Raw genomic sequence first — 57,671 nt, forward strand, 5'->3', positions numbered from 1 at the left:
TACCGATCGCGCCGAAGTAGACGGTGATGACGTACAGTGTCGTATCGGTGCTGCCCTGGACCGTCGAGGCGATCCGCCCGATCATCGAATCCGGTCCGAACTGCTCGATCAAGTCCGTTGTAAAAGCAAGCGATCCTGCCCCCGTTATCGGACGCAGGATGGCCAGCGGCAAAACTTCGGTCGGGATGCCGATGCTTTCGAAAAACGGCCGCGTCCAGGAAATAAGCATATCCATCGCGCCGGACGCCCGAAATACGGAGATGGCTACCATCATGCCCACGAGGTGCGGAATAATTTTGATCGCGGTGTCGAAGCCGTCCTTGGCTCCATCGACAAACGATTCGTAGACCGGAACTTTGCGGTACGCCGCGTACAGCGGAATAAATACAATCATGACGGGGATGGCCCATGCGGAAATAACGGATACGATGGCGTACATGGCAAATCATCCTTTCGGCGCTTATTTGGACGGAGGCAGAGGCGTAGCCGATCTGCGGTACCAGCGGTCGACAAGGATAGCGGCCGCCGTGGAAATCGCCGTGGCGATCAACGTCGTTCCGACGATTTCAGCGGGATTCACCGAATTGTAATTCATGCGAATGGCAATTAAAGTCGTCGGAATTAACGTAATGCTCGACGTGTTGAGCGCGAGCAGCGTGCACATGGCCGGGCTCGCCGTATCTTTATGCGGGTTCAGCTTCTGCAGCTCCTGCATCGCCTTGATGCCCATCGGTGTCGCCGCATTGCCGAGCCCCAAAATGTTCGCGCTCATATTGGACATAATATAGCCGATCGCCGGGTGATTTTTCGGTACGCCGGGAAACAGGAAGCGGACGAGCGGACGCAGCAGCACGGCCAGCTTGCCGAGAATGCCGGCGTCTTCGGCGATACGCATCATGCCGAGCCAGAAGACGAGAATGCTGATCAGCCCGAAGCATACGGTGACCCCGCTTTTGGCCCCGTCGAACGCAGCCTGCGTGACCGCTTCCACATTGCCGTTCACAGCGGCGACCACAAATCCGACAACGATAAAAAACAACCAGATCCAGTTCACCACGGCGCTTTCCCCCTAATCGTCCGAAGCGGATTCGGAAATTGAGAACAGCTTTTGAATCAGCAATTTGCAAATAAATTCATAGCGCGAAATGAGCGTCTCTTTGTAGACGGGCCCCTGCTTGAAGCTGAAGGCCGACTGGTCCTGTTCCTTCAGACGCGGACTTCCCTTGTCGTACAGCGGGATCGCGGTGATCGGCCGCTCGTTCAAATACAGTTTCAGCACACCTCTATCACCAAGACGGTATGCCGTGCTGGCCGGATCGACCAGCTCCAGTTTTTTGCTGATCGTCCCGCTTTCGCCGTCCGCCAAAGGATAAGACGTCGTCCTGCCGACGACCCAAGGCGTCCCCTCGATGCCTTCGCCTTTCAAAGCCAGCTGCTGCAGCGGATAATATTGAAATCCGTACTGCAGCAGCCTTGCATGATCCGCCCAATCGTTCGGATCGTTAAGCGTGACGACGGCAAGCTGCTGGCCGCCGCGGGACGCCGAACTTACGAGACAGCGTTTGGCGAGCTTGGTATAGCCGGTTTTTACGCCGTCGGCGCCTTCGAACATGCTCAGCATTTTGTTTTTGTTGAGCCAGGTGTAATCCCAGCTCTCGCTCGGGTTCGGAACTTTTTTCATCTTGGTGCTTACGATTTCCTGGAAAATCGGATTTTTCAGCGCATAAGCCGTCAGCTTGGCCATATCGTTGGCGCTGGAGCGGTGTCCTTCCCCCTCATCCAGACCGGAAGGATTCGTGAAATTCGAGTGATCCATCCCGAGCATTCTCGCTTTTTCATTCATCATGTAGACGAAGCCTTCGACGCTGCCCCCTATATGCTCGGCGATCGCCGTGGCCGCATCGTTGCCGGACCGCAGCATCAGTCCGTAGAGCATATTGTGCAGGCTCATTTCTTCGCCCAGCTTCAAGTAGATCGACGAACCTTCCTTGCCGAAAGCGTTTTTGCTGACTTTGACCTTATCGGACAGCTTGCCGTTTTCAATGGCTACAATGGCGGTCATAATTTTCGTCAGGCTGGCTATGCGCATCGGAACGTCTCCCTTTTCGCTGTACAAAATCCGCCCGGATTCCACATCGATAAGGGATGCGCCGACCGCATTCGTATCGATCTGGGGCGGCGGAGCGGCCTGAGCGGTGCCCACCGGCAGCAGAAGCATCGCCACAATCGCCGGCCACAGCACGGTTTTTATCCAATTCGTTTTCATCCTTATCCTCCTACCCTGGAAGAGCTTGTAGCTTGTACATACAATCAAAGCGGACGGCTGCAAGTTGTCCGTGCCAAAACTTTGTACAAGTATATGCGGCAGGCGAACGGATATGCAAAAACCGGTTTCGCTCTGCCGAAAAGAATGCGAAAACCGGGTCCGCGGCGCATCGATTCGCCTCGCGCAGGCGATATGCTCCCGGCCGGGTGCCCCCTTCGGGAGACGGCGATTACCGGTTAGATTCGCCCAATGGGAAGATGGCGATACCGGTTAGGTGTGCCTATTAGGAAAGGGCGGTTACCGGTTAAGTGCTCCAATTAGTGAAGCGGCGGATAGCGGTTAGATGCGTTAAATGGGGAGACGGCGGCTTGGTGTGCCTAATGGAGAGAGTGTGAATACCTGCTTTGGTGCGCTCCACGCTGGGGAGATGGCAAATACCTGCTTGGTGTGCCCAATTGGGAGAAACGATTACCGGCTACGTACGAGCCTCAATGGAGAGAGGGCGAATACCTGCTTGATACACCCAATGGGGAAACAGCGAATACTCGTTTGGTGTGTCAATTGGAGACGACGAATACCTGTTTTGGTGCCCCTCCCGAGAGACATCCTCTCTCACTTGGCTACAAAGTCCAAATACCTGCAAAAGTGCAGGCTTTTTCCTTGAAAGCACCTCGTTTTGACGAAAAGCCTGCGATTGTGCAGGAATTTTCCCCGAAAATGAGTCTGAGCCCATATTCGCGGCAAAAAGCCTGCACAATTGCAGGAATTTGTCGTGGGCAGCGCATCCATCGAGCAAAAACTGCACTTTTGCAGGTTTTCTACGCGCAACCAGGCAGATTGTGCGACCGGCGACCGACCGCCGTCGTCATGCAGCGCAGCACCGCACGCCGGGAGCTGCGCGCGGTACGAAATTCTGGCGCGTGGTTGCCCCCGGCAGCCTGCAAAACTGCTGGCTTTCCGCGCATGGCAGATCACGCTGCCTGTCAGGCCAGGCATAAAGCCACTGACCTGAAGCCTGCACACATTGCCGGCAACAGCTTGCCAGCCACCGGCCTCAACAACCCCACCCTATACTAGCGCCTCTAGCGCTTGCCTCTCCACCATGCACAGCGGCTCTAGCGCTGCTTTTCCCATCCTGCGCAGCGGTTCCAGCGATGCCTCTCCGTCCTGCGCAGCGGCTCTAGCGGAGCTTTTCCCCCGGCAGCGACTCTAGCGATGCTTTTCCATCCTACGCAGCAGCTCCGGTGATGCCTCACCCTCCCTCCTGCGCAACGGCCCCGGCGCCGCCAGCAAAAAAAGAGACCGTCCCAAGCAGCAAATTTGCTTGCCCCGGGCGGTCTCTTCGGCTTTTATATCGCTTGCTCTACACGATAAAATTTTGATGATCTTCGTTCGCAGCGTTTTTTGCTTCCGCCGTTCCGGTCGTGGAATAAGTGCTTCGCGTGCCCATTCCTTTGAGCATCGCCTGGATTTTGTCCACCACTTGCGGGGCGGAATCGATCAGGCGCTCCAAAATATGCGTCTGATTGTCGAGCGGTACGATCTTCACGCCGGTTTTGCCGACGACGAGGAACGCGATCGGAGTGATCGAGACGCCGCCGCCGCTGCCGCCGCCGAAAGGAAGAGCGACTTTAGCGCTCAGCGCCTCAGTTCTGCCCATGCCGCCTTCGATTTCGATTTCGGAATCGGTCATGAACTCGCTGCCGCCCGCGGCAAAGCCGAAGCCTACTTTGGAAATCGGCATGATGACACTGCCGTCAGGCGTCTCTACCGGATCGCCGACTATAGTATTGACATCTACCATTTCCTTAATATTTTCCATCGCCACTTTCATCAGACCTTGTATCGGATGCTCAGTCATTACATGTTCCTCCCTGTCTTTAAGCCTTTAGTAATAAGCATTTTTAGCTTAACCAACGTCATGAGGAAATATGTAATCCCAATCCGCCGCTTTCTATATTCCTATTAATTCCATCATAATTAAAAAATAGAAAATCAGCCATTCACGCATTCAAGAGGCTGTTTTGACGCGGGGTTTTCGCAAAACTTCATACCATGTCCGGAAACCGCCTTTTACTTTGGCGATCCGCACCAGCAGGCTAACCCCCGCCCACACTGCATGCCACATGCGAATGCGGCCTTTGCACACCAATTCCGTCGTGAATTGCGGCTCGTTGTATTGGGGAATGACCGAAATTTCCGGTTTCGCAATCAAGTTGACGTATTTAAAACCGAAACCAAGCAAAGAAGATTTAATCCCCCAAATAGCCCCGGTCGTGACAGCCGTTTGGGAAGCATCGCCAATGCCTACCCGCGTTATCCACGTCAACTTGCTGCAAGCCACCCGCGACATCGTTTGCTTGAACCAGTCGTAAAAGTCCCGCGTGCTTTCAAGAGCCAGATTGGCGCGCTTAAAAAAATCGACCACTTTATCCTTTGTAATGTGCGCCTTGTCTTCCCCCTGCATGAAAGCTACAGCTTGATTGAGCGTTTCTCTTTTAATAAAAATCCCTGCGGCGAATCCTTTGAATTGGATGACCGGAATGGCGTATCGAAATTTGACGAGCCCGTACAACGCCCGGATTTCAACGGCAAGCTGATCGTTGTCCCTGACGCGCGAAAAGTAAAACTCCCCTTCGATAAAACTTATGAAAAATGCGATCGCGGCTATAATCAACAGGATGCATATCGTTCCAAACCACCACAAAGCCATCGGCCCTCCTTATCCACACATGCCGTACGAAGTCTCTTCCATCACGGCGCCTCTGGTTAGTATGGCCTTGTGCTGGTAATGAAATGCACACCAAAGCCTTCGAATCGTTCATAACGCAAAAAAACCACCATTCCGGCCTGCAAAACGATGCCGAAAATGATGGATTTCCCTGTACTTTTACAAGCCTTCCTTTTTCATATCCTCAAAAGTAATCTGCTCCCCGCCCAGCTTGTCGAACAGCATGCGCGTCTCTTCCTCCAAATCGAAGCTCGCCTGGAACTTGGACGAATCCGGCAGCTCCTGAATGGAGCTCAATCCGAAATATTCAAGAAATTGCTTGGACGTCCCGTACAAAATCGGTCTCCCCACCGCGTCCGCGCGCCCGACCTCTTCGATCAAGTCTTTGGCTGTCAGCGTTTGCAGCGCCCGGTCGCATTTGACTCCGCGAATTTCCTCGATCTCGACTCTCGTAATCGGCTGCTTGTATGCAACGATGGAAAGCGTCTCCAGCGCCGCTTGCGAAAGCGAGGAGCGCGACGGCGTATACGCCAGCTTCTCAAAATAAGGAGCATGCTCGGCAAGCGTCGTCAGCTGAAAAGAACCGGCCACTTCAACGATTTGAATGCCGCGGCCTTTGCGTTTAAAATCAGCCTTCATATCATGAACCATATCTTTAACCAGGTGCAAGTCAAGCTCCATCACTTCGGCGAGCTGCTTGGCGTCCAGACCTTCGTCGCCTGCGGCGAAGAGCAGTCCTTCAATAATTGATTTCATCTGCTGAAAATTGAGCGTCAAATTCAGCCTCCTCCTCTTTCGCATGGATGACAATATCTTCAAACAACCGGTGCTGGAAGCACGTAACCTTTTTCATTTTCATCAGCTCCAGCAGAGCCAAAAAAGTGACGACCACTTCTTCGCGGGTCATATCGTAATCGAACAGCTTTGAAAACAGCAGTTTCCCGCCCTTAAGGCTAAGCAAATCGATGACTTCGCGCATCCGGTCTTTTACAGATATTTCATCTCTGCGAATTTTTGCGACTACATTACGGTTGGTCAATTTGCGCAGCGTTCGTTGAAAGGCGATCAGCAGGTCGGTTACATCGAGACCTTCTACCGGATTCTCCTGCACTTCAGGCAGGAAAGGCGTCAAATCCTCCGGCTCGCGCGTATACACCAAGCTCCGCTCCACTTCTTTATCGCGCAGCATATCGGCAATCGACTTGTATTTCCGGTACTCAATCAGCTTCTGCACCAGTTCCGCCCGCGGATCCAGCTCATCGTCAAATTCGTCGTAATAGTCCTCGATTTCGATTTCCGGCGGTTTGGGCAGCAGCATTTTGCTTTTGATGGCCAGCAGCGTTGCGGCCATGACGAGAAATTCGCTCGTTACTTCAAGTTCAAGCTCCTGCATGGCATTTACGTAATCCAAGTATTGATCGGTTATTTCCTTAATCGGAATATTGTAAATATCCAGCTCGTTCTTATCGATGAGATGCAGCAATAGATCAAGAGGGCCTTCAAAGGCTTCCAGCTTATAAGTCACTTTCATCCGTATCGTCCCCCTTGTCTAAAGTGAAAATATATTCATGACAAGCTGCGCGGCGATGGGATACAAATGAGCGAGCGCCCATTGGCCGATTGGCGTTATCAATAATAGAAGGACCAGCAGCAGTCCGTAACGTTCGTTAGTCAAAAACCAACGCTGCCGGCCGGCGGGAAACAGCCCCCGCACAATGTGCCACCCGTCAAGCGGGTACAGCGGCAGCAAATGAATAATAAAAAGCATGACATTCACAATCACACAGTACTGCGCATAAACTCTCCACGTTTCCACCGCTATCGTCTCGGTGTTGCCGTCAAACCAGGCAGGTAAAAAGAAGTACAGCCACCAAAAGAAAAACACAAGCACCAGATTGGCGCACGGTCCGGCTAAATAAACGAGCGTATGGGAAAGCCGCGGCCGCCGTTTCATTCGAGTCATGTCAACCGGCATTTTTTTCGACCAGCCATACGGTCCGAACACAACCATCGCAAGCCCCAAGGCGTCTATATGCGCCAAGGGGTTTAGCGACAATCGTTTCTGCTCCCTGGCCGTCCGGTCTCCAAGCAACATCGCCGCGCAAGCGTGAGCGGCATCATGAATGGTCATTGCTATGAGAAAGGCGAACAGCCGGGGCAGCAGCGTTTCCAGGTGAAAATAAGAAAGCATTAGGAGCTGAATTGTTTGGTCAAATTCGCCATTTCGATTGCGGTTACCGCCGCTTCCCAGCCTTTATTGCCCGCTTTTGTGCCGGCCCGCTCAACGGCTTGTTCGATCGAATCCGTCGTCAGAACGCCAAATACGGTCGGCACGCCTGTTTTCAAATTGATGGCGGATACGCCCTTGGCCACTTCATTGCATACGTAGTCAAAATGAGGCGTCGAACCGCGGATTACCGTTCCGAGCGTAATGACCGCATCATATTTGCCGCTTTCCGCCATTTTTTGCGCGATCAGTGGAATTTCAAATGCGCCGGGCACCCATGCGATCTCCACTTCGTCGTCCTGAACGCCGTGGCGCTTCAGAGCGTCCTGTGCGCCGCCAAGCAGCCGGGAAGTAATGAATTCATTGAATCGTCCTACGACGATGCCATATTTTAAGTTTTGCGAGACCAAATGTCCTTCGTAAATTTTTGCCATGTCCGTTTCGCCCTTTCTTATTGTAAAATTCCTGCAAGCCGCACGTTAAATGCCGCTGCCGGAGTCATGAAATTCCAGCAAATGACCGAGTTTTTGCTTTTTGGTGTGCAAATAGTTCACATTGTGCTCCTTGCTTTCCATCTGAATCGGCACGCGCTCCACGACTTCCAGGCCGTAGCCTTCAAGCCCGCGGATTTTGCGCGGATTGTTGGTCAGCAAACGGAGCTTGCGGATGCCCAGGTCCTTCAAAATTTGCGCGCCAATGCCGTAATCGCGAAGATCCGGAGCAAATCCAAGCTTAATATTCGCTTCGACAGTGTCCAATCCCTGCTCCTGCAGCGCATAAGCTTTTAATTTGTTGATCAGTCCGATGCCGCGGCCTTCCTGTCGCATATATAATAATACACCGGAGCCCTCTTCTTCAATCTGTTTTAGCGCCGCTTCGAGCTGAGGGCCGCAATCGCACCTGTGGGAGTGAAACACGTCCCCGGTCAGGCACTCCGAATGAACGCGCACAAGCGTAGGCTGCGACGGGTCGATCGTCCCTTTGACAAGGGCCACATGCTCTTTGTTGTCCAACTGATTCGTATAGGCGATCGCTTTGAATGAGCCGAAATCCGTCGGGAGCTTGATCTCCACCTCCCGCTCCACCAGCTTTTCCTCCCGGTTGCGGTAGCGGATCAAATCCTGAATCGTAATGAGGCGGATCTCATGCTTAGCCGCAAATTCCATCAAATCGGGAACCCGCGCCATCGTTCCGTCCTCTTTGATGACCTCGCAAATGACGGCGGCCGGATACGAACCGCACATCCTGGCCAGGTCGACGGCCGCTTCCGTATGCCCCGCTCTGCGCAGGACGCCGCCTTTTTTGGCGATCAGCGGGAAAATGTGACCGGGCCTGCGGAACTCGTGGGCTCTCGTATTCGGATCGATCAGCGCTTCTACCGTTCTGGCGCGCTCGTGCGCGGAAATGCCCGTGCTCGTCTCGACGTGGTCTACCGAAACCGTAAACGCCGTGCCGTGGTAATCCGTATTCCTGGAAACCATGGGAGGCAAATCCAGTTCTTCGGCCCGCTCCTCGGTAATCGGCACGCAGACAAGACCGCGTCCTTCCTTGATCATAAAATTAATTACGTCAGGCGTCGCCTTATCGGCCAGCGCGATAAAATCCCCTTCATTCTCACGGTCTTCGTCGTCCACCACGATGATGACTTTGCCAAGCTTCAAATCTTCGATCGCATCTTCAATCTTGTCAAACCGTATGTCTGTCATCTTCACCCCTCCTAAGAGCAATCCGCCGCTGCCGGACGGGAAGCTTCTTCTATATCCGAAAGCCGCAGCAAGCTTGCATGTGCGTCCCCTGTCACATAAAACCGTGTTCCGCCAAAAAACTTTCCGTTAAAGCGCCCCGTTTGCCGCTGCTGCCGGATTCCTGCTGTCCGAAACGAAGCAGACGCTCCATATATTTGCCCAAAACGTCGCATTCGATGTTGACCGTATCGCCCGGCTTCTTGTCTTGAAGCACCGTCTGGGCCAGCGTATGCGGGATAATGGAGACGGAGGCGTCGCGTTCCGTCACTTGCACGACAGTCAGGCTGATTCCGTCAACAGTAATTGAACCGCTGGGAATGATGTATTTGAAAATGTCTTTGTTCTCCGGTTCGAACCGGTAAACGACCGCATTTTCTTCAGGCGTGCGGGAAATGATAACCGCCGTCGAATCGACATGCCCCTGCACAATATGTCCGCCAAACCGGCCGTTCGCCGCCATGGCGCGCTCCAGATTGACCGGCGTGCCCGTCTGCAGCTTGCGCAGGTTCGACTTGCGGTACGTTTCCGGCATCACGTCAACCGAGAAGGAGTCTGCGTCAAATGCAACTACCGTCAGACAAACGCCGTTCACCGCAATGCTATCGCCAAGCCGCACATCTTCCAGCACCTTCGATGCGCCGATCGTCAGCACCATCGCCTGTCCTTGGCTGCGGACGCGGTGCATGCGGCCGATTTCTTCAATAATACCGGTAAACATGCCTAGTTCCCACCTTCATAAACCGGGTACCCGGTCAAGCATACGTCTTGACCGAACCGCTCGACCTGCAAGCGGTCGAGCGTAATGCTGTCCGCCATCTTCGCGAAGCCGCCAAAGATGAAGTTCGCTGGTGCCTCCGCCCCGCCGCCGATTATTTTCGGCGCGTAGAACAGCACCAGCTTGTCGATGAGGCGCCGCTCCAGCATGGCGCCGTTGAGTCTGCCTCCACCCTCAAGGAGGATGGAGCCGATCTCGCGCTCGCCGAGCTGCCGCATGGCGAGCGTCAAATCGACCTGCGGGCCGTCGCCGCAGGTCACGATCTCGATGCCGCGCGCTTCCAGCGCGGCACGCCGCTCCGCGGGCGCCTGTGCGCTCGCGAGCAGGATCGTCGGCTGACGATCCTGCTCCTGCAGCACGCGGGCGTCCGGAGGGATGCGCAGCAGCGAGTCGGCGACGATCCGTACCGGCTGGATAGCCGGTACGTCGGCGCGCGCGCTGAGCAGCGGGTCGTCGGCGATGACCGTGCCGACGCCGACCATGATGCCCTGGTGCCGGTGGCGCAGGGCATGGACCAGAGCGCGCGACGCCTCGCCGGTGATCCACTTGCTGTCGCCGGTCTTCGAAGCGATCTTCCCGTCGAGCGTGCTCGCCGTCTTGAGCGTCACGAACGGCATGCGCGTGACGATGTACTTGTTGAATGCCTCGTTAAGCGCCGAGGCTTCCTCCCCGAGCAGCCCGACGGATACGTCGATCCCGGCTGCTCGCAGCTTGGCGATGCCCGAACTGGCAACCTGCGGGTTCGGGTCGAGACCGGCGACGACGACGCGCGCGACGCCGGCTTCGATCAGCCGGTCGCTGCAGGGCGGCGTCCGTCCGTAGTGGCTGCACGGCTCCAGCGTCACGTAGGCCGTGCTGCCCCGGGCTTCCTCGCCCGCCATTTGCAGCGCGAGGACTTCGGCGTGCCCCTGGCCGCGCTTCAGATGCGCGCCCATCCCGACAATGCGTCCGTCTTTGACCAGGACGCACCCGACGACGGGATTGATCCCCGTCTGGCCTGACGCGCTTTCGGCCATTTGCAGCGCAAGCCTCATGTAGGCCTCGTCATTGATAAGCTGCATGCGCTCACCACCAATCTCTTGAACTTGAATGCAAAAAAACCCCGATCCGGCACAGGATAGGGGCTCAAGGATTTGAAGTTGACACGAAAATGCTTCGTCTACACGCGTTTGTCCATGTTTTCGGGTAATTCAAACAAACCCGGCACGGTGCCTGAAAGAAGACAGACCTGCCGAATTTTTGTTCAATTGAAAAGAGGCCAAACGTGCATAGCGAACCTGTTGTTCGCGTTTCCTTCTCCCATCCAGACTATACTGTCGGTCCCGGATTTGCACCGGGTCAGCCGTAGCGAAGCTGTTGTCAGGTACCGCTTAGCTTCAAAACGGGTCACGGACTTTACGGCCGGAGCAGCAGCTTCCGAACGTATCACCGCCGGTGGGGAATTTCACCCCGCCCCGAAGGTATGCACACACAATGAAAGAAGAACTAATCTCACTAACGGGAGAATTAGTTTTCTTTGGTTATGAATTTATCACTCGGGCATGGAAAAAGCAACATTTTTTTCTTTTCTCCGCTGAAACATTGTTCACAAATCGGATTAAAAAAAGACCATCCCTAGCCGGTTTTACGGCTTAAGGAAGGTCTTTTTAAGCTTTACAGCTTTATTTTTACACTTCGACAATTTCGACCTTTTCCATTTGGTCTCTGCCTTTGAATGCGTCCACATACTCCATGCCTTTGGTTACTTTGCCGAAAACGGTGTGCTGTCCGTCCAGGTGAGGCTGCGGTTGGTAGCAGATGTAGAATTGGCTGCCGCCTGTGTTTCTGCCGGCATGGGCCATGGCAAGCGTTCCGCGCTCGTGTTTGTTCGGGTTGATTTCGCAGTTGATTTGGTAGCCTGGGCCTCCTGTGCCCGTTCCAGTAGGGCAGCCGCCTTGAGCTACGAACCCGGGAATGACGCGATGGAATACGAGCCCGTTATAAAAACCGGAGTTTGCGAGTTTTTCAAAGTTGGCGACGGTGTTCGGAGCGTCTTTTTCGAACAGGTCGATCAGTACTTCTCCGCCGCCGGCGAGTGTGATTTTTGCTTGTTTGGCCATGTTAGGTCCACTCCTTTAGACAATAATACTTTATTTTACTATGAAAGCTTTCAATTCACAAACCCGCTGTGAAAATTTGCTGCCGCTGCGGAATCGTTGCTGTCGCGGATTTATTTTTTGCGGTATTTTTGCATATATCACAGAAAAATTGTCACTTCAATCGTTTACGTTCCGCTGGAACCCCCTTGATTTTGCCCTTTGTGAAATTTCTTTCTTTGACGATGAACTTTTGTGAAATACGACACAGAATGTTTCCACCTGTTCTGTTATTATTATCCAAGTAAACAATTGTAAATATTTGTGGAAAGCGAAGAAAACGTTCCTGTATCTGGGCACTTGGGGGCGTTTGAGCTACTAGTGCAACCGGCCGTCTATTTTTGATGGCCTTTTTCTATTTTCAAGTAAATGGAGGATGTCCGAAATGCAAACTATCCCGTGCGAAAAAGTCTTAGAGCAGCTAGGCATTTCCTCAGATCAGTATGATTCGTGGAAAAAGCAGCCCTCCTGCTTGCCTGGCGAACATTCAAATTATCCTTGCTATTTTGCTTCCAAGGCGCAAGAATCATATCCTTTGGCAACTTCCTCAAGCAAGTGACTCCTCAAAAAAATGTTGGCGCGGCCGCAGGGCGGGAATCCCGTTCTGCGACCGCGCTCTTTTTTCCGCCGCGCCGGCGGCACTCCGCTATTGATTATTGGACATTGCAATACCAGTTGGAAAAGTTGATTTGTCCGCTGCCTTTTGTAATTTCGGTGCCGTATTCCACGCTGCTCACATAGCGGCTGTTCGTGAAGTAATTTTTGGAAATGAGATAATCGGTAAAGTTTTTGACGTTAATGCTGAAGCTGTTTGTCTGGGACTTTTTCAGGAACGAATACACCCACCATTGATGCACGCCCTGGCTGTTCTTATTTTCGCCCCTGTACACGTCGTAAGTTTGCCCGCCGATCGAAACGTTGGAAAATACGAGAGAACCGAGCGGGCCGACGTCGGAGGTCCATTTGTTCCAAATCATAATTTCCTCGGTCGGAGTGCTGCTGGACGTTGCGTTCCCGGTGCTGTGCAGCCAAATATCGTAAGCGTTATTATAGGAGCCGTTCGTCGAGGAAGCGATCGAATACGTGACGCCTGTGTTAATGTTTTTGTTGGCGGACAGCTGTGTAGGGAATCCGCTGCCGCTTGTATATCCGTTCGTCCAGTGCCATCCGCTTACGATGGACGGGTACGCTTTGACGCCGCCGGCCGTAGTCGGCCAATTCCATAAGTATCCCAGGTCGGTGCCGCTGTTATAGTACACGGTTTCCGACCAACCGCTAACGCTGCCGCTGCCCCAGGTGTTGTTAAACAGGTAGTATTTGTTATTGTTGAAATAAAGTTTATCGTACGCAGTGGAGGAAGAAGCAGCGGAAGCGCTCAATGGAAGCGCCAACAAAATTGCGGATAAAAAAAGGGAAGCCAGTCTCTTCTTGCCTAACCGAGTTTTCATTATCATGAACCTCCATTCAAAATAAATTGCTGTTTACCGTTCGCTCTCCCCGGGAATGTAAAGCGTTTACAAGAGACCGAATCACCCTCCGATACGATGGATTAAGCGCTTAATGAAATCTTACACATCCCGATGAATTAAAACTACCCCCAAAATCGAAAGGAAAATCATGCCAAAATTCATTCATGAACAATTCATTCACGAACAGCGGGAGGAGATTTTCGGAGGAAACTTTCTAAAAACTTGCCCGTTGTCAGCACGTCAGTACGCGGAAAATCTGCAAAAAGTCAGGCAGTTGAGAAACTCGCACGCAGAGTGGGAGCGCCCGGCTGCCTAACTGCTTGGCTTCTTAACTGCTTGGCTCCGCGGAGAAAGCCTGCAAAAGTGCAGTTTTTTGCCCGGTAGATGCGCTGGCCACGAAAATTCCTGCAAATGTGCAGGCTTTTCGCCACGAACAGGGGCTCAGGGTCGTTTTCACCGAAAATTCCTGCACAATCGCAGGCTTTTCGTCCAAATGGGCCTTTTTTGCGGAAAAAGCCTGCACTTTCGCAGGTTTTTTCCCTGACCGGCCTGCCAAGCCGCCTCATGTCCACCTGCCGGGCCGCCGATGTTCATCTGAAAAAAGGGCTGTTGAATTCCACCTAAAGAAAGGACTTCACCCTCCACTTGGCAGTGGAATTTGAAGTCCTTTTGCTTGAATCTTGGGCTTTGGGAACAGCCCTTTCTTTTCTGCAGCGCAGCGCGACCGCGGCATATTGCTTGGGCCGGCCCGGTTTTATTGAACCGCTTTGCTCACTTGCTTCAATCTTGCCGGGATCATATCGTTCTCTACGATGTTTTCGTAGGTTTCTCTTTTGACGACGAGATCGCTTTGCCCGTCCTTGACGAAAACGACAGCCGGACGGCGGATCCGGTTGTAGTTGCTTGCCATCGCGTAGTTGTAAGCTCCCGTGCAGGCCACGGCCAGAATGTCGCCCGAGTTGACTCGCGGCAGGTTCAGATCCCAGATCAGCATGTCGCCGCTCTCGCAGCATTTGCCGGCGATCGATACAACTTCTTCCGCCTGCTCGGTCGCGCGGTTGGCGAGCATCGCTTCATACTCGGACTCGTATAAAGCCGGACGCGGGTTATCCGTCATTCCGCCGTCTACGGCGACGTACTTGCGGACTCCCGGGATGTCCTTCGTCGATCCCACGGTATACAGCGTTGTGCCTGCATCGCCTACGATGCTGCGGCCCGGCTCCGCCCAAATCTCGGGCAGCGGGTAGTTGTTCGCGCCAAAGTTCTCTTTGATCGCGTCTGTGATCGCTTTGACGTAGACGGCTACGGGAAGCGGCGTATCGCCTTCCACATAGCGGATGCCAAAACCGCCGCCAAGGTTGATCACCTTGAACGTTACATCCAGACGGCTGCGCACTTCGACGGCAAATCCGGCGATTTTATCGGCGGCCAGGCGGAAGCCGTCCACTTCGAAAATTTGCGAGCCGATATGGGAATGAACGCCCAAAATTTCCAGATGGCTCAGCTCGGAAGCTTCTTTGACGGCGCGCAGCGCCGATCCGTTGCCGAGATCAAAGCCGAATTTGGAATCGATTTGGCCCGTAGAAATATATTCGTGCGTATGCGCTTCGACGCCAGGTGTAATGCGCAGCAAAATTTTCACCTTTTGGCGCTTCTCCGCGGCGATGGCATTCAGCAGCTGCAGCTCGATGAAATTGTCCACCACGAAGCAGCCGATTTTGGCGTCGATCGCCATTTCGATTTCTTCCGGCGTTTTGTTGTTGCCGTGAAAATGGATGCGCTCAGCCGGGAATCCCGCTTGCAGCGCCGTATACAGCTCGCCGTCGGACACGACGTCCAGCGACATGCCTTCTTCTTCGACAATGCGGCACATGGCCATAACCATGAAAGCTTTGCTTGCATATGCAACCTGAAATTTCAGGCCGGACGCCTTGTACGCTTCCACGAATTCGCGGCAGCGCTGGCGGATCAGCGCTTCATCAAATACATATAAAGGCGTGCCGTATTCCGCAGCCAGTTTCGTTGCGTCGACTCCGCCGATTTCGAGGTGGCCTTGATCATTTATTTTGCTCGTACCGTGTAAATACATAGCTCTGGTTTCCCTCTTCCTTGTGTACATTACAATTAAAAGTATCACACTGGAAGCGCTTTTGACAATACATGCCGTGCTGTTATTTGGGCTGGCGTGTCCCGTCGACAGGCTTTGTCAGGCTCATCCGGGTTTTGTCCGAAAGCACGGGCTGGCGCACCAATACCGCAAAAAATCCTTTGGCGTTAAACGGAATAAACGGCCACATGTACGGCGAGTTGTACGATCTCCGGGTCGCCAGGAGCAGCAGCCACAGCGTTCCGCCGATGATCAGGCCCGGCACCTTGAAAATCGCCACGGCTACGAGCAGCGCCAGCCGCGTTATCCGGTTTGCCAGCCCCAATTCATAGCTCGGCGTTGCGAACATGCCTATGGACGCCACCGCCAAGTATAAAATCACTTCATTAATAAACAGCCCGGTTTTGACCGCGATATCGCCGATGAGAATGGCGGCTACCAGCCCCATTGCGGTCGCAAGCGGTGTCGGCGTGTGCACGGCGGCCATCCGCATCAGGTCAATGCCGATGTCAGCCAGCAAAAACTGCAAAAACACCGGCAAATGGCTCGCTTTTTGCGGTCCGATAAATTCAAGGCCGGCCGGCTTGAGCGACGAATCCTGGACGATCAGGACCCACAGCGGGAGCAGAAACAAAGAAGCCACAATGCCGGCAAAGCGCACCCACCTAAGATAGGTCCCGATAAACGGGGTTTGCCTGTATTCCTCCGCGTGCTGGACATGGTGGAAAAACGTCGTAGGCAAAATCATCGCGCTCGGCGAAGTATCGACCAAAATCGTTACATGGCCTTCGAGCAGATGGGCAGACACTACGTCCGGCCGCTCCGAATAGCGGGCCATCGGATACGGGTTCCAGCCTTTGTTCAGCACGGCCTCCTCCAGCTGCTTTTCGGCAAGCGGAAGTCCGTCGATTTCGACGTTTTTAATTTTATCTTTGATGGATTCCACAAGGTTGGGATCGGCGATATCGTTGATGTAACAAACGCATATGTCGGTCTTGGTCCGTTTGCCGACCTGGACAATTTCCAGCTTCAATCTCTCGTCGCGCAGCCTGCGTCTGATCAGCGTCACGTTGGTCAGCAGCGTTTCGACGAACCCGTCCCGCGAGCCGCGGACGACCCGTTCCAAATCCGGCTCTTCGACAGAGCGGACGGGAAACGTTTTGACATCGATCGTAATGGCTGCCGTCTGTCCTTCCATGAACAGCGCCGTTCCGCCCATCAGCACTTGTCCGATAACCTCGGACATTTTTTCATACGTTTTGACCTGGATGTGCGGGACGAGATAGTCCGCAAACGACTCGACCGTATGAGGCGTGACGCTTTCCCGGGACGCGTAGGACAAACGGGTAATAATATCGGTCAGCACGGAATCTTTGGCAAACCCGTTGCAAAAAAAGAGGCCGGCTCTGACGGACCCGAACACCATCTCCCTGAACACTAGATCGAAGCTTTTGTTGAACCCGACGCGTTCTTCAAGGACCCTCTTGACTATTTCAAGACGGTCCGGAATGCTTTCCTGCGTTTTTAACTCTTTTTCCTCTGCCGTCATATCGATTTCCGGCTCATACGGATGCAAGTTGCCTTCCTCGTCTACCGCCAGCTTGGAATTGTCCGAACCATCGCCGTTCTTTCCGCCTTTTTTCAGGATCACTTTCATGCCTCATACCTCCCCGCGTATTTTCCTGCTTCAATAAAACAGCCATTCGAAAAGCGAGCCGACCACTTTGCCGAAAATCATCGCCATCAAAAATAAAATCATATAAGAGCCCATGCCCACCCGTTTCGCCAAAATCGGCAGCACATTGACAATTTCCGTCAGGGCTCCGGCCAGCATGCCTACGAAGCATCCGGCAAAGAGACCCACGAACGCGGCGCCAAGTGGAAATAAATGAAGCCGCAGCTCGCAGAAATCGACCCAGGTGAACACAAGCGATCCCGCTACGACTGCCGCTTCATAGGCATGTATCTGTTTGAACGACCGGGTAATCTGCACAAGCCGCGGAATGATGTCCAGCACGACCAGAAAAGCGACCATCCCGCTGCCGACGACAACTCCCCCCGACAGCCCGACAAAAGCCGCCGCTGCCGCTTCAACGACCGCCATGATCACTTGGCGTCATTCCTTTCGTGTATTTTGCAGTACTCCTCCGTGATGACGTAATGGTTCACATTTTCCTGGTACATGAACATTTCGACCTCAAGCGGGCTCGGCTCTTCATTGAATTTTTTCTTGAACAAATGGTTAAAAAAAATGACCATCCCCACGCCGATGCCGAGCGAATAAGGAATTTGCAGCATAAGCGGATGTTCCACCGTTTTGCCGGTCATCAGCCGGTAAATTCTCTGGTGCACTTCGAGCATGCTGACGTCGGCATGAAAGTTCATAATCGCGAGGCCCGAGCCGATAAACAACAGCAGCCAGACGATGCCGATCAGCAGCGGATTGGGACGCTTGTCGTCGGTGCAAATCTCCAAAAGAACGTGCGGCTCTCCGAAATGCTCGATCTGCAGCTCCGGGAAGCGCTCCTTGATCGCGCGGACGATCTGCATCATGTCGATCAGAACGCGATTGCCGTCTTCGTGCCGCGATGTATAAATGACGATTCGGCTGAGCCGGTCTTCATATTCGGGTTCGACGATCATTTGGGCGATATCGCCCAAATGTACGCTGTTTCCTTTGCGGACCCGTGCTCTCCGGCGCAGCCGGATGTAAAGGTACGGTGAGACTGCAGGCCGGTCCATATGCTCACTCCTTTTACCATCCATGTATAGGAGTAGTATGCAAATTGTTGATTGGCAATAATCGCTTCAAAAGATGGTAAATGCTCCTACTGCGGTGTTCGTGCATAATATGAAAAACCGCTGAATCACCGCAGGGTTATCCCTGCGGGTTCAGCGGTTTTATTGTTTGCGCTATTGCGGCCGTGACAGGCGAATGACGTCAAGCAGCCGGACTTTATGCTGCGTATGCTCATGAACGAGAAACGGATCGCGGACGTGATCGACGAAAAGCACGCCGTTCAGGTGATCGATTTCATGCTGCATGCACCTGGCGAGAAATCCTTCCCCTTCCAGCGTGACCGGTTCCCCCTGCCGGTTAAGCGTGCTCACCTTCACATACCTGGCCCGCTTCACGCTGCCCGTATAATTCGGAAATGACAGGCAGGCCTCGGTCCCGAATTGTTCGCCGCCCGACTCGACAATTTCCGGGTTGATCAGCTCGATCAGCCCGCTGCCGCAATCCATGACGACCACTCTGCGGAGAATGCCGATCTGGGGAGCGGCGAGTCCTGCGCGCCCGTCGGCGGCGTACAATGTATCCGCCAAATCTTCAAGCAGCTTGATGATTTTGCCGTTGATTTCGGTGACCGGCTTGGCGGTTTTGCGGAGAATCGGATCGCCGAACGGAACGATCGTTCTTTGCGTCATGGCGCGGCAGCCTCGCTTTCTCGCCCTGTCTGTTTGAGCGGGTCAGGCGTAAATACCCACAAGTCGTTCGGCGTACAAGCGAGCGCAGTGCACAGCGCGTCCAACGTTTCCGCTTTCACCTGACGCGGCTGTTCGTTCATCAGCGCGCTGATCGAAGGCGCGGACAGCGTATAGCCGGCCTTTTCCTTAAGCAAGCGGGCCAGCGCCGCGCCGGTCCATACGCCTCTTTCGGCCATTATTTTCCGCAGCATCCAGACGATCATTTGACCACCTCCATATTAGGCAACAACTAAATTTATTAGGTATTACCTAATATAACCCATATACCGGAAAAAATCCACCGTTTTTGGGATAAGTTCGATGTCGACTGTGAAATTTACGAAAATCCCGTCACCGGCGGGCTGGGCATCGCCTACCTCCATGCGAAATGACCATGGCACAACCTATGAATAATGGATGGAAAGCATATTCCAATAAAACAAGTATCCGGTAATGAGCAAAGTAGCGATTGAAAACGCGGCCTTTGCCGTTGAGACGCGATTGGCCGTTCTTTTCGCCGCAATGGCTTGGAACAGGGTGAAGACGGCGATGACGGCGGCAAGCAGCGGCAGCGAGCTCGCTCCCCAATGGTACCAGAGCGGATAACCGTATGTGACTTGGCTGTTTCCGTACGAAAGCTGGACCAAAAAGAAGATGGTATTAAGCAGTGCAACTGCGGCGATGCTTCCCGAAATGGGGCCGGACGTTTTTTTGACCAGACGGACGGACATTCGGATCAGCCAAACTGCACAAATGACGACATAAAATATTGCGATTGCGATATAAACACCAAGCAGCATCCCTGTTTTCTCCAGAAACGAAACTTTTGGCACGGTCACAGTGCCCGAATTCGTCAGTTCCCAGTTTCCGTTCAGCTTTTGGAACGAGATGTGTTCCGTCCCTCCTCCCGTTTCCTGAAAATAACCGTCGCCAAGGTGTTGAAATGTTTTCAACTGCCGCGCTTCGCGGTCCGGAAAAATTCCGCTTACTTGAACCTTATCCGCATCAAGCGCTGTTACTTTGTAACTGAACCCTCCAAAAAACCGCAGCCATTTCCCCCAGCCATGCTCCGGGTTGATGCCGGTTTGATAAACTCCCGCAAGCCCAGCGATGTCCCAATCTTTCGATCCGGCCAAATTTTGCTCCTGCCGCTTATCCGATCCCTGCGGAGTTTTCAGCAAACCGCTAATCGCGTCCACCAGGCGGTTATGAAGCTCCAAGCCCGAATCCGCCCCGTTAACAGCCACAAAAATAGCGAGCCGTTCCGAGGGAAACAGCGCCATTTTCGCAATGAAGCTATCTATTTCGCCGGTCGCCCACAGCATGGGGATTCCGTTCTTCGATTCTCCTCTGAAAAAACTGTAGCCCAACCCGTCCATTCGCGGATTAGCGGTAAACTGCCTGTCGTGCATGTTGCTGACGGTTTCTTTGGACAATACTGAGCGCCCATTATATTGGCCATCGTTCAAATGTGTGATCAGGTAATGCGCGAAATCATTGGGAGTCATGCTTAGCGCACCAGCTCCGGGCAGGCTGATGTACGAATAGGGAACAACGGTGAAGCCTTTTTTGCCATACGAATAAGAAACAGCCAATTGAGCGTTGCTCCTATCCAGCTCCAAACCGGCGCTCGGCATTTCCATCGGCTGAAATACGTGCTGCTTTAAATAAGCGTCCAACTTTTCTCCCGTTGTTTGCTCAATCAGATTGCCGACCAACCCGAAGCCGACGTTGCTGTACTCATACATCGTCCCCGGGGCGCGGACAGGCGGCTGCTGCCGAAAGAAATCGCGGAGAAACGCCTCCTCGGCGACCTGATCGATATCGCTGCTGCGATCCACGGCATATACGGCCTGATCCAGACCGGCGGTGTGCGTCAACAAATGATGAAGCGTGATCGGCTCACCCTTGAATTGCGTCGTTTGAAATGTTTTCAAATAAGTGTTAACGTCCTTATTCAAATCCAGCTTCTGCTGTTCCACCAACTGCATCGCAGCGGTAGCGGTAATCGATTTGGCTAACGAGCCGAGCCGGATAACGGACTTGGCGGGATCCATAGCTATTTTCTTTTCCAGATTCGCATAACCGTAGCCGCTGCTGAAAAGAACGGAATCTCCCTGCGTAATCACGACGGCTGCGCCCGGAAGATGAAGCCGTTCCAGTTCGCCGCTCATCGCATTATCGACTGCCGTTTTCACGTCTTGCTGCGTTAACTCCGATTGAGCGCTTGCCTTTGCCTGAGCCGCGGGCTGGCCCCATACCAGAATTGCGCAGACAATCGCTATCAGACGAAGAATATTGCTGTAGCTGGTCGTCATCTCTCTCCACCTTTCTGCTTTGCTACAAGCAAGAATACACCTATTTATACCTTTTTTTCCAATAGTTAGCACTTTTAAAGTTGTTAAAATAATGAAAAGGCCACCCGAAAAGCGGATGTCGGCCAAAAGATCACCGGCACCGCGCATCAGGAAACAGCGCATCCGCTTGGCGCCGCGAGCACATCCGCTTGGCGCCAAGCGTGCGATTGACCGCCAGCCGTCATTCAGCGCAGCATCGCGTGCTGGGAGCTGCGCGCGGTGGGGGCTGTGCGCGACGTGCTGATGCGGAAAGCCTGCAAAAGTGCAGGTTTTTGCTCGCGGATACGCTTGCAGCGAAAAATTCCTGCAAATGTGCAGGTTTTTCCGCTCGTACGCACGATTCGGCCCCATTTTATCGGGAATTCCTGCACAATCGCAGGTTTTTCCTCCAAATGAACCCCTGACGCAGAAAAAGCCTGCACTTTCGCAGGTTTTTCGCCAAACCGAGCCGCTTTACGAAGGGCTGCAGCCAAGACTAGAGTTCCTGTTAGCCCCCTTCAGGCGCCGCTAGCAGATTGTCGCGGCTCTCGCAGGCGAACGACTGCCGTGCCCGGGCGGCCGCAAGAAATAAGGGGCAGCCTCGCTCGCGGTTGCCCCAAAGCTTTGAAAGGGCATCCGGAGCGGATGCCCTTTCTTTTTTTAATGAACGCCGCCAGGTATTTGGGCGATTTCGTTTAAGATCTGCCGGATTTTGACGGCATTGTCCTCCACGTTGCCCGCTTCAAGAAGTTCATCGTGCAAACCGGTGAGCTGTCCGGCGGTGTAACCGCCGTTCGTCGATAGCCGCCACGATCTTGCCGGGTCGGCGGCTTCTTTCATCGACGCTGTCTGCGGCGACAAAAGCGTATGAATATTCGCCCGTACAACGCCCGTGTTGACGATTGTGCTGCCGTACATTGCGTAGGCATATACTTTTTGCCTGTATTTGCCCTTCAGCGCTTCCTTGTACGCAGCCGGCGCTTGTTCCAGCGCGCGGTCGACCTGCTCGATCATTTTCTCGCGGCTTAATGAACCGGATTCCATACTTCGCAAAGAGTCGACCATAATGATGTCGGAAACCGTGAACCCTTTGGCTTCCATCGCCTTCGCCAGTTCGAACGCCAGATTGCCGCCCATGGAATAGCCAAGCAGCACATAAGGGGACTCGTTTTGAATGCTTCCGATCAGCTGCATGTATGGTTCAAGCAGATCATGCTGCGCCCGGTTGTCATCGATGAAATCGAGCCCGTACACGACAGCGTGCCCGTTCAGCTGTTTGGCCAGCTCGGCGAAGCCCATTCCGTATCCAAGCATGGGCGGGAAGCAGAACAAGTTGATATGCCCCTTGTCGTTCAGCTTGGTTGCATATTGCTGCAAAGACTGCCCGGCATCAGGCGCCGCCAGCTTCAGCGCCAAACCTTCAATCGTCGGCGAATCAAACACGGCGCGCGGAGGGAGCTCCTGGCCGAGCTGCTTGTCGATTTTGCCGACGAGCTCAAGCACTTTGAGCGAATGTCCGCCGAGGTCAAAGAAATTGTCCTGGACGCCGATTCCCGTCAGACCGAGCACATCCTCCCAAATCCGGGCAAGCTGCTGCTCCGTGTCATTGCGCGGAGCTGCGAAGCTTTCTCCGGCAATGCCGCTTCCGTCCGGCTCGGGCGGCGCCTTGCGGTCCAGCGTACCATCCGGCGTCAGCGGCAGCCGCTCGAGATGCATGATCCGTGCCGGCACCATATGCGCAGGCAGCGTTTGCCGCAGGCGCGCCAGCAGCGCTTCCGGATCGACAGACTCTTCTCCGGCCGTATACCCGCACAAATACGTCTGCCCCCGCTCGTCTTTTCGATCGGTAACGATCGCTTGACGAACGCCTTCAAACTGCAGCATCGCCGACACAATCTCGCCGAGCTCGACCCGTAAGCCGCGAATTTTTACCTGGCAGTCGATCCGGCCGATAAAATCAACGTTGCCGTTCTCCGTCCAGCGTACCCAATCTCCGGTGCGGTAAAGCCGCTCTCCGGGAACGAACGGATTGGGGATGAATTTCTCGGCGCTGAGCTCGGGCCGGTTCAGATAGCCCCGCGCCACGCCCGCTCCGCCTATGCATAGCTCGCCGGCCACTCCCACCGGAACAAGCTTCAACTGGGCGTCGAGAATATAGAAGCTGGCGTTCATACGCGGTTTGCCGATCGGCGCATGGCCGGCCGGAGGCAGCAGCGGCAGCGGCTCGTCGTAAAAGCTCGAATCGATCGCCGCTTCGGTGACCCCGTAGCTGTTAACGATCCGCATGTGCGAGCCGAAGCGTTCCAGCAATCGCCGATAGTCGGTTACACTAATGCTGTCGGAGCCGGAAATAAGCAGCCGGAGCGAGCCGATATCCAGATTTTCAGCGTACAGGTAGTCCATCAGCGGAAGAATGAGCGCCGGCGTCGATTCGAGCACCGTAATCTCATAATCCCAGATCCACCGGTACAATTGAGCGGGATCGATCCGGTCTTCGGCCGGGCAGACGACCATCGTTCCGCCGTTCATAAACGTCCGGACGATGTCGAGAACGAACACGTCGAACGAAAAGTTGGCGAGCTGCAGCAATCGGACATCGAACTCGTTCAACCGATATTCCCTGCGATTGGCCAGTGCCGTGTTCATCAGGCTGACATGCTCCACCATGACGCCTTTGGGAAAGTCTGTCATTCCCGAGGTGTAGATCACGCAGGCCAAATCATGCGGCTCGTTGACATACGGCTCGGATGCCGGGAACCCTTCGTAAAGCGAATCGTCATCGAGATGGAACGCCGCCTCGAGCTCGCTTTCCGCATGAAAAGCGTCGGCGGCAAGCTGCTTCAGGCCGCTTTGCGTCAAGAGCACCTTGGCGCCGCTGTCCTTCAGCATATATCGGATGCGTTCGGCGGGATAATCCGGATCGATCGGCACATAAGCGCCCCCCGCTTTCCACACGGCAAGCACGCCGATGACCAATTCCACGCCGCGGTCCGCAAGGATGCAAACGATAGATTCGCAGCCGACGCCTTGCTCCCGCAGCAGGCTCGCCAGGCGGCCCGCTTTTTCGTTCAGCTCGCGGTAAGTGACGGTGTGCTGTTTGAATACAACCGCCGACTTTTCCGGCGTTCGCAGAACCTGCTCCTCGAATATCGAATGGAAGGCATACTCCGGCGCTGGCTCCCGATTCACGCTGCCAAAAGATTCCAGAAGGAGCCGTTTCTCGTCTTGGGCAACCACGTCCAGATCGCCTACACGTACATGCGGGTTAGCGACAATCTGCTCAAGCATGTGTATAAAATGTCCGCGAATTTTCTCCATGTCCGCTTCTTTGAACGAGCCCGTATCGTACTCGAAGCTGAACAACATCGTATCGCCCGGAAATACGCACAAACTGAATTCATAATTCGTCTGTTCCAACATCTCCACATTGGAAATGCGGAAATGTTCCCGGCGTTCGGCGTCGACCTTGCCAACCTGCTGATCGACGGGGTAATTTTCGAAAATGACAAGATGGTTGACCACATCATGCCGCGTGTCTGCCAGCGCTTGCGCTTCAAACAGCGGGAACGTATCGTGAGGCCGCGAGGCAACCGATTGAGCCTGCGTTCTGCGCATAACCTGGGCAAAGGTTTCGGTCTCCGAGCAGCGGATGCGTACCGGAATCGCATTAATGAAAAGCCCGACCATCGTTTCGATCCCCGGAATGTGCGACGGCCTGCCCGATACGATGCTTCCGAACACGGCGTCCCCGGAATTGTTGTACCTGTGCAGCAGGATACCCCATGCGGTCTGGATCAACGTGTTGATCGTAACTTGATTTTCCTTCGCGGTCCGGTTCAGCAGCGCTGTCAGCTCCGCACTTATTTCTCTGTTCATCCTCTTGGTGATTCCGGTGGAACCGGCCTGTTTTTGTGAAGGCAGGCGGGTTTCCTGCTCATAGCCGTCCAGATACTGTTTCCAATACCGGGCCGATTCCTCCCGGTTCTGGTCCTCCAGCCATTCGATATAAGCACTGTACGGAGGTGGCGGCGCAAGTTCGATTTCCTTATTTTCCAACAGCCCGAAATAATGCTCGAACACTTCTTCGTTCAGCAGCGACAGGCACCAGCCGTCTATGAGGATGTGATGGAAGCTCCAAATGAAGCGGTACACATCATCGCCAAGCTGCAGGACGGATACCCGGAAAAGAGGGTCGCGGCTCAGATCGAAGCCTCTAACCCGATCTTCGTCTTTGAACGCATCCGCAGCGCCCGCCAGTTCCGGGTCGGGCAATCCGCGCAGGTCTTCATAGTAAAACCCCGGACTCCGCTCTTTAAACACCACCTGCACCGGCTTATCGTTCATATCAATGTAAAAATTGGTTCGCAATATGGCGTGCCGCTGCACAAGCCGGTGCAAGGCTTCCCGGAAAGCCGATACCGCCAGACTGCCCTCAAGGTCGTAACTGACCTGCTCAAAATAGGCCGAAGACTGCGGAACGAGCCGGCTGTGGAACAACATGCCCTGCTGCATCGGCGTAAGCGCATAGGCATTTTCCAGCTCGCCGATCGGCGCTGTTTGCTCAAGCAGCCGCTGCAGACCCTCAATCGTCATTCCTTTGAGCGAGAGGTCGCTTGGCGTCAGCTCAGGCCGCTCTTTTTGCGAGCAGTGGTCGATAATCGAGCGCAGACTTGACATCAGCAGCTCGGCCAGGCGTTCCATCGTTTCCCGCCGGTACTCTTTGCCGCTGTAGTTGATAGTAAGTCCCAACTGGCCTGCAGATATGAGGCCGTTAATATCCAGCGAATAGGCGCGCTTCGTCTTCTCGCTGATCGGCATGCCGGAGGAGTAAGCGGACGGCTGAATCGCGTTCCTTTGCAAATCCTGATCGAACTGGCCGAGATAGTTGAAGCTGATTTGCGGCGACAACTCGTACACGGCCCGATCGGTGTCCGGGGTCAAATATTTGACAATGCCGTAGCCGATCCCTTTGTTCGGTATTTTGCGCAGGCTCTCCTTGACGGATTTGATCAGATAGGAAATGTCCGTATCCGCATGCGCGTCCAGAACAGCCGGGTACTGGCTCGTAAACCAACCGACGGTGCGGGTGACATCGAGATTCGGTACAATCGGTTCTCTGCCATGCCCTTCCAGGTTTACCAGGATGCGATCGATGCCGCTCCAGGAATGGATGGCCGACGCCAATGCCACCAGCAGCAGATCGTTGACTTCTGTATGATAGGCGCGGTGCGCCACTTTAAGCAGCAGCTCCGTTTCCTGCTCCGTCCAATGAGCCGTTACCGAGTCGCTGTCCATAATCCGCGAATCGCCGGACTCGCCGTCCTTCGGCAGAGCCGGGAAATCCAGCGCGGCAATCTGCGCCCAATAAGCCCGCTCCTTCTCCAGCGCAGGACTTGCGGCATATTGCGCCAGCGCCTCCGACCACGTTTGGAACGAGTCGGTTTTGAGCGGCAGCTGAATCGCCATCCCTTTCAGCGCCTGCTCATAGGCGGAGAAAATGTCTTCAAACAGGATGCGCCAGGACACTCCGTCGACGACTGCATGGTGAATCGCAATCAGCAGATGATCCCCGTCCGGACAGCGGAACAGCCCCAGCTTCATCAAAGGGCCGGCCCCAAGATCGATGCTCTTTTGCAGCTCGCCGGCTTTGGCCTCGACAGCTTCGCCGCAATCGGCCTCCGCGCGGAAATCGAAAACGTCGAGGCTGTACAGCTCGCCCTCGCCTTCCGCGGCGCGGTTCCAGGCCGCAAATCCGTCCGCATCATGCCGGATTACCATCCGCAAGGCGTCATGATGCCCGGCGATTGCGCGCAAAGCCAGATGCAGCGCATCCGTATCGAAGCCCTCTTCTTTAAACAGCATGACCGACTGGTTAAAGTAATGGGGCTCATCCTGCCCTTGTTCGAAGAACCAGCGCAGCACCGGCGTAAGCCCAACCTCTCCGGTTACCTCTCCCTGATCGGCTATCCTTGAAGCGGGCTGCAAGCAAGATCCCAATCCGGCTATGTTCGGATGCTCGAACAAATCCTTCATGTCAAGCTTGTAGCCGGCCTGCAGCAATCTGGAGGACACCTGAATGGATTTGATGGAATCGCCGCCAAGATCGAAGAAATTGTCATAAATGCCGACCTGCCTAACCCCGAGAACGGCTTGCCATACGGCTGCCAGGGCATGCTCTTCCTTGGTGCGGGGCGCAGCGTACTCGGAACCTGTTTGCAGTTGATCCGTCGGCGCAGGCAGCGCTCTGCGGTCGACTTTGCCGTTAACCGTAAGCGGCAGTTCCTCCAATTGGACAAAATAGGCAGGAATCATGTAAGCGGGAAGCTCCTGCGACAGCTTGCCGCGGAGCTCGCTTCCCGCATACTCCCTTTCGGCGGTGTAGTATGCGACAAGGTGCTTCTGGCCATTGTCGTCCTCTCTGACGATAATGACGGCTTCCTTGACCCCGTCAGCCTTCAGCAGCTGCGCTTCCACCTCACCCAGCTCGATCCGGTAGCCGCGGATTTTCACCTGATCGTCCATGCGGCCCAAATATTCGATATTGCCGTCCGGCAGCCATCTGGCTAGGTCACCGGAACGGTAAACCCGCTCTCCCGCTGCGAAGGGGCTGTCCATGAATTTCGCCGCCGTCACATCCGGCCGGTTCAAATAGCCTTGAGCTACACCGTCCCCGGCGATTAGCAGTTCTCCGGCTACGCCGATCGGCTGCAGCCTGTCTCCCGCATCGACGATATACATCTTCGTATTGCTGAGCGGACGGCCGATCGGCAGGTTTGTGGCAAGCTCGTCGATCGAATCGACCTGATAATACGTCGCAAATACCGTTGTTTCCGTCGGTCCGTAGCCGTTGATCAGCCTGCCGGGTCCCAGGGCGCGAAACGCTTTTCTTACATGCGATACGGAAGCCCGTTCCCCGCCGAACATAATTTTGCGCAGCGAGACGAGAGCGCCGATATTTTCATCGACCAGCACATTAAATAAAGAGGTTGTGATGAACATGACCGAAATGCGTTCTTTTTCGATCAGCCGGGAAAGCTTCTCCATCTCCAAAAAGCTGTTCTTGGAAACGAGCACAAGCTTCGAACCGTTCAGCAGCGCTCCGTAAATATCGAAGGTCGAACCGTCGAACGAGTAGCTGGAAAGCTGCAGCACAATATCTTGCTCGTTAAATTCGATATAGTTCGTGTTAACCACCGTTCTGACGATATTGCGGTGCGTCGTCAAATTGCCCTTGGGCTTGCCCGTCGTGCCGGACGTATAGATGACATAGGCCAGATCGTCGGCGCCCGCCCCGCCGTCCAGGTTCGAACCGTCCGCATCGAGGGATGACGGGTCATCCAACATGACGAGCTTGCCGTCAAACGCCGCGCGCTCCGCCAACCGCTGCTGAGTCACCAGCAGCTTGGCCCCAGAATCTTCCATCAGGAACCGGATGCGTTCCTCCGGATACTCGGGATCGATCGGAATGTACACCGCGCCGGCTTTGAGAATCCCGAAAATGCCCGCGATCATATCGAAGGAGCGGTCGGCCATCAGACCGACAAAATGCCCCGTTTCCACGCCTGCCGCCCGCAGCGTCCGCGCCAGACGGTTCGCCCGCTCGTTCAGCTCGCGATACGTGAGGCTTTCCCCCTCGTAGACAAGAGCGACGCTGTCCGGCCTGCGCGCAGCCTGCTCCTCGAACAGCGCGTGAAGCGTCTTGTCTCTCGGGTATTCGGTTGCCGTATCGTTGAATTGGCGGTAAATTAGCGTTTTTTCCGCTTCCGTGGCAATGTCCAGTTCCGCCAGCTTCACTTGCGGGTTGTCCGCGATACCTTGAACGAGCTGCGTAAAATGCGCCGCCATCCGTTCCACGGTCTCCCGCCGGAACAAAGCGGTCGCGAATTCAAAGCTGCAAGCCAACGACTCGCCCCGCTCGGAGACGAACAGCGTCAAGTCGAATTTGGACACGGTATGTTCCTTCGGATAGGCGCTGACCCGGAGCCCTTCGACTTCCGCTTCCACCGCTTCCTCATGCTGCAAAACAAAAGCCGTATCGAACAGCGGATTGCGGCTTATATCCCGCTTCAATTCGAGCCTCGCGATCAAGTCATCCAGCGGATATGCCTGATTGTCGAAAGCTTGCAGAGCGTGTTCCTTGACTTCCCGCACATAACCGGCAAACGTTTTGCCGGCTGCCGGATAATTGCGGATCGGCAGCGTATTGACGAACATGCCGATCAACGGCTCCAGATCGGGATGCTGCCTGCCGGCGACAGGAGTTCCGACGATGATGTCTTCCTGTCCGGTATATTTGTGCAGCAAAGCCGTGTAAGCGGCGAGAAGAACCATAAATAGCGTAGAGCCCGTCTGGGCGGCGATTTGCTTTAACGCATCGCTCGAAGTTTTGTCCAAAGCAAATTCATAGGTGTTTCCAAGGAAGCTTTTCACCGCAGGTCTGGGGAAATCCGATGGCACATCAAGCACAGGCAATTCGCCGGAAAAAGCTTGCAGCCACTGCGTCTCTTGCGCTTTATACGGCTCGGTTTGGATCTGGCGGAGCTGCCATGCGGCGTAATCTTTGTACTGAATACGCAGCGGAGCCGGCTCCGCCTCTTGGTATAACATGATAAACTCGCGAATGAGCACGTTCATGGACGCCCCGTCCGACACGATATGGTGCATGTCGAACAGCAGAATGTGGCGCTGCTCGCTCACGGCAATGAGTCCGACGCGCATAAGCGGAGCTTGCCGAAGATCGAACGGCCGCACGAATGCCTGCACCAGCGCCGGAGATTCCGCTTCGCCCGCTTGCATATATTCGACGGCAAAAGAAACTTCCGGATGGATGCGCTGCACCGGTTCGCCGTCCAAAGATTCGAAGCTCGTACGCAGCGTTTCGTGACGCGCGATCAGCTTGCGGAAAGCTTCCTCCAGCCGTTCCCGCTGCAGCTTCCCGTCCAGGATGATCGCGCCGGGCATGTTGTAACTGAGATCGGCACCGGACAATTGGCTGACCGCGTACATCCGCTTTTGGGCGGATGAGACGGGATACGTATCGCTTGCGTCTGCGGCAGGAATCGCTTCGTGCCGGACATATTCCCGTTCCTCAATCAAAAGAGCCAATTGCTCGATAGTCGGACGCTGAAAAACGTCGCGCAGTTGGATGCTGCGGTTCATCTCTTTATGAACGGCGGATACGAGCGTAGTCGCCCGCAAGGAATGCCCGCCGATTTCAAAAAAATTGTCCGTGACCCCGACCTTCGGCAATCCGAGAATGTCTTTCCAGATCGTTTCCAGCTGCATTTCCGCCGGTGTCCGGGGAGCCACGCAGTTCTCCCCTGCCGACAGGGCGGATTCCGGTTCGGGCAGCGCCCGCCGGTCGACTTTGCCGTTCGGGTTCAATGGAATGGCATCGACTTGAACGAAATAGGTCGGCACCATGTAGCCCGGCAACTCCTGCAGCAGAACGTTTCTCAACTCCTGAGCGGACAGTGCCGCATGAGCCGTAAAATAGGCGCACAAATATTTTTGAGCCTGCTCGTCCTCGCGGACGATAACTACGGCATCCTGAACTTTTTCCGCCTTTAATAGCTCGACTTCGATTTCGGCAAGCTCGATCCGGTAGCCCCTGATTTTCACCTGCTCGTCCATTCTGCCTTTATACTCCAGCGTGCCGTCAGCGCGCCAGCGAGCCAAATCTCCGGTTCTGTAGCAGCGCTGTCCGGGTTTGAAAGGATGCTCGATAAACTTCTCCGCCGTAAGTTCCGGGCGGTTCAAATAGCCCCTGGCTACGCCGTCCCCGCCAACGAGCAGTTCGCCCCAAGCTCCGATCGGTACGAGCTTCTGATATCGGTCCACGACATAAGCGGTGGAATGCGCGATCGGCTGCCCGATCGGCACGGCTTCCGACTGTTCGCTTTCGATCGAGTATGTGGTCGAGAACGTCGTATTTTCTGTCGGTCCATACCCGTTCACGATGCGGAGCGACGGATGCTCGAGCATCACCCGGTTAATATGAGGCACGGACAGCACGTCCCCTCCGACGATCAGCGTGCTTACGCCTGCGAACATTCCGCTTTCCTGCTGCGAGATTTGGTTAAATAGCGGGGACGTCAGCCACATCGTCGTGATGCCGTATGTTTGAATCGCCTGCTTCAGCTTCGTACCGTTCAAAATGGTGTCCGACGACGCCAAATACAGCCGCCCGCCGTTCAGCAGCGCACCCCAGATTTCAAACGTCGTAGCGTCGAAAACGACCGCGCCCGTTTGCAAAATCCGCGTGTGCTCGTCAAGCTGCGCATAGTTCGTATTTTTGACCAACCGAACGACGTTGCGGTGCTCGACCATGACGCCTTTCGGTTTACCTGTCGATCCCGAAGTATAGATGACGTAAGCGAGGCTTTGCGGATCGCCGGCTGCCCCAAGGCCGGAATCATCACCGGAACCCCCTTCCAAATCATGGGAATCATGAAGAGAAATCGTCGTGCCGGCGAATATCGACGCTTGCCCGCGGTGCCTTTCCTGTACGAGCAAATGAGCGGCGCCCGAATCCTCAAGCAAATAGCGGATCCGCTCTTCCGGGTATTCCGGATCAATCGGCACATAAGCGCCGCCGGTTTTTAACACGGCGATTATGCCGACGATCATGTCGATCGAACGTTCCGCCATAATGCCGACAAACGCTTCCTGCCGCACGCCTGCCGCCGCCAAGCGGGCTGCCAGCCGGTTCGCCCGCTCGTTCAGCTCGCGATAAGTCAACTGCTCCTCGTCGAAAATAACCGCCGGATAATCCGGGGTGCGCGCCGCCTGCTCTTCGAACAAGCCGTGAATCGTGTGATCTCGGGGATAATCCAGCCATGCGGGATTAAACCCCGTCAGAAGCTGTTCTTTTTCCGCATCCGTCAGGAATTCGGCTTGCGCCAGCGGAAGCTCCGGCTGAAACAAGACGACGGATAAAAGCTGCTGCAAATGCGCGCTCAACCGTGCGATGCTGTCTTCGTCGTAACGGCCCGCATCGTACTCAATAGCCAGCGTGACGGAGCCGCCGGCCATATCGAAGTGAAAAGCAAGTTCATGAGCAATTTGCTCTACATGTCTGAAGGAATGCAGCTGACGCATCGTTGCAAGTGTATGTATCAAGGGAATGCCGTCCGCAAGACGGGGAATGTCCATTTGCTCCGTATAATTCCAAAAAGGGAGCTGCTGATGCTCGAAAGCTTCAGCGGCTGCCGTTTTGACGCTTTGCAGCAGCGAGCGGTAGCTCATGTTCGGTTCGATCCGGTTTTTGATCAGCAGCAGCGGATTGATTCCCGAGCCCGACGATTCGATAGTCGGGACCCCTATGGTCAGCGTGTCTTCGTTCGTATAGGTATACAACAAAGCTTCAACGCCGGCCAGCAGCAGCATAAAAGCGGTTAACGGGGCTCCGCCGGAAATCCCGGCGATTCGTTCGGACAAATTCGCGGGGAATTGGGCGGTCTTCGTCAGCAGCTTGCGATCGCCGTACTTCGTCCGGGCCGCGCTCGTATAGGAAAGGCAAACAATCCGATCGTCACTGTCAAACTTGTTCTGCCAATAGGTTTGATCGTTCTCAAAAACCGATTGCACTTGCTTCACTCCCATTCATGTTCAAGTTCATGGATTGCCGCATTGCTTTTGAAGACGGAGCCGGTAGTAGACCGCCCTTTGCCGGGGGTGCCGCCGGGCCGGCAAGCCTGCAGCGGCAGCGCACCCGTCAGAGGCGGACACGGGCTCTCATCAAAATGCAAAATCGATGGAATTTTGTAAAAGCGCACGGTTGTCCGGGCTGGCGCCATGGCTCAAATCGCGGATGATCCGCGACGGATCGTCGGCGATTTCGGCAAGCAGCGCAAGGAAATCGTCCCGTAAATTTTCAACTGCATATTTGCCGAAAAGCTTTGTGCAATATTCAAGCGAACCTCGAAGCTCTTCCTCATCCCAGCTCATCGACAAGGTCAAATCGAATTTGGCGACGCTATGCTCCTGTTCGTAAGCGCGGAAAGCAAGGGATTCGATCGAAGCGTCCGCCCGTTCGGTATTTTCCATGACGAACACGGTATCGAACAACGGATTCCGGCTCGGATCGCGCTCGATCGGAAGCCGGTCCAGCAGCTCTTCAAGCGGATAGCCCTGGTTATCGAAAGCTTGCAGCGTCCGTTCCTTCACTTCCAGCAGGAAATCGATAAACCGCTTATCTCCGCCCGGGAAATTGCGCAGCGCCAGCGTATTGACGAACATGCCGACGATCGGATCGAGATCCGCATGCGAACGCCCTGCGACCGGAGTTCCGACGATGACATCCGCCTGTCCCCCGTATTTGGCGAGCAGAACGTTGAAGGCCGAAAGAAACAGCATGAAAGGCGTGCTTCCCGAATCGGCGGCCAACTTCCGCAGCTGCTCAGCCAGTTCCGGTTCGACCGTAAACTGCAGCAGCGCGCCTTCGAAGCTGCGGATTTGCGGTCTCGCATAGGCGATCGGCAAGTTCAGAACCGGCAGTTGTCCGGTAAATTGGTTCAGCCAATAAGCTTCCTGCTTCAAATAGCTTTCGGACGCAGCGGCTTTCTGCTGCCAAACGGCGAAATCTTTATATTGAATGTCCAGTTCCGGCAGCTCAAGCCCTGCATACGACTGCGCAATCTCGCGGACGATAATTTCGGATGAAGCGCCGTCGGAAATAATATGATGCATGTCGACCATCAAAATGTGGCGCTCTGGCCCAAGCTCGATAAGGCCGGCGCGGAACAGCGGCGCTTCCCGCAAGTCAAAGGGACGCACGAACGACTGAATGTATATTTCCGCCGCGTCCGGAGCCGCTTGAATAAACTCCAGCGTGAAATCGGCTTCTGGTTGAATCCGCTGCGAAATTTCTCCGTTCACGGTTTCAAAGCTTGTCCGCAGCGATTCATGACGCCCGATCAGACTGCGGAACGAGTTTTCCAGCCGTTCGCGGTCCAACGGTCCCTCCACGCTTAGGACGGTCGGCATATTATAGCTGACCTCTCCGCCTTCGACATGACTCATTATATACAGCCGCTTCTGGGCGGAGGATACCGGGTAATAAGGCATCTTCTCGGCCTGAGGTATGCGGAAATACTCACTTTTTTCCATATTCTCCAAATGGCGGGCCAACTTCTCGATCGTCGGCGCCTGGAAAATGTCCTTGAGCGGAACTTGAATGTTCATTTCTTTATACATTCGGGTCGCCAAAGCCGTAGCCCGCAGGGAATGGCCGCCGATCTCGAAAAAGTTGTCGGTGATGCCGACTTTCGGCAGACGGAGCACTTCCTGCCACAAGCGCGTCAAGTGGATCTCCGTCAGCGTTCGCGGAGCCACATAGACGGCTTCCGCCTGTACGCTCGCTTCCGGTGCCGGCAGCGCCTTGCGGTCGATTTTGCCATTCGGGCTGAGCGGCATCCGCTCCAGCTGGATCAAATAAGTCGGCACCATGTAGGCCGGCAGCGTCTCCGCCAGCCTGCTGCGCAGCTCGCTGGCAGGCAGCTCCGTCTCCGCTACGTAGTACGCGCACAGCAGCTTTTGGCCGCTCTCGTCCGCGCGGGCGACGACGACCGCTTCATCCACGTGCTCCACGTTCAGCAGCTGCGACTCCACTTCGCCCAACTCGATCCGGTAGCCGCGGATTTTCACCTGGTGGTCGATTCGGCCCAGGTATTCGATGTTGCCGTCCGGCAGCCAGCGCGCCAAGTCCCCGGTCCGGTACATCCGGCCCCCGTCCGCGAACGGATCGGACACGAACTTCTCCGCCGTCAGCTCCGCACGGTTCAGGTAACCCCGCGCCACGCCGACGCCGCCGATGCACAGCTCCCCGGCCACGCCCGCAGGCTGCAATTGCAGCGTGCCTTCCTTCACGATGTACAGCCGCGTATTGTGGATCGGCTTGCCGATCGGGATGACCGGATAATGCACATCCGGCTCGCAGTCGAAGTACGACACGTCCACCGTCGCTTCCGTCGGTCCGTACAGGTTGATCAGCCGCGCGCGGTTCACCCACGCTACCGCCTGCTGGAACCGGGCCACGTGCTGCGGCGGCAAAGCTTCGCCGCTGGCGAATACTTGGCGCAGCGTTCCCAACTGCCCGGCCAGCTTCGCTCCCGGCTGCTGCTCCGCGTAATCGAGGAACGCGTGCAGCATCGCCGGCACGAAGTGCATCGTCGTCACGCCGCTGCGCTCGATCGTTTCCAAAATCCGCTCGGGGCTTTTCTCGCCCCCGACGGACAGCAAACACATGCTGGAGCCGACCATCGCCCACCAGAACAGCTCCCACACCGACACGTCGAACGTGAACGCCGTTTTTTGCAAAATGACGTCGCTTTCGCCGATCGGATACCGCTCATGCATCCACAAAATCCGGTTGATGACCGAGTGGTGCTCGATCATAACGCCCTTCGGCTTGCCCGTCGAGCCCGACGTATAGATCACATAGGCGACATCGCGTGGTCCGGCGAGCGGCTCCAGAGGCGATCCGTCGTACGTGTACGCGCCGCTGTCGTTCAGATCGATCAGCCCGGCCGCTTCCGCAGCGATGGCCGGCAGACGATCGAGCACATGCCGCTGGCTCAGCAGCACCTGTGCGCCGGAATCCTCGAGGATGTAGCGAATCCGCTCCTCGGGATACTCGGGGTCGATCGGCACGTAGGCGCCTCCGGCTTTCAGAATCGCGTAGATGCCGACGATCATCTCCATCGACCGCTCGGCCAGGATACCGACCTTGCCGTCCGGCCCAACGCCTGCGGCGCGCAGCGTGCGGGCCAGCCGGTTCGCCCGCTCGTCCAGCTCGCCGTAAGTCATCACGGCGTCTTCGAAACGCACCGCCGTCTTGTCCGGCGTGCGCGCAGCGTGCTCTTCGAACAGCGCGTGAATCGTCGCAAAGCTCGGATACGCCGCCGCCGTGTCGTTGAACTGCTGCAAAATTTGCTCCCGCTCCCGGGCCGTCATCACTTCAAGCTCGCCGAGCTTCAAGCAAGGATCGCTCAGAACGCCGTCGATCAATTGCCGGAAATGCAGCGCCATCCGCTCTATGGTCTCCCTGTCGAACAAGGCGTCCGTATATTGCAAGCTGCAAGCTACGATATCGGCGTCTTCGACGGCTTCGAACGTCAAATCGAACTGTACGGCTTTGTGGCCGTTAGGATAAGGCTCGACCTGCAAATCTTTGAAGCTCTTCTCTTCCCGCTGTCTGCTCTGCATGACGAACATCGTGTCAAACAGCGGATTGCGGCTGAAATCCCGCGGAATATCCAAACGCTCAATCAGCTCTTCAAAAGGGTATTCCTGATGCTCGAACGCTTGCAGCACCCGGTTTTTGACCTCTTGTACATAATCCGCAAACGTTTGGTCTCCCGACGGATGCATGCGGAGCGCCAGCGTGTTGACGAACATCCCGATCAGCGGCTCCAGGTCCGGATGCGGCCTGCCGACGATCGGCGTGCCGACCACGAGGTCGTCCTGCCCCGTGTAAGCGTGCAGCAGCGCTGTATATGCGGCAAACAGCACCATGTACATCGTCGAACCGGTTTGCGCCGCCAATCGCTTGAGCGCATCGGTGCGCTGCTCGTCAAGGACGAACGGAACCGTATCTCCCCGGAAGCTGCGGGCGGCCGGCCGCGGATAATCCGTCGGCAGGTTGAGCGCGGGAATTTCCCCGCGGAAGGCATCGAGCCAGTACGCTTCCTGCGCTTCGATCCGCTGCTGCTGATCCGCCCCCGCTCTCCACACCGCGTAATCCTTATACTGAATCCGCAGCGGAGGCAGCTCTTCGCCTTCATACAAACGAATCCATTCGTCGACGAATATTTCCATCGAAACGCCGTCCGTAATGATGTGATGCATATCAAAAAGCAGCAGATGCCGCTGCGGCTCAAGCGCGACAAGCTGGACTCTCCACAGCGGAGATTCCGATAGACGGAAAGGCCGTATAAAGCTGCGAATGACCGTCTCCGGATCGTCTTCGCCGATATGTCTTTCCTGCAGGCTGAACGCCGCTGCCGGATAGATGCGCTGCAGAGGCTCCCCGCCGCTCAGCTCGAACCCGGTGCGAAGCGTATCGTGACGGGCGATCAATTGCCCGAAAGCTTGCTCCAGGCGCTTCGCGTCAACATTGCCGATGAGCGTCACGACGCCCGGCATATTGTAAGCAAGCGCCCCCTCTTCAAGCTGGTGCAAAATATATAGCCGCTTTTGCGAGGAAGTTAACGGATAATATTCGCTTGCCGGCGCAAGAGGTATGGACGTATAGTCGGCTTGCTCCATACCGGATATCGCCGCCGCCAACTGCTCGACGGTCGGATGCTGGAATACGTCTTTCAGCGGAACGATCCGGCCCAATTCTTTTTGCAGCTGGGCGACTAACGCAGCCGCCCGCAGCGAGTGCCCGCCGAGCTCGAAGAAATTGTCCGTTACGCCGATTTCGGAAATGCCGAGCACGTGCTGCCAAATATGAACCAGCTTCGTTTCCATCTGCGTGCGCGGAGCTATGCGGGAGTCGCCTGTCTGATTCCCGCTCTCGGCCGGCAGCGCTTTGCGGTCGATTTTGCCGTTCGGCGTCAGCGGCATTTCGCCAAGCTGGATGAAGTACGAAGGCACCATGTAGCCGGGAAGCTCGGCGCCCAGCGCAGTGCGCAGCTCCTGGGCCGATACGTCCCTGTCCGCAACGTAGTATGCGTACAGCTGGTTTTGTCCGGCAGCGTCTTCCCGCGCGATAACGATCGTTTCCCGCACAGCCTCGGCCTGCAAAATTTTGGCTTCCACTTCGCCAAGCTCGATGCGGTAGCCGCGTATTTTCACCTGATGGTCGATCCGGCCCAAATATTCGATCCTGCCGTCAGAGAGCCATCTTGCAAGGTCCCCCGTCCGGTACATGCGTTCCCCGCTGAACCGGCTGACGACGAACTTGTCCGCCGTCAATTCCGGCCGGTCGTGGTAGCCTCTGGCCAGTCCTGCGCCTGCCACGCACAGCTCGCCAGGCACGCCCGCCGGCAGCAGATGACCGTCCGGGTCCACCATATAAACGTGGTGGTTCGGCATCGGACGCCCGATTGAAATCAAACGGTCCGCGTCCGGATCGGACGAAACCGGCCAAATCGAGGTTGCCACGGAATTTTCGGTCGGCCCGTACCCGTTGTAATAAGCGAGCTTGTCTTTCCACTTCAGCACCAGCTCTGCGGACGAAGCCGAACCGGCGGTAAACAAAATGCGCAAGCTCGGCATCGCCTCCGGCTCCAGATACACCGCATAGGTTGGCGGCAGTGATGCGACGGTAATGGCATGTTCGCGCATATAGCTCTCGAACAGTTGATAATTCAAAATCGTTTCGGACGTCGGCACGTACAAGGCCGCGCCGCAGAACAGCGCCTGGAACATATCCCAGCAAGCCGCATCGAAGGACAGGCTGGCGAACAGCAGCGTACGGTCCGACGTATGGATACGAAGCGTTTCATCGTAATAAGCTTTCAGATTCGTCAGCCCGTGATGCTCGACCATAACTCCTTTGGGCTTGCCGGTCGTGCCTGACGTGTAGATCACATAAGCCAGGTCGCCGGGGCCCGCTCCATATTCCGGATTCGTTCCGTCGGCACTGTAAACGCCCGGGTCATCCAGCAGGAGCACGGCGCTCGCCGTATCGCCGATCCGCGCCGCTAGCCGCTCTTGCGTGAGCAGCAGCCCCGCGCCCGAGTCGTCCAGCATGTAGCGGATGCGGTCTTCCGGATATTCCGGGTCAATCGGCACGTAGGCGCCTCCCGCCTTCATAATGCCGAATACGCCGACGATCATGTCCAGCGACCGCTCCGCCATCAGCCCGACCAGACGATCCGCCCGGACGCCTCTCTCCCGCAGCGTACGGGCAAGCCTGTTCGCCCGCTCGTTCAGCTCCCGGTACGTAAGCTTCTCGCCTTCGAAGTAAACGGCCATTTGCTCCGGCGTCCTTGCCGCTTGCTCTTCCAGCAGCCGGTGAATCGTCTTGTTTTGCGGCGACGGCATCGCCGTATCGTTGAAAATCTCGAAAATTTGCGCCCTTTCGCCGGCCGTGACGATTTCCAGTTCGCTGACCGCAGCGTCCGGATTGCCGACGGCCTGCTCCGTCATATAAAGCAAATGCTGACCGATCCGCTCTACGGCTGCCGGGTCATAGATGCGTTCGTTATACTCGAAACGAATCTGCAAATGTTCGCCCGGCGTGACGATCAGATTGAAGTCGTAATTCGTCTGCTCCATCATTTCCACATGGGAAATCTCGAAGCCGTTTTCCCCGCCGCCGCTGAGCTGCTCCATTTGCGCTTCCATCGGGAAGTTTTCGAACACCATAATATGGTTGACAAGATCCTGCTTCTGCTCGGTCAGAGCCTGAATTTCATAAAGCGGATGTGAATCATGCATATGCGACGCCAGCGCCTGCTTTTGAATGCGCACGGCCAATTCGTCGAACGTATCCCCTGCCTCGCGCAAAATCCGCACAGGAATCGTATTGATAAACAATCCGATCATGTTCTCGATGCCGGGAATTTCCGCCGGACGCCCGGATACAACGCTGCCGAAGACGACGTCTTTGCTGCCGTTGTATTTTTGCAGCAGAAGCCCCCAGACGGTTTGCAGCAGCGTGTGGATCGTCACCTGATGCCGCTTCGCAAAACGGTTCATCCTGGCTGTCAAATCCGTGCCGAAATCGCAGTAATGGCTTGTGAAACTTTGCCCTTCGGCCTTGCCTTGCGGCCTGCCGGCCGGCAGTACGGTCTGATTCTCGTAACCTGCCAAATACCCGCTCCAGTACGCGGTGGCCTCGTCTTTATCGCGCGCTTCCAGCCATGCGATATAACGGCTGTACGGCGTCACCGGTGCAAGCTGCGGCGTCCGCTGCCCGATCATGGCATGATACAGCTCGAACACCTCTTCCGAAACGAGTGACAAACACCAGCCGTCCATCAAAATATGATGGGAACTCCAGATGAAGCGGTAGTCGTTCTCCCCCGTGCGCAGCAAGGCGACTCTCATCAGAACGTCCTGCGTCAAGTCAAAGCCTTGCCGCTTGTCTTCGCTCATCCGGCGCTCGACATAAGCTTTCCGCTCCGCTTCGGGCATCTCCCGCAAATCTTCGTAATGAAAACCGCCGCGCTTCCTGCGGAATACGAGCTGCAAAGGACGGTCTCTCCAGCCGACGTATACGTTCGTGCGGAAAATCTCATGCCGGTTCATCAGTGCGGCAAAGCTTTTCTCGAACGTCTCCGCATCGAACCGGCCGTGCAGGTCAAACGTCGTCTGCTCAAAATAGGCCGACGAGCCGGCGTCCAGCATGCTGTGGAACAGCATGCCCTGCTGCATAGGCGTGAGCGCGTATATATTTTCGATTTCGCCGATATGCCGCGTCGCCGCCGCGATCCGCTCCAGCTCCTCGGACGTCATTCCTTTGATCGAGAGGTCGCTAGGCGTCGCTTCCGATGTTTCCCGCGCCGAGCAGTGAAGCACGACTTCCTGCAGGCTGTCATGCAGAAGCGCAGCCAAACGCTCCATCGTTTCCTTGCGGTATTGTTTGCAGCTGTAGCTGATCGTCAGCGACAGCTCGCCGCCCGAAATCATCCCGTTGATGTCAAGCGAATACGTTCTGGCCGCTTTCGCGCTGATTGGGTCGCCGCCGGAATAAGGCGATATGTCCAACGTGCCGCCGGCAAGGTCCTGATCGAACTGGCCCAAATAGTTAAAGCTGATTTCCGGCTCCGCGCCAAAAGCAGCCGACTTGGCGGCTTCGGACAAGTACCGCCAAATGCCGTACCCGACGCCTTTGCTTGGCACGGTGCGCAAGTTTTCCTTCACCGTTTTGATGCGCCCGGATACATCCGCGCTTGCGCCCATGTCGAGCACAACCGGATATTGGCTCGTAAACCAGCCGACCGTACGCGATATATCGATATCCGGCATGATCGCTTCGCGGCCGTGTCCTTCCAGAGTGACGGCTACACGTTCGATGCCTGACCAGGCGTGAACCGCCATGCCCAGCGAGGTCAGCAAAAGATCGTTCATTTCGGTGCGATAGGCGCGATGCGCCTGCTTCAGCAGCAGCTCCGTCGTTTCCTCCATCCAGGTGACGGTCACGACTTCGCTGTCGCCGATCAGGGAGTTCAGACCTTCGCTATCTTTCGGCAGAGCCGAATAGCCGGCTTGTTCGATCCGCTCCCAATACGCATGCTCGCCGGCGAGTTCCGGACGATTCGCATAGTCGTGAAGCCGGCTTGCCCACAATTGGAAGGAATCCGTCTTTTGCGGCAGCCGGATCGCCTGCATGCTTAGCGCCTGCTCATACGCGGTTGCCAGATCCTCGAACAAAATCCGCCAGGAGACGCCGTCCACGACCAAATGGTGAATGGCGATGAGCAGATGGTCTCCGTCCTTGCAGCGGAACAGCCCCAGGCGCAGCAGCGGCCCTTCGCTCAAGCTGATGCCGCCTTGAATGAGGCTCGCTTTCGCCTCGATCGCTGCCGCAGGCTCCGCCTCGTCCTTCAGATCGATGATTTCCAAACTGTACGGTTCGCCCTCGTCAAGCCCCCGGTACCAGGCTCCCTCGCCGCGAATGACAAAGCGCAGCGCGTCATGATGCTCGGCTAGCTTGCTCACCGCTTTGCGGAGCGCTGCTTCATCAAAGCCCGATTTGCGGTAAAGCAGTACGGCCTGATTGTGGTGATGCTCCTCTTTATAGTCTTGCTCAAAAAACCAGAGCTGCACGGGCGTCAACAACGCCTCGCCGGTTGCGGCGCCCTGATCGGCGATGCGGCTGACCCGCTGCACATACGGACTCAAGGCTGCAACGGTCGGATTTTGAAACAGATCTTTCATTTCCATCCGGTAACCGGCTTGATACAGTCTGGAGGAAACCTGCAGCGATCTTATCGAATCGCCGCCAAGCTCAAAGAAATTGTCGCGGATGCCGACGGTCCGGACGCCCAATACGGCCTGCCACACTTCGCAGAGCGTCTGCTCCACGGCCGTGCGGGGCGCCGCATAGTCGGCTCCTCCTGCGAAGCCGTCATTTTCCGGCACCGGCAGCGCTTTTCGGTCGATTTTGCCATTTGGCGTAAGCGGAAGCCGTTCCAATGTCATCAGCCGCGCCGGCACCATGTGGGCAGGCAGCGATTGCTGCAAGTGCGCTTGCATCGCCGCCATATCAAGCGTCTCTCCTCCGGAGGCCGCATACCCGCACAAATATTTGCCTCCGCCGTCGTCGGTACGATCGATAACGACCACCTGCTTGACGCCCGGAAAACCGAGTATAGCCGATTCGACCTCGCCCAGCTCGATGCGGTAACCGCGAATTTTCACCTGATGGTCCATGCGGCCGATAAAATCCACGTTGCCGTCGTCCATCCACCGGGCCAGGTCGCCGGTCCGATACAGCCGTTCTCCCGGCACAAACGGGTTCGCGACGAACTTTTCATCGGACAGCTCGGGACGGTTCAAGTAACCTCTTGCGACGCCGGGACCGCCGATGCACAGCTCCCCGGATACGCCGACAGGCACGGGGTTCAAACTTGAATCAAGAATATAAAATCTGGCGTTGAGCGACGCCTTGCCGATCGGCACGCTGCCCGCCGAAGGAAGCTTGCTCAAAGGCTCGTCATAGAAGCTGGAATCGATCGCCGCTTCCGTGACGCCGTAGCTGTTGATGATGCGGATTTGCGAGCCGTAGCGCTCCTGCAGCCTGCGGTAGTCCGCAACGCTGCAGCTGTCCGAGCTTGTGATAAGCAGGCGCAGCGAGCTGATATCCAGTTGCTCGGCTGCAACATGCTCCATGAACGGAACGATCAGCGCAGGCGTCGATTCAAACGAAGTGATTTGGTATTCGTGCAAATAACCGTACAGCTTCACAGGATCGATCCGGTCTTCCTTCCGGCAAATGAACATGGCGCCGCCGTTCAGCAGCGTCCTTGCGATATCGCCGGTGAATACGTCGAACGAGAAGCTGGCAAGCTGCAGCAGCCGCAGCGGGAACTCCAGCAAGCGGTACTCCCGGCGGTAGGCGAACGCCGTATTGACCAAGCTCCGATGTTCGATCATGACGCCCTTCGGACGCCCCGTCGTCCCCGACGTATAGATCACATAAGCCAAATCGTCCGGCGCATTGACATTCGGACCATCGGCGGTCGAGCCCGCATAGACGGACTCGTCGTCGAGGCACAGCACGGCTCGCGGTTGCTGCGCCGTTTCAGTCTCACCCTGCTGCTGCGCGAGATGCAGCAGATGGGACTGCGTCAGCAGCACGGCAGCGCCGCTGTCTTCCAGCATGAACCGGATGCGTTCAGGCGGATAATCCGGGTCTAGCGGCACATAGGCGCCGCCCGCCTTCCATACGGCGAGCACCGCCACGATCAGCAGGGTGCTGCGTTCGGCAAGAATGCCGACCCTGTTTTCCCGGCCGATGCCTGCGCCGCGCAGCGTTTGCGCCAGCCGGTTGGCCTGCTCGTTCAGCTCGCGGTACGTCAACCGGTTTTCCGTATCGCTGACAGCCAGACGTTCGGGCGTCCAATGCGCTTGCTCTTCGACATAGACATGAAACGGCTTTTCAAGCAGCGGTTCCAGACCTTCGGCGCCTTTGCCGCTAAATGCGTGTAAAAGCTGCGCTTTTTCTTCAGCCGCAATAAATTCGAGCGCGGACAAAGGAAGCTGCGGATCGCGGGCAATGGATGCCAAAATTTGGCTGTAATGATTGGTGAGCCGCTCTGCCGTCGCTCTTTTGTAAACCGCTGTCGCATACTCCAGATGGAACGCGATGCCGTCTTCCTCTACAGCGCCTTCCAGAGAAAGATCGAATTTCGCGACGGAGTCTTCCCGCGGATAAGCGGAAAAGCGAACATCCTCAAAGCTCGCGTCTGTCTGCTCCGCATTTTTCAGCTCGAACATCGTATCGAATAAAGGATTGCGGCTCATATCCCGTTTGAGCTGCAGCCTGCTGACCAGCTCTTCGAACGGATACGCCTGATGCTCGAACGCGCTCAGCGTTTTTTCCTTTATGTCCTGCAAAAAGCTGTAAAACGTTTTGTCGCCGGCCGGGTAGCTGCGGATCGCAAGCGTATTGACAAACATGCCGATAAGCGGCTCCAGGTCGGCATGAATGCGTCCGGCAACAGGTGTGCCGACGACGATATCTTCTTGTCCCGTATATTTATGCAAAAGGGCTGCATAAGCGGCGAGCAAAACCATATAAAGCGTGCTGCCGCTCCGCGCCGCCAGTTGGCGCAATGCGTCGCTCGTTGTCCGGTCAACGGCAAACCGAACGCTGTCCCCTTCAAAGCTCTGCACGGCGGGACGCGCAAAATCGGCTTTGAGATCCAGCGTCGGCAGCTCGCCCTGAAACGTATCCAGCCAATACGCCTGCTGCTTTTGCCATTCTTCATTTTGCATGTTCGCCTGCTGCCACACCGCATAATCTTTGTATTGATTGCGCAGAGGCGGCAGCTGCCCGCCGTTGTAGAGCAGCGCAAGTTCATGGATGAAAATGTTTAGCGAACCGCCGTCCGATACGGTATGGTGCATGTCGATCAGCAGCAAATAACGCTCCGCCCCCTGCTCGATCAGCCCAGCCCGCAGCAAAGGAGCTTGGGCAAGGTCAAACGGACGCACAAAGCTTTGAACCGCCGCCTCCGTCTGATCTTCATGCGCGCGGATATCCTCTATAGCGAATTCGATATGCTCATGAATACGCTGCACAGGCTCTCCGCCCGCAAGCTCAAAGCTCGTTCTCAGCGTTTCATGCCGTGCAATCAGCTTGCGGAACGCCTCCTCCAGACGATTGCGGTCCAGCAGCCCTTCCGCCAGGACGACCCCCGGCATGTTATACCCCAGCGCTCCGCCTTCCAGATTGCTTAAAATGTACAGCCGTTTCTGCGCCGAGGAAACAGGATAATACGCGCTCTCCGGCGCATTCGGAATCGCGGCGAGCATGCGGGTTTCCTTGCTTTCGATCCTTTGCGCCATCTGTTCGACCGTCAGTGTCTGGAACACGTCGCGAATTTCCAGCTGTTTGTTCATTTCTTTATGAATGCGGGCGACAAGCGTCGCGGCCCGCAAGGAATGGCCGCCGATCTCAAAGAAGTTGTCCTTCACGCCGACGCGTTCAAGGCCCAAAACATCCCGCCAAATTTGCGCGAGCTTCATTTCCGTCTGCGTGCGCGGAGCCGTATACTCCGCTTCCGAGCGAACGCTCGCTTCCGGAGCGGGCAGCGCCTTGCGGTCGATTTTGCCGTTTGGGCTGAGCGGCATCCGCTCCAGTTGGATCAAATAAGTCGGCACCATGTAGGCCGGCAGCGTCTCCGCCAGCCTGCAGCGCAGCTCGCTGGCAGGCAGCTCCGTCTCCGCCACGTAGTACGCGCACAGCAGCTTTTGGCCGCTCTCGTCCGCGCGGGCGACGACGACCGCTTCATTCACGCGCTCCACGTTCAGCAGCTGCGACTCCACTTCGCCCAGCTCGATCCGGTAGCCGCGGATTTTCACCTGGTGGTCGATCCGGCCCAGGTATTCGATATTGCCGTCCGGCAGCCAGCGCGCCAAGTCCCCGGTCCGGTACATCCGTCCGCCGTCCGCGAACGGATCGGCCACGAACTTCTCCGCCGTCAGCTCCGCGCGGTTCAGGTAGCCCCGCGCCACGCCGACGCCGCCGATGCACAGCTCCCCGGCCACGCCCACAGGCTGCAATTGCAGCGTGCCTTCCTTCACGATGTACAGCCGCGTATTGTGGATCGGCTTGCCGATCGGGATGACCGGATATTGGACATCCGGCTCGCAGTCAAAGTACGACACGTCCACCGTCGCTTCCGTCGGTCCGTACAAGTTGATCAGCCGCGCGCGGTTTACCCACGCTACCGCCTGCTGGAACCGGGCCACATGCTGCGGCGGCAAAGCTTCGCCGCTGGCGAATACTTGGCGCAGCGTTCCCAACTGCCCGGCCAGCTTCGCTCCCGGCTGCTGCTCCGCATAATCGAGGAACGCGTGCAGCATCGCCGGCACGAAGTGCATCGTCGTCACGCCGCAGCGCTCGATCGTTTCCAAAATCCGCTCGGGGCTCTTCTCCCCGCCTACCGACAGCAGGCACATGCTGGAGCCGACCATCGCCCACCAGAACAGCTCCCACACCGACACGTCGAACGTGAACGCCGTTTTTTGCAAAATAACGTCGCTCTCGCCGATCGGATACCGCTCGTGCATCCACAAAATCCGGTTGATGACCGAGTGGTGCTCGATCATGACGCCCTTCGGCTTGCCCGTCGAACCCGACGTGTAGATCACGTAGGCGACGTCGCGAGGCCCGGCGAGCGGCTCCAAAGGCGATCCGTCATGCGCGTACGCGCCGCTGTCGTTCAGATCGATCAGCCCGGCCGCTTCCGCAGCGATGGCCGGCAGACGATCGAGCACATGCCGCTGGCTGAGCAGCACCTGTGCGCCGGAATCTTCGAGGATGTAGCGAATCCGCTCCTCGGGATACTCGGGGTCGATCGGTACGTAGGCGCCTCCAGCTTTCAGAATCGCGTAGATGCCGACGATCATCTCCATCGACCGCTCGGCCAGGATGCCGACCTTACCGTCCGGCCCCACGCCTGCGGCGCGCAGCTTGCGGGCCAGCCGGTTCGCCCGCTCGTCCAGCTCGCCGTAAGTCATCACGGCGTCTTCGAAACGCACCGCCGTTTTATCCGGCGTGCGCGCAGCGTGCTCTTCGAATAGCGCGTGAATCGTCGCAAAGCTCGGATACACCGCCGCCGTGTCGTTAAACTCCAGCAAAATTTGCTCCCGCTCCCGGGCCGTCATAATTTCGATTTCATCGATAGGAGCACCCGGATTCGCCAGCGCTCCGGTGAGCAATTGCTGAATATGAACGGCCAACTGCTCGACAGCTTCCCGCCCGTAAAGACCTTCGTTGTAGATCAGGTTCAACTGCACGCCGGCTTCGTCCATGCCAAACGCAAACTCAAGATCGGAAACGACCGATCCCGGTTCGTAAAACGTATGTAAATGGCGGAAAGAAAACATCGTATGAATAATCGGAGCTCCGCCGGGCTCGTATTGCATATTCAAATCGCCGGCCATTTTTTGCAGCGTCATATTTTGATGGGCGATCGATTCGCTGACCGTCGCGCTCAGTTGGGACAATAGCGATTTATACGACTCCTGCCCGTTCACTTCGGCTTTCAGCAAAATGAAATCGTTCAAAAGCGGCGCATCGGACGTTTTGACCGGAGGCATAGCAAGAATGACATTCGCTTCATTCGTATATTTGTAAAGCAGACAACTTACGCCCGCAAGCAGCAGGTTGGATAATGCGATCGTAGAACCGCCGGCAATCGCGCTCAGCCTTTCGGTCATTCGGGCAGGCAGCGCGCAAGGCACAATGCCGGTTGATTGGGCTTGGCGCTTCAAGTCTCTGCTGCTGGTCGCCGCGCTGTAAGGAACCATGGAGATCGTATCTTCGGCGGCAAATCTGTTCGTCCAAAATGCCCGTTGCTTTTTCATCAAAAGAATCCCCCCGGTTCATTTCAAAAAGGATGTTGCAGAGTGCATGCCTCCACGCACGCACTCTGCAATGGGCTGCTCATAACCGGCAGCTGTTAAAAAGAGTACTCAACCGGCTCCATGCTCGGGCCGTCTGTCAGCTCAATGTCGCCTAAACGGATATGCGGCGTTTGCGTGACGATGTTCAGCATCGCGGTAAAGTCGCCGGCAAATTTCCCGGCTGTCGCCGCCCTGAACAGCTTCGTGCAAAATTCCAGACTGCAGACGATGTTGTCCGCTTCCTCCATCACGTATAGCGTCAAGTCGAACTTCGCAATGTTGTAATCCATTTGCTGCGAAGCAAAGCGGAGCGATGCGACGTCCAATTCCTGCTGCTCGTTGTTCTGCATGACCAGCATCGTATCGAACAGCGGATTGCGGCCGGCATTCCTGCTCGCGCCCAGCTGCTCTACGAGCTCCTCAAACGGATACTGCTGGTGCTCGTACGCGTTTAGCGCCTGGTCCTTGACTTCCTGCAAGAAGTCTGCAAACGTTTTGTGTTCCGCCGGATAGTTCCTGATCGCCAGTGTATTAACGAACATCCCGATCACCGGCTCCAGCTCGGGCAGCGGCCTTCCTGCGACCGGCGTGCCGACGATCACGTCCTCCTGACCGCTGTAGTAAGCCAGCAGAACGTTGTAAACCGCAAGCAAAACCATGAACAAGGTGGCGCCGCTCGCTTCGGCCAACTGATTCAACGCTTTGGACAGCTCCGCATCCAGTTCAAAGTCGACGCGGTCGCCTTCGAAGCTGCGTACCGCCGGACGCGGATAATCGGTCGGAAGATCCAGCTCGGGCAGCTCGCCGGACAGTGCTTCTAGCCAGTAGAAAGCGAGCTGTTCGTGCTGCTGTCCTTCCGTTTTGTGCTGCCAGACCGCATAGTCCTTATATTGGATGCGCAGCTCGGGCAGTTCCTCGCCGCCGTACAATTTCACGAATTCTTGCGTCAAAATGCCCATCGACGCTCCGTCCGAAACGATGTGATGCATATCGAACTGCAGGATGTGACGGTTCGCTTCCAGTTCAATCAGCTCTACGCGCATAAGCGGCGGCTTGCTCAGATCGAAGGCGCGGACGAAGTGATGCATGATGGATTCGGCTTCCTCTTCGCTTGCCCGGACAACCTCCACCGCAAAATCCACCTCATCGTAAATGCGCTGCATCGGCTCCCCGTTCACCATTTCAAACCCGGTGCGCAGCGACTCATGACGGCGGATTAACCGGCGGAACGCCTCTTCCACCCGCTGCTTGTCAAGCGGGCCTTCAACCGTAAGGACATTCGGCATATTGTAGCTGATGTCGGCGCCATCCAGTTGGCTTAAAATGTACAGGCGCTTCTGGGCCGACGTCAGCGGATAATACTCGCTGATGTCCGCAGGGACGATAGCCGCTTGAACAGCCGGTGCCGCTTCTTCAAACAGAACGGCCAGTTGCTCAATCGTCGGGCGTTCGAATACGCCACGCAAAGGCACATGCGCCCCGAGTTCTTTTTGCGCGCGGGCCATCATCGTCGTCGCCCGCAAGGAATGGCCGCCGATCTCAAAGAAGTTGTCTTTCACGCCGACGCGTTCAAGGCCCAAAACTTCCCGCCAAATGTGCGCGAGCTTTATTTCCGTCTGCGTGCGCGGTGCCGCGTAATCCGACTCCGACCGTACGCTCGCTTCCGGAGCAGGCAGCGCCTTGCGGTCGATTTTGCCGTTCGGGCTGAGCGGCATCCGCTCCAACTGGATCAAATAAGTCGGCACCATGTAGGCCGGCAGCGTCTCCGCCAGCCTGCTGCGCAGCTCGCTGGCAGGCAGCTCCGTCTCCGCCACGTAGTACGCGCACAGCAGCTTTTGGCCGCTCTCGTCCGCGCGGGCGACGACGACCGCTTCATTCACGCGCTCCACGTTCAGCAGCTGCGACTCCACTTCGCCCAGCTCGATCCGGTAGCCGCGGATTTTTACCTGGTGGTCGATCCGTCCCAGGTATTCGATGTTGCCGTCCGGCAGCCAGCGCGCCAAGTCCCCGGTCCGGTACATCCGCCCCCCGTCCGCGAACGGATCGGCCACGAACTTCTCCGCCGTCAGCTCCACACGGTTCAGGTACCCCCGCGCCACGCCGACGCCGCCGATGCACAGCTCCCCGGCCACGCCGACAGGCTGCAATTGCAGCGTGCCTTCCTTCACGATGTACAGCCGCGTATTGTGGATCGGCTTGCCGATCGGAATGACCGGATAACGGACATCCGGCTCGCAGTCGAAGTACGATACATCCACCGTCGCTTCCGTCGGTCCGTACAGGTTGATCAGCCGCGCGCGGTTCACCCACGCCACCGTCTGCTGGAACCGGGCCACATGCTGCGGCGGCAATGCTTCGCCGCTGGCGAATACCTGGCGCAGCGTGCCCAGCTGCCCGGCCAGCTTCGCTCCCGGCTGCTGTTCCGCGTAATCGAGGAACGCGTGCAGCATCGCAGGCACGAAGTGCATCGTCGTCACGCCGCTGCGCTCGATCGTTTCCAAAATCCGCTCGGGGCTCTTCTCGCCCCCGACGGATAGCAAGCACATGCTGGAGCCGACCATCGCCCACCAGAACAGCTCCCACACCGACACGTCGAACGTGAACGCCGTTTTTTGCAAAATGACATCGCTCTCGCCGATCGGATACCGCTCATGCATCCACAAAATCCGGTTGATGACCGAGTGGTGCTCGATCATAACGCCCTTCGGCTTGCCCGTCGAACCCGACGTGTAGATCACATAAGCGACGTCGCGAGGTCCGGCGAGCGGCTCCAGAGGCGAGCCGTCGTGCGTGTACGCGCCGCTGTCGTTCAGATCGATCAGCCCGGCCGCTTCCGCAGCGATGGCCGGCAGACGATCGAGCACATGCCGCTGGCTCAGCAGCACTTGTGCGCCGGAATCTTCGAGGATGTAGCGAATCCGCTCCTCGGGATACTCGGGGTCGATCGGCACGTAGGCGCCTCCGGCTTTCAGAATCGCGTAGATGCCGACGATCATCTCCATCGAGCGCTCGGCCAGGATACCGACCTTGCCGTCCGGCCCAACGCCTGCGGCGCGCAGCGTGCGGGCCAGCCGGTTCGCCCGCTCGTCCAGCTCGCCGTAAGTCATCACGGCGTCTTCGAAACGCACCGCCGTTTTATCCGGCGTACGCGCAGCGTGCTCCTCGAACAGCGCGTGGATCGTCGCAAAGCTCGGATACACCGCCGCCGTGTCGTTGAACTGCTGCATGATCAGCGTTTTTTCCGCCGGAGTGATCAGCTCCAGTTCGTTCACTTTTGCGTACGGATTATCTGCAATTTGTTCCATGAGCTGGAGCAAGTGATGCTGGATCTGCTCCACCCCGTCGCGATCATAGACAAGCGCATTGAAACCGAAGTCGATGATCGTTTCGTCGCCCGGCATAACCGTCAGCGTAAAGTCGTAGTTCGTCTGCTCGGACATTTCCGCGTTCAAGATTTCGAACGAATTGCCGTCTTTCTCGCCAAGCTGCTCGATTTGCCGCTCAAGCGGGTAATTTTCAAAGATGAGAATGTGGCTGATCAAATCTTGCTTTTGCACGGTTTGCGCCTGAATTTCATAGAGCGGATGCGTATCGAAAGCTTGGGAGGCGATCGCCTTCTCCTGGTTCCGTTCCAACAGCTGCGCGAACCGTTCTTCTCCGGTACATGCGATTCGCACCGGAATCGTATTGATGAACAGCCCGATCATGCTCTCGATGCCCGGTATTTCCGCAGGTCTTCCCGAAACGACGCTTCCGTAAACGACATCCGTACAGTTGTTGTACCTTTGCAGTGCGATGCCCCAAATCGTTTGCATCAGCGTGCTGAACGTAACATGATGCTGCTTCGCGATGCGATTCAGCTTGCCGCTCAATTGTTTGCCGAGCACGCTGGTAAGCTTCTCGCCCGCATAGCCCGCCGGTTTTCCGGCGCCAAGACGGTACGGAATTTCCGTTTGCTGCTCGAACCCGGATAAATACTGCTTCCAGTAATCCGCCGCAAGGACGCTGTCCTGTTTGTCCAGCCATTCGATATAACGGCTGTACGGCGTAACTGCGGCAAGCTCCGGCTGACGGTTTTCAAGGATCGCAAGGTACGTGCCGAACACCTCGTTGTTGATCAGGGACAAGCACCAGCCGTCCATAATGATGTGATGGAAACTCCAGATGAACGAGTATGCTTTCTCGCCCGTATGCAGAACCGCTACGCGCATGAGCGAATCCGCCGCGAGGTCAAACCCGCGAAGCTTATCCTTCGCCGTAAATTCCGCGATATAAGCGTTCTGCTCCGACTCGCTCAGACCGCGCAAATCTTCATAGCGGTACTCGCCGCGTTTATTCCGGTACACCATTTGCATCGGCTCTTCATCCCACGCCTGGCTAATGCCCGTGCGCAGAACCGCGTGCCGCTGCGTCAGCAGCTCCAGGCTTTGGCCGAAGGCTGCGATGTCAAAGCTTCCCGTCAAATCGAACGTCGCTTGCTCGAAATAGGCGCCGGACTGCGGGTCCATCACGCTGTGGAAGTACATCCCTTTCTGCATCGGGGTGAGCGGGTACACATTTTCCAGCTCGCCGATGTGCGAAGTCCCTTCGCGCAGCCGGTCCAGTTCGCCAATGCTCAGCCCTTTCAGCATAATGTCGCTTGGCGTCAATTCCGGCGACTGCTTGGCGGCGCAGTGTTCAATAATTTCCTGCAAGCTTGCGCGCAGCAGCCCGGCCAGTCGTTCTATCGTCGCCCGCAAAAATGTTTTGCCGCTGTACAGAAGCGTAAGCGTCAGCCTGCCGTCCGCGACGATGCCGTTGATGCTCAGCGCGTGGTTCATCACGTTGCTGCCGCTGACGGAAAGTCCTGTCGCAAGCGCAGAAGGCGTAATCCCGCCATCCTGCAGCTCTTGGTCGAATTGGCCCAAATAGTTGAAGCTGATCTCCGGCTCGGCGCGGAGCTGTTCGCTTTCGGACAATCCGGACAAATACCTCAGCATCCCGTATCCGATCCCTTTGCGCGGAATGCTGCGGAGGTCTTCTTTGACCCGCTTGATCCGCTGCGCCAAATCGCCGCCGGGCTCCGTACGGAGAAGCACCGGATACTGCGTCGTAAACCAGCCCACCGTACGGCTGATATCGATATCCGGACGGACGGCTTCGCGGCCGTGACCTTCCAGACTGACCAGCGCCTGCCCGCAGCCTGTCCATGCATGCAAAGCCATGCCAAGCGCAGTCAGAAGCAGATCGTTCATTTCCGTGTTATAGGCCCGATGAGCCTGTTTCAAAAGAAGTTCGGTTTCCGCATCCGTCCATTCCACGCTGACCGTATCGCTATCGCCGATCGCCACCCTGCTTGTTTGCGCCAAATCTTTGGGCAGCGGCTTGACTTCCGCCCGATCGACCTGCTGCCAGAACGCCAGCTCGCTCTCCGCCGCGGTACTGCCGGCTTCCTGCTTGAGCGTTTGCACCCAGGTGCGGAACGAATCCGTTTTGCGCGGTAGACGAATGGACTCGCCTCTCGCCGCCTGCTCGTATGCGGCCTGAAGATCTTCGAACAGGATGCGCCAGGACACGCCGTCTACGGCCATGTGATGAATCGCGATCAAAAGATGATCGCCGTCCGCGCACCGGAACAAGCCCAGCTTCATCAGCGGTCCTGCCCCAAGATCGATCGAGCTTTGCAGCCTGTTCGCGATCGCTTCGACAGCTTCCGCCGCCTGCGGCTGATCTCTGAGATCGTGCGTTTCCAGATGGTACATGTCGCCCTCGTGGGCAGCCCGGCCCCACGCTTCGCTTTCCTGATCGTCCAAGCGGTAGATCATGCGCAGCGCGTCATGATGCTCTGCGATTTTGGAAACCGCGCGGCGCAGCGCCGGTTCGTCGAATCCTTGCGGCCTATGGAGCATCACGGCCTGATTAAAGTGGTGCGGAGCCGCAAATTGCTGCTCCATGAACCACATCTGGATCGGCGTCAGCCCCACCGCTCCGGTCACTTCGCCCTGATCCGCCGCATGGCCGGCCGCTTGCAGATAAGGGCCGACTTCCGCAATCGTCGGGTAAGCGAACAGATCTTTCATGTCCAGCTTGTAGCCTTCCTGCAGCAGCCTGGAGGCGACTTGAATGGACTTGATGGAATCGCCGCCGAGCTCGAAGAAGTTATCGTGAATGCCGACGCTTCTCGCGCCCAGAACGCTCTGCCAAATGGCTGCGAGCACCTGCTCGGCCGCTGTACGCGGCGCCGCATAAGCCGACTCCGCCTGATTGCCGCCGTCCGGCGCAGGCAGCGCTTTGCGGTCGATTTTATCGTTCGGCGTCAGCGGCATCTGCTCCAGCTGCGTGAAATAGGACGGCACCATGTAGCCCGGAAGCGCCGCGCCGAGCACGCTGCGCAGCTCGCTGACGGCGAGTTTGCGGCTCGCTACGTAATAGGCGCACAGCTGATTGACTCCGGCAGCGTCTTCCCGCGCAATGACGATGACTTCCTGTACATCGTCAATCCGCAAAATTTGCGCTTCGACTTCGCCGAGTTCGATGCGGTAGCCGCGGATCTTCACTTGATGGTCGATCCGGCCCATGTATTCGATGCGGCCGTCCGGCATCCAGCGGGCAAGATCGCCTGTGCGGTACATCCGCTCGCCGCTGAACCGGCTGATCACGAATTTTTCGTCCGTCAGCTCCGGACGGCCCAGATAGCCGCGGGCAAGGCCCGGTCCGGCTGCGCACAGCTCGCCCGGCACGCCGACCGGCAGCAGCTGCCCGTACGGATCGACGATGTAGACATGATGGTTCGGCATCGGACGGCCGATCGAAATCAGGCTTCCCGCATCGGGGTCGGACGAAACCGGCCAGATGGAGGTCGCCACCGAGTTTTCGGTAGGTCCGTAGCCGTTATAATAATCCAGCTTGTCTTTCCATTTCTGGATCAGCTCACCTGATGTCGCCGAACCCGCCGTGAACAGGATGCGGAGATCCGGCATGCTGTCCGGCTCCAGATAAACCGCGTAAGTCGGCGGCAATGCGGCTATCGTGATGGCATTTTCGACCATATAGCGCTCAAACAATTGATAGTTCAGTATCGTCTCGGACGTCGGCACGTACAAGGCCGCTCCGCAGAAGAGCGCCTGGAACATATCCCAGCATGCGGCGTCGAAGGAAAGACTCGCAAACAGCAGGGCGCGGTCGTTCGTTCCGATACGGAGGGTACGGTCATAGTAAGCTTTCAGGTTAGCCAGTCCGCGATGCTCGACCAGCACTCCCTTCGGCTTACCCGTCGTGCCCGACGTGTAAATGACATAAGCGAGATCGTCCGCAGTGACGACCGGAGCCAGATTCGCTCCGTCGTCACTGTACGCCAGACGGTCGTCCAGTTCGACAACGGCGGCTTGGCTAACGGCGGCCTGCCCGCTCAGACGGCCCTGCGTCAGCAGCAATTGGGCCCCTGAATCTTCCAGCATGTAGCGAATGCGGTCTTTCGGATACTCCGGATCGATCGGAACGTACGCGCCGCCCGCTTTCAAGATAGCGAACACGCCGACGATCATCTCCAGCGAACGCTCCGCCATCAGCCCGACCAGCACATTCGGTCCGACCCCCATGCTGCGCAGCGTCCGCGCCAGCCGGTTGGCCCGCTCGTTCAATTGCATGTAGGTCAGCTTGCTGTCTTCGAAGAACACCGCAGTTTGATCCGGCGTCCGTTCCGCCTGCTCTTCCAGCAGCTGATGAATCGTCTTGTCGAGCGGCGAAGGGACGGCTGTAGCGTTGAAATCGTCGGAAATTTGCGCCTTCTCTTCGGCGGTGACGACTTCCAGCTCATGGACGCGGATATCGGGATTCGCCGCCACCTGTTTGAGCAGGTTGATCAAATGGCCCTGAATCCGCGCAACGGCTTCCTTATCGAACACCAACGCGTTGTATCCGACGTATATTTTCATCGAATCTCCGGGCAGCACGACAAGGTTGAACGGATAGTTCGTTTGCTCGACCGTCTGCACGCCTTTCATGGCGATTTCGCTGCGGCCGCCGCCGTCAAGCTGTTCGATTTGCTCTTCCACCGGGTAGTTTTCAAAGATCAGAATATGCTGGATAAGCTCCTGCTTTTGCTCCGTGCGCCCCTGAATCTCATAGAGCGGGTACGTATCGAATTCGTGGGAGGTGATGGATTGCTCCTGCGTCTTCCGCATGACTTCGGCAAAAGTTTCTTCCGCCCCGCAGCGGACGCGGACCGGAATCGTATTGATAAACAATCCGATCATGCGCTCGACTCCCGGCAGTTCTTCGGGACGGCCCGACACGACGCTGCCGAATACAGCGTCATCGCTGCCGTTATAGCGCTGAAGCAAAATGCCCCAGACCGCTTGAACGAGCGTATTGACGGTTACTTGATGCGTTTTCGCAGCCCGATGGATGCTTTCCGTCAGCTCTGCGCCCAGCTCGACATCCATTCGCTCCGATACGTAGCCTGCGCTTTTCAGCTGCTGCGGCTTGCCGCTCGGCACGACAGTCTGCTGCTCGTAGCCGGCCAAATACCGCTCCCAATAAGCTGCCGCCGCCCCTTGATCCTGCCGCTCCAGCCATTCGATATATTGACTGTACGGCTGTACTTCGGACAGCTTCGGTTCCAGACCGCCGACAATCGCGAAATACGCTTCGAACACTTCTTCGGCGACCAAAGAGAGGCACCAGCCGTCCATCACGATATGATGGAAGCTCCAAATGAAGCGGTATTTCTGTTCTTCCGTGCGCAGTATGGACACCCGGAGCAAAGAATCGCTATAGAGATCAAACCCTTGCGCTTTGTCCGCAGCTGTGAATTGATCGATATACGCCTCGCGCTCCGCCGGACTCATGTCCGTAATATCCGCATAGAAAAGCTTGCCCGGTTTGTTGCGGAGCACGATTTGCACCGGCTCTGCCTTCCAGCCCGTCACGAAGCTTGTCCGCAGCGCCTCATGGCGCGTTACGAGCAGATCAAAGCTTCTCGCAAAAGCTTCGACATCGAAGCGGCCTTCCAGGTCGAACGACGACTGCTCGAAGTAAGCGCCCGAGTTCGGGTCCATCATGCTGTGGAACAAAATGCCTTTTTGCATCGGCGTGAGCGCGTATACGTTCTCGAGCCGGCCGATGGACGCGGTTTGCGCCACGAGCTTATCCAGCTCTTCGATGGAAAGCCCTTTGTACGACACATCGCTTGGCGTCAGCTCCGGCTCTGTTTGGGCGGCGCAGTGTTCAATCACATCGTGCAGATTGCTTTGCAGCGCCGCTGCCAGCCGTTCCATCGTCTCTTTGCGGTATTGCTTGCCGCTGTAACGAATCGTAAGCTGCAGCTCGCCATCCGCAATCATGCCGTTCAAATCGAGCGTATAGCGCAGCTCCGCGTTCGCACTCGACGATTCTCCGCCGGCATACGGCGACAGGCGGATGTCCTGCTCCTGCATGTCCTGATCCAGCTGCCCCAAATAGTTGAAGCTGATCTCAGGGTTCAGCGTGAAGCCGCTTCTTTCGCCGCTTGCGGCAGCTTCCGGCATATACCGAAGAATGCCGTAGCCGATCCCTTTTTGCGGAATGCCGCGCAGCTGCTCTTTCGTCTGCTTGATCCGGCCGGACAAGCTGCGGTCCGGCAAAGACGTCAGCACAACCGGATATATGCTCGTAAACCACCCGACCGTACGGGTAATGTCGATATCCGGAACGATCGCCTCCCGTCCGTGTCCTTCCAGATTGATGACGGCCTGCTCCACGCCCGCCCAGTCGTAAAGGGCGCCGCCGACTGCGGTCAGCAGCAGCTCGTTCACTTCCGTGCCGTAAGCGCGGTGGGCTTTTTTGAGCAGCAGCTCGGTTTCCCGCTTCGTCCATGCGACCGTAATCAGTTCGCTGTCGAGCTGAAGCGGCCGCT

At 56.5% G+C, this 57,671-nt stretch carries 25 protein-coding genes and 2 riboswitches (2 of these 27 running past the window's edge); of the genes, 1 reads left to right on the plus strand and 24 read right to left on the minus strand.

Going from position 1 to position 57,671, the window contains the following annotated elements:
* The 3 genes in view from AC0LWT_RS11860 to AC0LWT_RS11870 are tightly spaced (at most 21 nt apart) and all read right to left on the minus strand, a layout consistent with a single transcriptional unit that may run on beyond the window.
* Window positions 1-439, minus strand: the 5' portion of a protein-coding gene (locus tag AC0LWT_RS11860; protein ID WP_474681458.1) for a spore maturation protein. 95 nt of this gene lie to the left of the window's left edge; 439 of the gene's 534 nt are visible here — the first part of the coding sequence; the start codon lies at window positions 437-439; the stop codon falls past the left edge of the window.
* Window positions 440-460: 21 nt separating this feature from the next.
* The gene (locus AC0LWT_RS11865; protein ID WP_474681459.1) at window positions 461-1,057 is read right to left on the minus strand and encodes a nucleoside recognition domain-containing protein; all 597 of its coding nucleotides are present in this window, start codon (window positions 1,055-1,057) and stop codon (window positions 461-463) included.
* Window positions 1,058-1,069: 12 nt separating this feature from the next.
* A complete protein-coding gene (locus AC0LWT_RS11870; RefSeq protein ID WP_474681460.1) occupies window positions 1,070-2,266 on the minus strand; it encodes a D-alanyl-D-alanine carboxypeptidase family protein in 1,197 nt (398 codons plus the stop codon).
* Between the two features lie 561 nt (window positions 2,267-2,827).
* On the opposite strand from AC0LWT_RS11870, the gene AC0LWT_RS11875 reads away from it, so the two are divergent.
* Window positions 2,828-3,343 (plus strand): hypothetical protein, encoded by a 516-nt coding sequence (locus AC0LWT_RS11875; RefSeq protein WP_474681461.1) that lies wholly within the window; start codon window positions 2,828-2,830, stop codon window positions 3,341-3,343.
* 286 nt (window positions 3,344-3,629) lie between these two features.
* Here AC0LWT_RS11875 and ytfJ read toward each other — a convergent pair whose 3' ends face one another.
* The 21 genes from ytfJ to AC0LWT_RS11980 form a co-directional block, all read right to left on the minus strand.
* Window positions 3,630-4,127 carry a GerW family sporulation protein gene (gene ytfJ / locus AC0LWT_RS11880; protein ID WP_474681462.1) on the minus strand — a complete coding sequence of 166 codons (498 nt, stop codon included), beginning with the start codon at window positions 4,125-4,127 and terminating at the stop codon, window positions 3,630-3,632.
* Window positions 4,128-4,277: 150 nt separating this feature from the next.
* Window positions 4,278-4,979 (minus strand): DUF2953 domain-containing protein, encoded by a 702-nt coding sequence (locus AC0LWT_RS11885; RefSeq protein ID WP_474681463.1) that lies wholly within the window; start codon window positions 4,977-4,979, stop codon window positions 4,278-4,280.
* Window positions 4,980-5,156: 177 nt separating this feature from the next.
* The gene (gene scpB, locus AC0LWT_RS11890) at window positions 5,157-5,753 is read right to left on the minus strand and encodes an SMC-Scp complex subunit ScpB (RefSeq protein ID WP_474681678.1); all 597 of its coding nucleotides are present in this window, start codon (window positions 5,751-5,753) and stop codon (window positions 5,157-5,159) included.
* A complete protein-coding gene (locus AC0LWT_RS11895; RefSeq protein WP_474681464.1) occupies window positions 5,737-6,528 on the minus strand; it encodes a segregation and condensation protein A in 792 nt (263 codons plus the stop codon). Before AC0LWT_RS11895 ends, scpB begins: the two co-directional genes overlap by 17 nt.
* 18 nt (window positions 6,529-6,546) lie before the next feature.
* Window positions 6,547-7,188 carry a site-2 protease family protein gene (locus AC0LWT_RS11900; RefSeq protein WP_474681465.1) on the minus strand — a complete coding sequence of 214 codons (642 nt, stop codon included), beginning with the start codon at window positions 7,186-7,188 and terminating at the stop codon, window positions 6,547-6,549.
* Window positions 7,188-7,658 carry a 6,7-dimethyl-8-ribityllumazine synthase gene (gene ribH, locus AC0LWT_RS11905; RefSeq protein WP_474681466.1) on the minus strand — a complete coding sequence of 157 codons (471 nt, stop codon included), beginning with the start codon at window positions 7,656-7,658 and terminating at the stop codon, window positions 7,188-7,190. The genes AC0LWT_RS11900 and ribH overlap by 1 nt, the downstream gene beginning before the upstream one ends.
* A gap of 45 nt (window positions 7,659-7,703) precedes the next feature.
* On the minus strand, window positions 7,704-8,930 hold the full coding sequence (locus tag AC0LWT_RS11910) for a bifunctional 3,4-dihydroxy-2-butanone-4-phosphate synthase/GTP cyclohydrolase II (RefSeq protein ID WP_474681467.1): 1,227 nt from the start codon (window positions 8,928-8,930) through the stop codon (window positions 7,704-7,706).
* Window positions 8,931-9,021: 91 nt separating this feature from the next.
* On the minus strand, window positions 9,022-9,687 hold the full coding sequence (ribE, locus tag AC0LWT_RS11915; RefSeq protein ID WP_474681468.1) for a riboflavin synthase: 666 nt from the start codon (window positions 9,685-9,687) through the stop codon (window positions 9,022-9,024).
* Window positions 9,688-9,689: 2 nt separating this feature from the next.
* A complete protein-coding gene (gene ribD, locus AC0LWT_RS11920; protein ID WP_474681469.1) occupies window positions 9,690-10,805 on the minus strand; it encodes a bifunctional diaminohydroxyphosphoribosylaminopyrimidine deaminase/5-amino-6-(5-phosphoribosylamino)uracil reductase RibD in 1,116 nt (371 codons plus the stop codon).
* A gap of 226 nt (window positions 10,806-11,031) precedes the next feature.
* Window positions 11,032-11,210, minus strand: a riboswitch (FMN riboswitch).
* A gap of 201 nt (window positions 11,211-11,411) precedes the next feature.
* Entirely contained in the window at window positions 11,412-11,843 is a 432-nt protein-coding gene (locus AC0LWT_RS11925) for a peptidylprolyl isomerase (RefSeq protein WP_474681470.1), read from the minus strand.
* A 293-nt stretch (window positions 11,844-12,136) separates the two neighbouring features.
* Window positions 12,137-12,221: riboswitch (cyclic di-GMP riboswitch) on the plus strand.
* 311 nt (window positions 12,222-12,532) lie between these two features.
* On the minus strand, window positions 12,533-13,327 hold the full coding sequence (locus AC0LWT_RS11930; protein ID WP_474681471.1) for a GH12 family glycosyl hydrolase domain-containing protein: 795 nt from the start codon (window positions 13,325-13,327) through the stop codon (window positions 12,533-12,535).
* A 775-nt stretch (window positions 13,328-14,102) separates the two neighbouring features.
* A complete protein-coding gene (lysA, locus tag AC0LWT_RS11935; protein ID WP_474681472.1) occupies window positions 14,103-15,437 on the minus strand; it encodes a diaminopimelate decarboxylase in 1,335 nt (444 codons plus the stop codon).
* A gap of 82 nt (window positions 15,438-15,519) precedes the next feature.
* Window positions 15,520-17,112: a spore germination protein gene (locus AC0LWT_RS11940; RefSeq protein ID WP_474681473.1), complete on the minus strand. Its 1,593-nt coding sequence runs from the start codon at window positions 17,110-17,112 to the stop codon at window positions 15,520-15,522.
* Between the two features lie 30 nt (window positions 17,113-17,142).
* Window positions 17,143-17,559, minus strand: coding sequence for a stage V sporulation protein AB (locus tag AC0LWT_RS11945; protein ID WP_474681679.1), 417 nt, complete (start codon window positions 17,557-17,559; stop codon window positions 17,143-17,145).
* Between the two features lie 2 nt (window positions 17,560-17,561).
* Entirely contained in the window at window positions 17,562-18,197 is a 636-nt protein-coding gene (locus AC0LWT_RS11950; RefSeq protein ID WP_474681474.1) for a stage V sporulation protein AA, read from the minus strand.
* A 171-nt stretch (window positions 18,198-18,368) separates the two neighbouring features.
* Window positions 18,369-18,884: a peptide deformylase gene (gene def, locus AC0LWT_RS11955; protein ID WP_474681475.1), complete on the minus strand. Its 516-nt coding sequence runs from the start codon at window positions 18,882-18,884 to the stop codon at window positions 18,369-18,371.
* Window positions 18,881-19,147 carry a helix-turn-helix domain-containing protein gene (locus tag AC0LWT_RS11960; protein ID WP_474681476.1) on the minus strand — a complete coding sequence of 89 codons (267 nt, stop codon included), beginning with the start codon at window positions 19,145-19,147 and terminating at the stop codon, window positions 18,881-18,883. The genes def and AC0LWT_RS11960 overlap by 4 nt, the downstream gene beginning before the upstream one ends.
* Window positions 19,148-19,327: 180 nt before the next feature.
* Window positions 19,328-21,241 (minus strand): serine hydrolase domain-containing protein, encoded by a 1,914-nt coding sequence (locus tag AC0LWT_RS11965; RefSeq protein WP_474681477.1) that lies wholly within the window; start codon window positions 21,239-21,241, stop codon window positions 19,328-19,330.
* Window positions 21,242-21,919: 678 nt separating this feature from the next.
* Entirely contained in the window at window positions 21,920-32,848 is a 10,929-nt protein-coding gene (locus tag AC0LWT_RS11970) for an amino acid adenylation domain-containing protein (protein ID WP_474681478.1), read from the minus strand.
* Between the two features lie 150 nt (window positions 32,849-32,998).
* Entirely contained in the window at window positions 32,999-47,758 is a 14,760-nt protein-coding gene (locus AC0LWT_RS11975; RefSeq protein WP_474681479.1) for a non-ribosomal peptide synthetase, read from the minus strand.
* Between the two features lie 95 nt (window positions 47,759-47,853).
* Window positions 47,854-57,671, minus strand: the final stretch of a protein-coding gene (locus AC0LWT_RS11980; RefSeq protein WP_474681480.1) for a non-ribosomal peptide synthase/polyketide synthase. 17,554 nt of this gene lie beyond the right edge of the window; 9,818 of the gene's 27,372 nt are visible here — the last part of the coding sequence; its start codon lies off the right edge, out of view; it ends in the stop codon at window positions 47,854-47,856.

This window comes from Paenibacillus sp. sgz302164 (assembly GCF_056120505.1).

What these genes read in the sequence shown, in the direction of transcription:
- def (WP_474681475.1), bottom strand. Translation starts at nt 18,884, where the DNA reads ATGACGCAAAGAACGATCGTTCCGTTCGGCGATCCGATTCTCCGCAAA.
- AC0LWT_RS11940 (WP_474681473.1), bottom strand. Translation starts at nt 17,112, where the DNA reads ATGAAAGTGATCCTGAAAAAAGGCGGAAAGAACGGCGATGGTTCGGAC.
- AC0LWT_RS11960 (WP_474681476.1), bottom strand. Translation starts at nt 19,147, where the DNA reads ATGATCGTCTGGATGCTGCGGAAAATAATGGCCGAAAGAGGCGTATGG.
- AC0LWT_RS11950 (WP_474681474.1), bottom strand. Translation starts at nt 18,197, where the DNA reads ATGGACCGGCCTGCAGTCTCACCGTACCTTTACATCCGGCTGCGCCGG.
- AC0LWT_RS11870 (WP_474681460.1), bottom strand. Translation starts at nt 2,266, where the DNA reads ATGAAAACGAATTGGATAAAAACCGTGCTGTGGCCGGCGATTGTGGCG.
- AC0LWT_RS11975 (WP_474681479.1), bottom strand. Translation starts at nt 47,758, where the DNA reads ATGAAAAAGCAACGGGCATTTTGGACGAACAGATTTGCCGCCGAAGAT.
- lysA (WP_474681472.1), bottom strand. Translation starts at nt 15,437, where the DNA reads ATGTATTTACACGGTACGAGCAAAATAAATGATCAAGGCCACCTCGAA.
- ribD (WP_474681469.1), bottom strand. Translation starts at nt 10,805, where the DNA reads ATGCAGCTTATCAATGACGAGGCCTACATGAGGCTTGCGCTGCAAATG.
- AC0LWT_RS11925 (WP_474681470.1), bottom strand. Translation starts at nt 11,843, where the DNA reads ATGGCCAAACAAGCAAAAATCACACTCGCCGGCGGCGGAGAAGTACTG.
- ribE (WP_474681468.1), bottom strand. Translation starts at nt 9,687, where the DNA reads ATGTTTACCGGTATTATTGAAGAAATCGGCCGCATGCACCGCGTCCGC.
- AC0LWT_RS11900 (WP_474681465.1), bottom strand. Translation starts at nt 7,188, where the DNA reads ATGCTTTCTTATTTTCACCTGGAAACGCTGCTGCCCCGGCTGTTCGCC.
- scpB (WP_474681678.1), bottom strand. Translation starts at nt 5,753, where the DNA reads ATGAAATCAATTATTGAAGGACTGCTCTTCGCCGCAGGCGACGAAGGT.
- AC0LWT_RS11965 (WP_474681477.1), bottom strand. Translation starts at nt 21,241, where the DNA reads ATGACGACCAGCTACAGCAATATTCTTCGTCTGATAGCGATTGTCTGC.
- AC0LWT_RS11885 (WP_474681463.1), bottom strand. Translation starts at nt 4,979, where the DNA reads ATGGCTTTGTGGTGGTTTGGAACGATATGCATCCTGTTGATTATAGCC.
- AC0LWT_RS11895 (WP_474681464.1), bottom strand. Translation starts at nt 6,528, where the DNA reads ATGAAAGTGACTTATAAGCTGGAAGCCTTTGAAGGCCCTCTTGATCTA.
- AC0LWT_RS11930 (WP_474681471.1), bottom strand. Translation starts at nt 13,327, where the DNA reads ATGAAAACTCGGTTAGGCAAGAAGAGACTGGCTTCCCTTTTTTTATCC.
- AC0LWT_RS11910 (WP_474681467.1), bottom strand. Translation starts at nt 8,930, where the DNA reads ATGACAGACATACGGTTTGACAAGATTGAAGATGCGATCGAAGATTTG.
- AC0LWT_RS11945 (WP_474681679.1), bottom strand. Translation starts at nt 17,559, where the DNA reads ATGGCGGTCGTTGAAGCGGCAGCGGCGGCTTTTGTCGGGCTGTCGGGG.
- ribH (WP_474681466.1), bottom strand. Translation starts at nt 7,658, where the DNA reads ATGGCAAAAATTTACGAAGGACATTTGGTCTCGCAAAACTTAAAATAT.
- ytfJ (WP_474681462.1), bottom strand. Translation starts at nt 4,127, where the DNA reads ATGACTGAGCATCCGATACAAGGTCTGATGAAAGTGGCGATGGAAAAT.